This window comes from Methylobacterium sp. J-090, from assembly GCF_022829345.1.
In the GTDB taxonomy this organism is placed as follows: Bacteria; Pseudomonadota; Alphaproteobacteria; order Rhizobiales; family Beijerinckiaceae; genus Methylobacterium.
Genome location: NZ_JAKSXV010000075.1, coordinates 170711 through 224812 on the forward strand (window position 1 = coordinate 170711; position 54102 = coordinate 224812).

The following is a 54102-nucleotide window of genomic DNA, read 5'->3' on the forward strand; positions in this document are numbered from 1 at the left end:
GCCAGGCGGCCAGGATGTCCGTGGAGGCGAAGCCCTGCGCGGCAAAGGCCGGGCCGATGCAGGCATCGAGCAGTTCGGCCAGGGGCTTGACCCGCGCCATGCGCAATCTTCCGCTCTCCCACCGACGATCCACCCGGTATCGCGCCCGAATGGTTAGCACGGCGTTCCCATGGGGTCGAAGGACCGGTTGGATGCGCCCGCCCGCCGGGGTAAGGACGGGCGCCCATGCCAGTGCCGAGCCCCGTGACCGACGCACGTTCCCCGCCCCCCCGGGCCGAAGATCTGCAAGCGCCGCGGGCCCAAGCGCCGCAGGCCGAAGATCTGCAAGCGCCGCAGGCCAAAGACCTGCTCACCTGGTACGACCGGCACCGCCGCGTCCTGCCCTGGCGCGCCCTGCCGGGCCAGACGCCGGACCCGTACCGGATCTGGCTCTCGGAGGTGATGCTGCAGCAGACCACCATCGCGGCGGTGAAACCCTACTTCCACAAGTTCCTGGAGCGGTTTCCGAGCCTCGACGCCCTGGCGGCGGCGCCCGAGGAGGCGGTGATGTCGGCCTGGGCCGGGCTCGGCTACTATTCGCGGGCGCGCAACCTCCATGCCTGCGCCAAGGCGGTCTCGGCGGCGGGCGCCTTCCCCGACACCCTGGTGGGCTTGCGCAAGCTGCCGGGAGTCGGCGCCTACACGGCCGGCGCCATCGCGGCCATCGCGTTCGACCGCCCCGAGGCGGCCGTCGACGGCAACGTCGAGCGGGTGATGACGCGGCTTTTTTCTATCGAGACCCTGATGCCCGCCGCCCGCGCGGAGGTCCGCGTCGTCACGCAGGCTCTCGTGCCGCACGACCGCCCCGGCGACTTCGCCCAAGCCGTGATGGATCTCGGCGCCACCATCTGCACGCCGAAGCGCCCGGCCTGCGCCCTGTGCCCGTGGATGGCCCCGTGCCGGGCCCGGGCCGCCGGCACGCAGGAGACGTTTCCGCGCAAACTCAAGGCGGTGAAGGGGACGTTGCGCAAGGGCGCGGCCTTCGTCGCCGTGCGGGCCGGCGACGAGGCGATTCTCCTGCGCACCCGCCCACCCGAGGGCCTGCTCGGCGCCATGGCCGAGCCGCCCATGAGCCCGTGGGAGCCCGATTACGACCCGGCCCAGGCCTTATTGGACGCGCCCCTCGACGCCCGCTGGAAGCGGCTGCCGGGCCTCGTGCGCCACGGCTTCACCCATTTCCCCCTGGAGCTGACGGTCTTTCTCGCCCGCGTGGCACTCAGCACGCGGGCGCCCGCCGGCATGCGCTTCACGCCCCGGCGCGACCTCGACGACGAGCCCCTGCCCGGCGTGATGAAGAAGGTGCTGGCCCACGCCTTCGATCCGAAGCCCGAGCCGGTGAAGCGCGGGCGCCCGAAGGCCCTGCGGATCATTCCCGACACGCCGCTCTTTTCGGAACCGGAAGAGGAGGCCCCGCCCCCCCCGCCGCCGAGCTTTCGCCCGGTGCCGAAGCCGGCGCCCCGCGCCGTCGTGGCGCCGGCGGTCGAGGACGGGGAGGGGTTTTTTGGGGAGCCGGAGGAGGCGGCTCCGCCCGAGGCGCCGCGCAAGCGCGGGCGGCCGAGAACGCGGAGATAAGGCCGGGCGCGAACCCTCCCCCCTCTGCGGGGGAGGGTGCCTGCGGAGCAGGCGGGAGAGGGGAAGCCCCATCCGAATGCGGCGCTCCCCTCATCCGACCCGCTAACGCGGGCCACCTTCTCCCGCAGAGGGGAGAAGGAAACGCGCCAGGCGTCAGTTCAAAAAATCAGGCCGCCGACCCCATGGCCGCCCGCATCCGCCCCCGGAACACGTCGATGACCACGGGCTTGCCGTCACGCGTCGCGTGCCAGAAGTCCCAGCCGTTGCAGGCGGGCAGGCCCTGCACGAGGGCGCCGATCTTGTGGATCGAGCCCGAGGCCGGGCCGGCCATGATCGTTCCGTCGGGGCGCACCACGGCGCTGTGGCGGCCGCGCGCGTCCGTGAGGGTCTCGCCGGCGCGGATGTGTCCGGCTTCCAGAACGCTGAGGAAGGCGACGCGGGGCTCGGCGCGCTTCGTCGGCGCCACCATGAGGGCCGCCTGCGACAGGGGCTCGACGGCGTCGATGCGGGCGCGGGCCGCGTCGGCATAGACGGTCTCGCGCTCGATGCCGATGAAGCGGCGGCCGAGGCGCTTGGCCACGGCCCCGGTGGTGCCCGTGCCGAAGAACGGATCGAGGACCACGTCGCCGGGGTTCGTCGCCGACAGGAGCGTGCGGGCGAGCAGGGCCTCCGGCTTCTGGGTCGGGTGGACCTTCAGGCCGTCGGCGCCCTTGAGGCGCTCGTCGCCGGTGCAGAGGGGGATGAACCAGTCCGAGCGCATCTGGACGTCGTCGTTGCCGCCCTTCAGCGCTTCGTAGTGGAAGGTGTAGCCCTTCGACTCCGCAGAGCGCGAGGCCCAGATCAGGGTCTCGTGGGCGTTGGTGAAGCGCTTGCCCCGGAAGTTCGGCATCGGGTTGGCTTTCCGCCAGACGATGTCGTTGAGGATCCAGAACCCGAGGTCCTGGAGCGCGCCGCCGACGCGAAAGATGTTGTGGTAGGAGCCGATGACCCAGAGCGTGGCGTTCGGCTTCATCACCCGGCGGGCGGCGGTGAGCCAGGCGCGGGTGAAGGCGTCGTAGGCGGCAAAGCTCGAGAACTGGTCCCAGGCGTCGTCGACGGCATCGACGCGGCTCTGGTCGGGCCGCAGGAGCGAGCCCTCGCCGAGCTGGAGGTTGTAGGGCGGATCGGCGAACACGCAGTCGACGCTTCCCGCCGGCAGGGCGTTCATGGCGGCGATGCAGTCCCCGACGAGGATTTCGTCGAGGGGAAGACGCTGGACGGAGGGTACGAGACCCATCCGCGGCGCCGACACGAGCCGCCCGGTACGCGAGACATTTTTCCGGGCGGCGGTGCCGGCAACCACGGTACGCGGGGAAGCCATGGCAAACACCGGTTACGCGACTGACAAGGCGGACCATGGGGCCGTTAACGTAAAGGGCGGGTTGCCGGGTTGAGGCGAATGCGTCTCGATTTGGGGCTGCAGTTTTTGCCGGGTGCGTTGCCGGTTCCGCCCACAGGCTAAAACATCCGGGCGAGACAGACGGCAGCGGCATGTTTCCGTGATCTTTCGAGACTTGCACGGGATATGGCGCGTGTTTCTCAAGTCGACCGGACGGCGACGGGTGGGGGCGTCCCCGTGCTCCGTTGCGGGAAAGCGGAGATCGGGCCGCCGCCACGAGGAAAATCTTTCGTTCTTCTGGCCCCCGCAGCCTTGCATAGCTGGGTTTCGCCTCGCGCAAGGCGGTTTTGTTCCCGGTCCGGGCCGGGCTGGGGTGCACACGGCGGCGGGTACACCCGCGACAGTATTCGCCTGACAGGAATGATGTTTTCGACTTCCACACAACGATCCACAACAGATCCCAGCACAACTTACAATAAACCCCGATCTCTAGCCTCATATGTGTCCGGAATTGCCTCATTTCGAACGGTCTCATTTTGGCCCCGTTCGAACTCATTTTGCCGGCCATCCGAAACAACCGAGCAAGATCGAATGAACATCAAGCCCGTTCGCGTAGCCGCCCTCGTTGGAACCGCCGTGACCCTCGCCAGCCTGCCCGCCGCCGCCCAGAGCGGCGCCGCCTCGTGGTACGGAAGCGGCCGTCAGACCGCCAACGGCGAGCGCTTCAACCCGAACGGGATGACGGCCGCCCATCGCAGCCTGCCCTTCGGCACCCGCGTGCTGGTGCAGAACAAGCGCAACGGCCGCTCCGTGGTGGTGCGCATCAACGACCGGGGCCCGTTCGTGCGCGGCCGGATCATCGATCTCGCCAAGGGCCCGGCCCGCGCCATCGGCATGGGCGGCGTGACCCACGTGGCCCTCAGCGTCGTGCATTGACCGGCCCACGCTGAACCGTCCTGAGTGTCTCTCACAAAACTCCCGCTGCACCGTTGATCTCAGAGCGAGAACCGTCCGGGATCGGGCGTTGTGTGAGGCACTCTGAAAATGGGTCCATCGGCGGTCGCCGGCGTTGTCTCGCCGGCGGCCGTCCCCATTTTCGGGGCAGGCCCAACCCGTGCAGGATTCCGATGCCGAAGCCCTTGATCGTCGAAATTCCGCATGAGCTCGGTCTGGCCGAAGCGCGCCGCCGCATCGCCGACGGCCTCGATCAGGCCCAGGGCCTGCTCGCCAAGACCGGCATCGCCATCGACAAGATGGCCTGGACCGACGATCGCCTCGACTTCGCCATGGCGGCCATGGGCCAGAAGGTCGACGGGCAGGTCGACGTGCGGCCCGAGACCGTGCGGGTCGAGGTGCGGCTGCCGCTGCTGCTGGCCCTGTTCGCCGAGCGGATTCAGAAGAAGCTCGGCCAGGAAGGCAATCTGCTCCTCACCAAGAAGTAGGCGGGCGGAACCGGCGCCGCGGGCGCCCGTTCCTCACGCCCGACCTTTCGCGAGGCTCCCATGTCCAATCCAGGCTCCCCGATCCCCGAAGCGCCGGTGCCCGAGACGCCCTACGAGGCCCCGCAGACGCCGCCGCCCGGCCCCGATCTGCCGGAGCCCGAATTTCCGGGACGCTCGCCGACGGAGGCCCCCGACGTGACGCCCGACGAGATCCCCGTGACCGATCCGGGCGTCGGCCCCGATGTCGGCCCCGCGCCCACGGGCCCCGCCAACCCGACCATGTAGGACGCGGCCCCTCCGGCGCCCGAACCATTTGTTCGCGGGCGCCGGCACTGCCATAAGCCCGGCCATGGCCGCTCCCCCGCTTCTCACCCTCCAAGACGTCGCCCTCACCTTCGGCGGCACGCCGCTGATCGAGCGGGCCGAACTCGCGATCTCGCCCGGCGAGCGCACCTGCCTCGTCGGCCGCAACGGCTCGGGCAAGTCGACGCTCATGAAGATCGCCGCCGGCCTGGTCGAGCCTGACAAGGGCGTGCGCTTCGTCCAGCCCGGCACCACCATCCGGTATCTCGCCCAGGAACCCGATTTCTCCGGGTTCAAGACCACCCTCGATTTCGTCGAGGCCGGGCTCACCCACGGCGACGAGGCCTACCGCGCCCGCTACCTGCTGGAGAGCCTCGGCATGACCGGGGAGGAGGACCCGATGCGGCTCTCGGGCGGCGAGGGCCGGCGCGTGGCTTTGGCCCAGGCGCTCGCCCCCGAGCCCGACGTGCTGCTTCTCGACGAGCCGACCAACCACCTCGACCTGCCGGCCATCGAATGGCTGGAGGCCGAACTGAAGAGCGTACGCGGCGCCCTCATCCTCATCTCCCACGACCGGCGCTTCCTCTCGGCCCTGTCGAAGACCACCGTCTGGCTCGATCGCGGCACCACCCGGCGGATCGAGCAGGGCTTCTCCACCTTCGAGGCGTGGCGCGACGCGTTCTTCGAGGAGGAGGAGCGCGACCGGCACAAGCTCGAGCGCAAGATCGCCGACGAGGAGCATTGGCTGCGCTACGGCGTCACGGCCCGGCGCAAGCGCAACGTCCGGCGGCTCGGCAACCTCCATCAGCTCCGCAAGGACCGGCGCGAGGATCGCCGCCCGGTCGGCACCGCCACCATGAGCTCGACGGAGGCCGACCCGTCGGGCGCCCTCGTGGTCGAGGCCAAGGGCGCCGCGAAATCCTACGGGGAGCGCACCATCGTCACCGACCTGTCGATCCGGGTGATGCGCGGCGACCGCCTCGGCATCGTCGGCCCCAATGGTGCGGGCAAGACCACCCTCATCAACCTGCTCACCGGACAGCAGCCGCCGGATTCCGGCACCATCGCGCTGGGCACCAACCTCAAGATGATGCTGCTCGACCAGACCCGCGCGGTGCTGGAGCCGTCCATGACGGTCACCGAAGTGCTGACCGGCGGCAGCGGCGATTCGGTGACGGTCGGCGGGGTGAGCCGCCACGTCATCGGCTACATGAAGGATTTTCTGTTCGCCCCTGAACAAGCCAGGACGCCGGTGAGCGTGCTGTCCGGCGGCGAGCGCAACCGCCTGCTCATCGCCCGCGCCCTGGCGCAGCCCGCCAACCTGCTGGTCCTCGACGAGCCGACCAACGACCTCGATCTCGAGACCCTCGACCTCCTGCAGGAAATGCTGACGGATTACTCCGGCACCCTGATCCTGGTGAGCCACGACCGCGACTTCCTCGACCGCGTCGTGGGCAGCGTCCTCGTCAGCGAGGGGGAGGGCGCCTGGATCGAGTATGCGGGCGGCTACACCGATATGATCGCCCAGCGCGGGGAGGGGGTGCAGGCCCGCACCGTCGCCTCGACCACGCGGGCGGGCCGGGCCGAGCAGCGCGAGCGCGGCAAAGCGCAGGAGGCCGCGAAGGCGGAGTCAGCCCCGCCCAAGGGCAAGCTCAACTTCAAGGACCAGCACGAGCTGAAGACCCTGCCCGAGCGGATCAAGAAGCTCGAATCCGACATCGGCAAGCTCCGGGCGGTGCTGGCCGACCCGCTTCTCTACGCCCGTGATCCGGCGCGCTTCTCCAAGGCATCCGGCCTGCTCGGCGAGGCCGAGACCCAGCTCGGCCAGGCCGAGGACCGCTGGCTCGAACTGGAGATGCTGCGCGACGCCTGACGGCCTTCATGATGCCGTGAAAACCGTGTGGTGTCGTTCGCTTCGCGAAAAGCCGCCTGCCACCGGGATCGAACGTGTCCGCCTCTTCTTCCGCCCTGATCCGTCGCACGGGCTGGCTCGTCGGCCTACCCGGCCTCGCCGTGATCCTCGGCGTCGCCGTGCCCCTCGTGACGCCGCCCTTTGAGGCCCGCCTCGACGCGGAGGCGGGCATCGTCGTGCGCGAAGCGGCGCCGGCGGGCACCGAACCGTGGCTGCGGGCCGTCGCGCGGGGCCGTGACTTGCTCGTCTCGGGGGAAGCCCCCGATGCCGCCGCGCGCGACGCCGCCCTGGCGCGCCTCGCCGCCCTGCCGGGTCTGCGCCGGATCGAGGGCAGCCTCGGCCTCGTCGAGACCGCCGCCCCGTTCGTCTGGACGGCGACGCGCACGGGGCCGGACCGCATCGCGCTCACCGGCAACCGCCCGGCCGAGATCGGTCCGCACGCCCTCGCCGACCGGCTGGCCCCGGCGCTCGCGGCCGGGACCCGGATCGACGACACCGCCCACGCCGCCTACGGCGCGCCGGCCGAGTTCGGGCCGGCCGCCACGGAGGCAGTCGCCGCCCTGAAAGCCCTCCAGCCCGGCGCCCGGGCCGAACTCGCCGACACCCGCCTGTCGATCCAGGGGGAGGCGATCTCCACCGAGGACGAGGCCGCCCTGCGCGCGGCCCTCGCGACGCCGCCGACGGGTTTCACCCTCGGCACCATCGAGATCCTGCCCGCCAAGGTGCCGGACTTCACCTTCGGCCTCGTGCGTGCCCCCGGGGGCGCCCTGACGCTCACCGGCCACGTCGTCTCGGAGACCGCCCGCGCGGCGCTCCGCACCCGCGCCGCGGAGATCGCCGAGGGCGCCGGCATCCTCGACGAGACCCGCACGGCGCGCGGCCTCGACGCCCGCATCGATCCGGCCAGCCTCACCGCCTTCGCCCTGCGCCTCGCGGCCCTGATCCAGGAGGGGGACGTCACCTTCGCGAACGGTGCGATGTCGGTCACGGGGGTCGCCCTCGACGGTCAGGCGGTCGACGAGATCGCCGCCCTCCTGCGCGACGGGCGCCCGGCCGGCGTCGGGGCCGGTCCCGTCCGCCTGGAGACCCGGCCGCTCAGGCCCTACCGGGTCCAGCTCCGGCGCGAGGCCGACAGCGTGACCCTGGGCGGCCACGTGCCGGATGCGGCCACCCGCGAGCGCATCCTCGCGGCCCTGCGCCCGCGCTTCTTCCGCGAGCGGATCGTCGACCGGAGCCGCGTGGCCGAGGGCGCGCCCGACGGCCTGACCGGCGCCCTGGAGGCGGGCATCGCCACCCTGGCGGTGCTGGCGCGGGGCGAAATCCGCGTGGCCGACCGCGCCCTGACGCTCACGGGCGACAGCCTCTACGCCGAGAGCGCCCGGCGCCTGGAAACCGACCTGCCCCGGGCCCTGCCCGCCGGCTGGCGGGGCGAGGCCGCCATCGCGGTGCCGGGCGTCGCCACCGGCCCGGCGCCGGAGGCCTGCGCCGCGCGGTTCACCGCGCTCGAGCCGCCCCAGGCCCTGCGATTCAGCCCCGGGAGCGCCACCCTGACGGCGGCGTTTTATCCCTTCCTCGACACTGTGGCGGCCTGGGCCAAGGCCTGCCCGGCGGGGCGCATCGCCGTCACGGGCCACGTCGACCCGGCCGGCGGCCCGCCGGCCCCGAAACCGGTCCTCGACAGCGCCATGGAGAGCACGTCCTCCGTCGAGGCGAAGGCCACGGGCGCGAAGGCACCGGCGAAGGCGTCCGAGATAAAGCCGGGCAAAACCAAGCCCGAGGCGGCCAAGCCCGCGAAGGCTGCGGGCGCCAAGAATACGGAGGCCAAGAGTACGGAGGCCAAGAGTACGGAGGCCAAAGCGGCCACCGATCAAACACCCGCCAAGGCGGACGCGCCGGCCGAGCCCGAGGCGGACCTGCCGCGGCAGCGCGCGCTCGCCCTCGTCGAGTACCTGATGCAGGCCGGCGTGCCGCCGGACCGGATCGCGGCCGATCCGGCCGGGCACGGTCGCCCCCCCGCCGAGGGCGTCGGCCTGGCCCTGCGCCCGTGAGGACTCCGTCGTGATCGCCCTTCTGACCCTGATCGGGCCGGCCCTGGTGCTCGGCTTCCTCCTCGGGACGGTGGTGGGCCGCCGCGCCGGACTGCCACGGACGCGGATGAGCGTGGCCGGCGCGCTCGCTCTGGTGCTCGTTGCGGCCGTCGCCGGCGGATTGAGTGTCGCCGGCCTCGTCCCGGGCCGGCCCGGCCTGTGGGTCGAGGTCGGTGCCCTGCTGCTCGCCGCCTACCTCGCCGGCACCGGCCTCGGGGCGGTCTCCGTCCGGCGGCGGACGTCCGCCTGAGCCTGAACGGTCGAAACCCGACGCCGGGGCCCGTCCGCTCGCGCCCCGTTGCAGGCCTTGGGAAGGTCCGCTTCCAGGCTGTCGAGGGGGCAGAGGTTGACGACCGCGTTGGGTGAAGTTTTGCCGGTCCGCTTCGGGGCAGCAGATTGTCAAAGCGGACACTCAGCCAATTGCTTGCCGCGACGGAAAGCTGTTGCTTGTATCAGGCGCCCGTCTCCTGGGCGCCGCGCGCATTACGCCGGATAACCTGTGGAGGTTGCCCGAACGCCCGAAGGAAGGCGCGACGCATCCGGTTGCGGTCCGCGAAACCGGTCTGGTCGGCGACGGCGTCGATGGGATGCCGGCTGCGCTCCATCAAGACCCGCGCGGCCTCGACCCGAAGGTTCTCGACGGCCTTGGCCGGCGACTGGCCGGTCTCCGCATGGAAGACGCGGCTGAACTGGCGCGGACTGAGGCGGGCGGCCCCCGCCAGCTCTTCGACCGACAGCGGTCGATGGAGATTCTGTTTGGCGTAGGTCAAGGCGGACTGGATGCGGTCCGATTTGGCATCGAGGTCGAGCAGGGTCGAGAACTGCGACTGCCCCCCCGCCCGGCGATGGTAGAGCACGAGCTTCTTGGCAACCGTCTGCGCCATCTCAAGTCCGAGATCGGCCTCGATCAGGGCGAGCGCGAGGTCGATGCCGGCGCTCATGCCCGCCGACGTCCAGATCGGCCCGTCGTTGATGTAGATGCAGTCGACGTCGGCCGAACACTTCGGGAATTGGCTCTGCAACTCCCGGGCGTGCATCCAGTGCGTCGTGACCCGCCGGCCGTCGAGCAGTCCAGCCTCACCGAGGACGAAGGCCCCCGTGCAGATCGCGGCGATGCGCCGGGTTTGCGTGGATGCGCGCCGTACCAGGTCGAGGAGGCCGGGCGTCGACGGACGCACGAAAGTGCCGCCGCCGACGACGATCGTGTCGAAGGCGGTCTCGCCGAACGCTTCCGTCTCCACGGTCATCCCGGCGGAGGTGCGGACCGGTCCGCCATGCTCGGAGACGAGGTGGATGTCGTAGGTCGTCTCATCCCCGACGAGATTGGCCATTTCGAAAGCCGGCACGGCCGCCAGCCCCATGAAGGAATAGCCCGGATAGAGGACGAAGCCGACGCGCTGCATGCTCGTCTCCTGGTGTCTTAAAACGATGCAAACATGACATTTGCGTCGTAACGCGTCAACGATAGTGTCTCCGCATCGAACGCCGACACCCGCCGACGTGAAGGAAGCGGAGAGCGACCATGTTCGATCGAAACAGCAAAACCTTGATGCGTGCCTTGGCCCTCGCCGCGTCGTGGGCGGGAGGGGGCGTCGCCGGCGAGACGGCTTCGGCACAGGAGGTCATCTTGCTCGAAACCATTGGAGCGGTGCGCATGGCGCCACCCGAGGAGGTCCGGCGAACGGCGGCCGAGCAGGCGTCCGCCCGTCTGCGCGCACAGGACCGGCCGCGCCGTGAGGAGCAGGAGGCGTCGGCGCGCTGACAAGCCGAACCATTGCATCGTGCCGCTCAAGTGACACGGCGCGATGGCCGAAATCGACGCATCTTCGACATTTCGGGTATCGGCGCGCGGGCGTACCGTCCGAATGACGACGCCGACAACCAAGCAGCGGAGAAACAAGCCATGACCACTCAGACCAGCCGAGGCCTTGCCGTCGTGACCGGCGCATCCGCCGGAATCGGTGCCGTCTACGCCGACCGCCTCGCCAAGCGAGGCTATGATCTTCTCCTCGTCGCCCGCAACGAAGAGCGCCTGCACGCGCTGGCCGATCGCTTGGCCAACGAGACGGGCCGCAGGATCGAGCCGTTCAAGGCCGATCTGGGCCGCAAGGAGGATCTCTCACGGCTGGAGGCTCGTCTGCGCGAGGATGCGAGCATCACCCTGCTGGTCAACAACGCCGGCATCGGCTCCGTCGCTTCGATCCTGACGGGCGAGGTGGAGGAGATGGACGCCATGATCCAGCTCAACATCACGGCGCTGACACGCCTCACCTACGCGGCTGCGCCGTCCTTCGTCGCGCGTGGATCGGGAACCATCATCAACATTTCGTCCGTCGTCGGCATCGCCGCCGAGGCGCTCAACGGCGTCTACAGCGCCTCGAAGTCCTACGTCCTCAGCTTCGGTCACTCGCTTCAGAAGGACTTGGCGGACAAGGGCGTGCGCATCCAGACCGTGCTGCCCGGCGCCACGGCGACCGAGTTCTGGGACGTCGCCGGCTATGCGGCTCAGAAAACGTCCTCGACCACCATGTCTGCGGCCGATCTGGTCGATGCCGCGCTGATCGGGCTCGACCAGGGCGAACGTGTCACCATACCGGGACTGCAGGACCTCGGCGACTGGACCCGATGGGAGGAGGGCCGCCGTGCGATCTCCGCCCAGTTCGGCAACGCCAAGCCGTCGTCGCGCTACGGGCTTGCGACGGCGAACGCGGCCTGAACCCGAGAGACGACCATGCCGTATCTCCAGCTCGACGTGACCGGCAGCCACTCCGTGGCAAGCAAGAAGCGCCTCGCTGCGCAGATGAGCCTGACCTATGCCGAGATGATGTCCGTCGACATCAGGCGGATCAGCGTCGCTATTCGCGATCTCGGCGAGGGAGGCGTGTGGCGGATACCGGTAATTGGTGGCGAGCCGGTGCCGGTGTCCGTGATGATGCTGGATATCCGACGAGGCCGCTCAGCCGAGTTGCGGATGGAAGTCGCCAAGGCGCTGTGCGCGCACTGCATCACGATCCTCGGCCTCCACGAGGATCGGCTCAACGTGGAATTCACGCAGCATGCCGGGAACGAGATGTATCATCCCGCTCTCGGGGGCTACAGTCCTGACTGGGCGCCGGATGAGCAATGACGTTGCATCGCAGGTAGCCTTGCGCACGTCTGAAGGTCTGCTTCCACAGTTGGCATTGACCAACCGCTACAGCAACGTTGGGTTGGAAGCGGCGTGTCCGCTTCGGGGCGAAGGGCCAATGACCGCTCACCATCCGGCCCGGCCGCTCCAAACGGGTCCCGAGCGTCGGCGCTCTTCCACCGGCCCCAATGTCCCCCGTCAGCGCGCCCCGCGCTGCAGATCCCCGTCGATGAGGAGCGCGCTCTTGGTGTCGAGGCGGGTGCGGTAGATCTGGAGGTTCTCCATCACCCGCTGGACGTAGTTGCGGGTCTCGGTGAAGGGGATGCGCTCGACCCAGTCGATGGGGTCGATGCCGGCCTTGCGCGGGTCGCCGTAGGCGTCGATCCACTTCTTCACGTTGCCGCCGCCGGCGTTGTAGGAGGCGAAGGCGAGGATGTAGGAGCCGCGCCAATCGTCCATGAGCTCGCCGAGATGGGCCTGGCCGAGGCGGGCGTTGTAGGCCGGATCGCTGGTGAGGCGGTCCTGGTCGAAGGCGGCGCTCACCCGGCGGGCCGTGCGCTGGGCGGTGGCCGGCATCATCTGCATCAGACCGCGCGCGCCGACGCTCGATTGGGCGAGGGGGTCGAACTGGCTCTCCTGCCGGGCGATGGCGAAGACCATGGCCTTCTCCACCAGCGGCACGGCGGACGAGGCCTCGTAGGCCGGGATGCCGATGGTCGGGTAGGCGTGGGCGTCGAGCGGCAGGCCGCGCTGCACGGCGATCTTGCCGATGGCGACGAGCGCCCGGGCGTTGCGGACCTCCGCCGCGATGTTGCCGAGGGCATCGAGTTCGGCCGGATCGGTGAGCTTCGTCGCCGCGTCGATGTAGAGCGGCAGGGCCAGGTCCTTGAGGGCGGCCGCCTCCAGCATGCGCAGGGCCCGGACGGAGAACCGGTCGGCGAAGGCGGCACGGGCCGGGGCGTCGAGCTCGGGGATCGAGCGGAGCGACAGGCTGGTCCGGCCGAGCTTCGCCCGGGCGAGCTGGCCGTAATAGGCGATGGGCTGGAGGGCGGCGCGCTCGTAGGCGGCCTTGGACACGTCGGTCCGCCCCTCCGCCTCGGCGGCGCGGCCCTGCCAGTAGGCGGCGCGGGCCTGGGAGATCGGCGTCTCGGCGATGGCGGCGGCGGCGTCGAAATGACGGCCCGCCGTCGCGGAATCGTCGAGGAAGCGCAGGGCGATCCAGCCGGCGTGGAACTCGGCCTCGATGCGCTTCTCCACCGTGCGGGCGCTGTGGCGGCCGGCGACGAGGTAGGCGGTGCGGGCGTCGCCGAGATCCACGAGCTTGCGCGCGACGATCCGGCGCTCGACCCACCACTCGTCGCCGTCGACGAGGACCTCCGGGTTCGTCGGCGCGACGGAGAGCAGGGCAGCGGCCTCGGCGTACTTCTCCGTGCGGCGCAGGTGCTGCGCCCGCGACAGGATGTAGGACGAATCGCCCCGCAGGGACGGCGGCACGGCGTTGAGGGCGGCGGGCGCCGACGAACTCTTGTCCTCCACGGCGCGGCGGGCGCGGACCAGGGTGGCGTAGCCGCCGCCCGCGAACGCGGCGGCGCGGCCGGCGGTCTCGTAATCCTCCTTGAGGAGGGCGCGCTCCATACGGAAGCGATGGTCGATGCGGGTGAGCACGCCCGGGAAGGCGTCCATCACCTTGGTCTCGAGGCTGCGTCCGAAGGTCTCCGAACGCCAGAGATCCCGCACCAGGGCGGCGGCGTCCGCGTCGAGCCCGTCGGCGCGGAAGGCCAGGGCCAGGGCGAATTTTCCGGGCGCACTCGCGGGCTTCGACGCCGCGAAGTAGGCGCGAACGATGGCCGGTCCCTTACGCTCGATGAGCAGGGCCTCTTCCGCCCGGCGGCGCAGGAGCGGGCCGGCCGGCCAGTCGGGATTGGCGCGGGTGAACGCGATGGTGCGCTCGAAGCCGATCCCGGCGCCGGCCCGGATGGCGACCCATTCCAGAAGCGCGCGGGCGGCCGGGTCCTTGAAGCCCTCGCGCAGGCGGTCACCCTCCGCGACTTTGCCCTTGCGGTAGGCGTCGATGGCCTGGCGCAGGGCCGGCACGTCGATGTCGGGGGCGATGCGCGCGGCGCGCGCCGGGTCGGGCAGTTCCGGAACCGGCGCCACGGGCGACACGGCGGCATCGGGCAGGGGAAAGGCGATGCCGGCCTCGGGGTCGGCCGAGGCGTAGGCCTTGGCGGACGCGGGCAGGGACGCGGCGGGGGCCGGAGCGGCGGGCGTCTCGGCGCTCTTGGCCTCGATCTTCAGGGCGTCGGCCGCCACGGGATCGGGCGATTGGGCGTCGGTCAGGACCCGCGACGGGGCGGCGGCGTCGCTCACGGGCAGCGGTTCCGATCCCGCCGCGAACACGCCGGACGCGACGAGCGTCCCGGTCAGGACCGTGCCGGCCAGGGCCGTTCCAGCCAGGGCGAGGGCCAGGGCGGCGCGATGCGAACACGTCCGGAACACCATGGTCTCACGAATCCCTGCGAGTGCGGGCGTCGTTCAAGCTCATCCAAAGGGCGTTAAGAAGGCATTAACCGCGTGAACGCAGCGTTTGCGCCCGTGCGGCCGAGGCCTTATGTCTCGCCGCCTGATGCGGGGCCGCTGCCGGCGCCGAACGAGACCCCAGGGCTGGGAACGCCAGGATGACCGACACGACGACCGGGCGCCTGAAGGGCGCGATGACCGCCCTGGTGACGCCGTTCCGGGACGGCGCCTTCGACGAGGCCGCGTTCCGCACCTTCGTGAACTGGCAGATCGAGCAGGGCATCCACGGCCTCGTGCCCGTCGGCACCACGGGCGAGACCCCGACGGTGACCCCGGCCGAGCACGACCGCGTGGTCGAGATCTGCATCGCGGAGGCCGCCGGGCGCGTGCCGGTGATCGCGGGCGCCGGCTCGAACTCCACCGCCGAGGCGGTGGAGCGCGCGCGCCATGCCGAGAAGGCCGGCGCCGACGCCGTGCTGGTGGTGACGCCCTACTACAACAAGCCGTCCCAGGCCGGACTCTACGCCCACTTCAAGGCGGTCAACGACGCCATCGGCATCCCGATCATCCTCTACAACATTCCCGGCCGCTCCATCGTCGACATGAGCGTCGAGACGATGGCGCGCCTGTACGAACTGAAGAACATCGCCGGGGTGAAGGACGCGACGGCCAAGCTCGACCGGGTCAGCCTCCAGCGCCAGGCCATGGGGCCGGACTTCATCCAGCTCTCGGGCGAGGATGCGACGGCGCTGGGCTTCAACGCCCACGGCGGCTGCGGCTGCATCTCCGTGGTGTCGAACGTCGCCCCGCGTCTCTGCGCCGACCTGCAGGAGGCGACGCTGGCCGGCGATTACGCCAGGGCGCTCGCCCTGCAGGACATCCTGCTGCCGCTCCACACCGCGATGTTCATCGAGCCGAACCCGGCGCCGGCGAAGTACGCCCTGGCCCGCCTCGGGCACATGCGCGAAGACCTGCGCCTGCCGCTCCTGCCGGTGGGCGACGCGAGCAAGGCGGTGATCGACGCCGCCCTGCGCCATGCGGGCCTCCTCGACGGCTGATTTCCGTCTGGCGCAATCGGCCCGGACGGACCATATCCCCTATCTCCCAGATACCATGGCCCGGCCGCATTCCCGCGGCCGGCCTGAATCGACGATGTGATGGCACCCAAACCCGATCCCGACCGCCGCGTCGTCGCCGACAACCGCGCCGCCCGCTACCATTACGAGATCACCGACACCATCGAGGCCGGGCTCGCGCTCACGGGCACCGAGGTCAAATCCCTGCGCAAGGGCAAGGCCACCATCGGCGAGGCCTATGCCGGGCCGTCGGGGTCCGACCTGATGCTGTTCAACGCCTACATCCCGGAATACGTCGAGGGAAACCGCTTCAACCACGAGACCAAGCGCCCGCGCCGGCTCCTGCTGCACCGCAAGCAGATCAACAAGCTCATCGGCGCCACCCAGCGTGACGGCTTCACCGTGGTGCCCCTGAAGATCTACTTCAACGAGCGCGGCCGGGCGAAGATCGAGCTCGGGCTCGGGCGCGGCAAGAAGCTTCACGACAAGCGCGAGGCGACGAAGCAGCGCGACTGGGAGCGCGACCGCGCCCGCATTATGCGCGACCGCGGCTGATCGTTTCGCGATTGGCGCGCGGGTCGGAGCGGAGATAGGCTGGCGGCCCGTGATGCTCCCGGATCGCCGCGCATGAACCCCGATTTCGCGTCCCTGCCCGCCGACCTGCCCGTGCCGGAGGATGACGGCGCCGCCCGCCACCTTTTCGGAGCGCGGGTGCCCGACGTGTCGCTGGAGGCGACCGACGGCACGCGGGTGTCCCTCGGCCGTCTGACGGGCCGGGCGGTGGTCTATGCCTATCCGCGCACGGGCGAGCCCGGCCAGCCCACCCTCGTGCCCGACTGGGATGCGATCCCGGGCGCGCGCGGCTGCACGCCCCAGGCCTGCGATTTTCGCGATCACCACGCCGAGCTGATCCGGCGGGGCGTCGCCCATGTCCACGGCCTCTCAACGCAGACCAGCGCCTATCAGCGCGAGGTCGCGACCCGCCTGCACCTGCCGTTCACCCTGCTGGCCGACCCGCACGGCGCGCTCGCGCGGGCCATGACCCTCCCGACCTTCACGGCCGGCGGCCTGACGCTCCTGCGCCGCCTCACCCTCGTCCTCGACGACGGCCGGGTGACGAAGGTGTTCTATCCGGTCTTCCCGCCCGACCGCAGCGCCGAGCAGGTGCTCGCCTGGCTCGACGCGGGGGCATAGGCCGAACGGAGAGGGCACCCTGGCGTTTCGGCCGATATGTGAAAACAGTCGTTCTTATAGCGCCTGCGGAGATCCGCTCGGTCTGTGTCGAGCGCGGGTCCCCTCTCCTGGAAGGAGAGGGAGCCTGTCGCGCCAAGCCGGTGCAAGATGTGATCAACCGAAAACAGTGTTACCCCTCCGGGGTTTCCTCGCCCTGCCTGATCCCGTAGCGGGTCTCGAGGGCGGGACTCGGGCGCGCCGAGCGCTCCGGGGTCTCGCCGCGCGAGCGGGTCCCGGTGTCGCCGGGGCCGGACACGGGTCGGTCGGGCGTGGATCGCACGTTGCGCTCGCCGGGGTCGCGCCCGACGCGGGGGATGAGGTGGACGAGGTCGAGGAACTCGTCGGCCTGTCGGCGCAGGTCGTCGGCCACCATGGCGGGCTGGGTCTGGATGGTGGAGACCACGGTCACCCGCACGCCCTTGCGCTGCATCGCCTCGACGAGGGAGCGGAAGTCGCCGTCGCCGGAGAACAGCACCATGTGGTCGATGCGGGGGGCGAGTTCGAGGGCATCGATGGCGAGCTCGATGTCCATGTTGCCCTTGATCTTCCGGCGCCCGGCCGAATCGACGAACTCCTTGGCGGGCTTGGTCACGACCCGGTAGCCGTTATAGTCGAGCCAGTCGATGAGCGGGCGGATCGACGAGTATTCCTGATCCTCGACCATGGCGGTGTAGTAGAACGCCCGGATGAGGTTGTCGCGCGCCTGGAACTCCTTCAGCAGCCGGCGGTAATCGATGTCGAAGCCGAGGGCCTTGGTCGCGGCATAGAGGTTGGCCCCATCGATGAAGAGGGCGCTGCGCTGTTGTGCGCTCATGAAACGATCCATTTCCCGGTATGAATGCAGGCCACACCCGCACCAGACGCCATGCTATCTGTCGAGTTTCGCAAGATAGACTGAGTATTTCAGTTGAACCTGACCGAATTTCAAATCATAGAAATCGAAAAAATGCCGATGGCTCGATGGCGCGCGGTCGAATAAACAGAGCCAATAGGTCGTGTTCCAGACCTTTGTCAAGAGAGGCAAGTATTAGGTGTAAACTCAGAACGTTTCACGGCCTAGTTTTAGATCGGACCCGGAAATAAATCTCAGGCTACGCCGACGGGCCGTCCTCATCGGCGCAACTCCGCCGGAGCGATGCCGCCGGAGATGGGCTCAGACCAAATCCGGCTGATCCCGTCGGGAGAGCGGATTGGAGCTCCCCTCGGACGCCGCGCGGGCGCGTCCGATCCAGCCGCCGCTCCGATCGAGGGGCGGCCGTATCACGGCTTCAGGGCGACCCGGCTGCCGGGTTTGACCGCCGGGAGCGCGGCGAGTTCGGGCGGCAGGGCGTCGGCCGGGTAGGCCGGGATGTCGAGGGTGACGAGGGTGACGAGCGGCAGGCCGATCTCGCCGCGCCCGCCCGAGCGGTCGATGAGGCAGGCCGCGCCCACGATCTCGCCGGGCTCGCCCGAGAGGGAAGCGAGGCATTCGCGGGCCGAGAGCCCGGTCGTAACGATGTCCTCGACGATGACGGCGCGCGTCCCCGCCGGGATGCTGAAGCCGCGGCGCAGGGTGAAGGGGCCGCCGGGGTCGCGCTCCACGAAGATGGCGCGGGCGCCGAGGTGCCGCGCGGTCTCGTAGCCCGGCACGATGCCGCCGATGGCCGGCGAGACCACGATGTCGATGGGCCCGAACCGCTCGGTGATCGTGGCCGCGAGCGCCCTGCACAGGCGCTCCGTGCGCACGGGGTCCGAGAAGATCGCCATCTTCTGGAGGAACACCCCGGAATGCAGGCCGGAACTGAGGACGAAATGCCCCTCGAGGAGGGCGTTCGCGTCGCGGAATTCGGCGAGCACCTGCTCAGGGGTCATGGTCGGCTCCGAGGATTGGCTGGAATTCGGCCGTGTGTAGGCAACGGCGGGGGGCGGGCGCAAGCGGAGGCGTCACCCGTTCACCCGGTCCACCCGCGCCACGGTGCGCTTGCCGCGCAGCTCCGCCACGATGGCGTTGAGGTGCTTGAGGTCCCAGACGGCGAGATCGATGACGATCTCGGTGAAATCCTGGGTCTTTCGCTTCATCGACAGGTTGTCGATGTTGCCGTCGTGGTCGGCGATGACCTGGGCGATGGAGGCGAGCACGCCGGGCTCGTTGATGGACTGGAGGGCGAGGCGGGCCGGGAAGCGCTCGCTGGCGCCGGCCTCGACGTCCCAGCGCACGTCGAGCCAGCGGTCCGGCTCGTTGTCGAAGGCGGCCAGAGCCGCCGACTGGATCGGGTAGATGGTCACTCCGATGCCCGGCGTCAGGATGCCGACGATGCGGTCCCCCGGCACGGCCCCGCCATTGGGCGCGAAGCTCACCGGCAGGTCGGTGTCGAGGCCCCGGATGGGAATCGCGTCGGGCCGTCCGGCCTCGACCGGTCCCTCCGGGAAGGTCAGACGCATGGTCTGGTCCTTGGAGAGGCTGAGGCGCCCGGCGCCCCCGGCGGCGGGCTGCTGCAGGGGGGCCGGCGCCGTGCGGCGCTCGTCCTTGTGGTCGGGATAGACCGCCCGCACCACGTCGCCCGAGAACATCTCGCCCCGGCCGACCGCCGCGAACACGTCCTCGGTGGAGGTCCGGGCGAGGCGCGGCAGGGCGCCGCGCAGCTTGTCCTCGGAGAAGCTTTTCGCCGCCCGCTCGAAGGCCCGGTCGAGGATCTGGCGGCCGAGGCCGGCATATTGCCGGCGCACGGCCGAGCGCGTCGCCCGGCGGATGGCCGCGCGGGCCTTGCCCGTCACCACGAGGGATTCCCAGGCGGCCGGGGGCGATTGCCCGTCGGCGCGGGCGATCTCGACCTCGTCGCCGTTGACGAGTTCGTGCAGGAGCGGCGCCATGCGGCCGTTGATCTTGGCGCCCACCGCCGAGTTGCCGACATCGGTGTGGACGGCGTAGGCGAAATCGATGGGGGTGGCCCCGCGCGGCAGGGCGATGAGCCGGCCCTTCGGCGTGAAGCAGAACACCTGGTCCTGGAACAGCTCGAGCTTGGTGTGCTCCAGGAACTCCTCCGGGCTGTCGCCCTCGGCCAGCAATTCGATGGTCCGGCGCAGCCACTGGTAGGCGCCGCTCTCGGTGGCGAGGCGCGGATGGACGCCGCCGACCTCGTCCTTGACGCCCGCCTCCTTGTAGAGGGCGTGGGCGGCGATGCCGTACTCGGCGATCTCGTCCATGGCGGCGGTGCGGATCTGCAACTCGACGCGCTGGCTCTTCGGGCCGATCACCGTGGTGTGGATCGAGCGGTAGTCGTTCTGCTTCGGCGTCGAGATGTAGTCCTTGTAGCGCCCCGGCACCATCGGCCAGGTGGTGTGGACGACGCCCAGCGCCCCGTAGCAATCGGCCAGGGAGTCGACGATGACGCGAAAGCCGAAGATGTCCGACAATTGTTCGAAGGCGACGGACTTGCGCTCCATCTTGGCCGAGATCGAGTAGGGCCGCTTCTGGCGCCCGGTCACCGCGGCGGTGATGCCCTGCGCGGCGAGCCGGGCGGTGAGATCCTGCTCGATGCTCTCGACGAGGCGCTCGGACTTCTCGGACAGGTCGGCGAGGCGCTGCGCGATGGTGGCGTAGATCTCGGGCTTGAGATTGCGCAGCGCCAGGTCTTCCAGCTCCTCGCGCAGCTCCTGCATGCCCATGCGGCCGGCGAGCGGCGCGTAGATGTCGAGGGTCTCCTCGGCGATGCGCTCGCGCTTGTCCACGCGCATGTGGTGGAGGGTGCGCATGTTGTGCAGGCGGTCGGCGAGCTTCACCAGCAGCACGCGGACATCGGCCGCCACCGCCAGCAGGAGCTTGCGGAAGTTCTCGCCCTGCGCGGCACGCTTCGAGACCAGGTCGAGGCGCTTCAATTTCGTCAGGCCGTCGACCAGCGCACCGATCTCGGGGCTGAAGATCGCGCGGATCTCGTCGAGGGTGGCGGCGGTGTCCTCCACCGTGTCGTGCAGCACGGCGGCCACGATGGTGGCGTCGTCGAGCCGCAGGTCCGTGAGGATCGCGGCGACCTCGAGCGGGTGCGCGAAGAACGGGTCGCCGGACGCCCGCTTCTGGGTGCCGTGGGCGCGCATGGCGTAGACGTAGGCGCGGTTGAGCAGGGCTTCGTCCGTGGCGGGGTTGTAGCGCTTGACCCGCTCGACAAGCTCGTATTGGCGCATCATCCGCGAGTGAGACCCTTTTCGGACTTGGGCTTCGGACTTGGGCTTCGGACCTGGACTTCGGACTTGAGCGCCCGCGTCACGCGGGCGGAGGCGCAATTTGTCCCGCATCGCACGCGCCCACGCCAGCCCTCAAGCGCCGCAGGCCGAGATTTAAGACGCTGCAGGCTCGCGTTTTCGGCCCGACGAGGCCCATGAAAAAACCCGGCCGCGGGGCCGGGTTGCTGGAAGCGCGCCGTGGAGGAGGCCGATTACTCGGCCTCTTCGTCCGTCTCGGTCGGGGGCGCGAGGTTCTCGAGGCCGCGCAGGAGATCTTCCTCGCTCATGCGGTCGAACTGCACGCCCTCGTCGGTGGCCGATTGCGGGGCGACGGCGGCGGCGGCGGGCGAGCTCGACAGCAGCGGCACGGTCTCGGCCTCGGGCTCGTCGACCTCGACGTATTTCTGCATCGAGTGGATGAGCTGTTCCTTGAGGTCGTCGGCCGTGATGGTCGCGTCGCCGATCTCGCGCAGGGCGCAGACGGGGTTCTTGTCGCGGTCGCGGTCGATGGTCAGGGGCGCACCGGCGGCGAGCAGGCGGGCGCGGTGGCTGGCGAGCAGCACGAGCTCGAACCGGTTCTCGACCTTGTCGATGCAGTCTTCAACGGTGACGCGAGCCATGCGGACGGCTCCTTCCTCGAACAGGGTGTGGGGAATTGAACCGGCGTCTTACACCCCTTGACGCGCGGCAACAAGACGTGCCTCCGGGAGAGGGATGGGGCGCCGGTGGGGGCCGCGGAGGACAGTGCGGATGACGCGAGGATCGTACCTCCGGGCCGTGGCGGCGCTGAGTGTTCTGCTCGTCGGCCCCGCGCGGGCCGAGGAGGCGCCCTGCGATGCCGCCGACATCGCCGTCACGACGATCCCGGTGCCGCCCCAGAGCGCGACGGCCTACCGGCGCGCCGAGCTTGTCGGGCGCGCCGCCGCGCAGGCGCCGGGCGCCGAGGTCGTGCTCCTGGGCGACAGTCTCACGGAACTGTGGCCCGAGGCCCTGGCCCGGGAGACCTTCGGCGACGGGCTCCTGAACCTCGGCGTCGGCAGCGACCGCACGCAGAACGTGCTCTGGCGCCTGCAGGACGCGCGCTACGCGCGGCTCTCGCCCCGGACCGTGTTTCTCATGATCGGGACGAACAACCTCGGCTACGGCGACAAGGCCTGCGCCATCCGGGACGGCATCCGGCGGATCGTGGACCGGATCGATACGCTCTGGCACAAGCCCGCCCTCGTCGTCGTCGGCACCCCGCCGCGGGGCAGGAAGTCGGCGTTCCGCGATGGCGAGCGCACGGCCCTGAACCGCGCGGTGGCGGAGTTCCTGGCGGAGCGGGGCGGCGCCGTGCTGGTCGAGGGCGCCGAGGCCGCCCTGCGCTGCGCGGACGACCAGTGTCCGACCTTCCTGCCCGACATGGTCCACCTCACCCCGGAGGGATACGCGGCCCTCGGCGCCGCCATCCGCGCGCGGCGGGACCCGGCGCCCGCGCCGTGAGAGCCTGCCATGGGACCGCCCGGTCCCGACCTCGCCCCATCCTCCCTTCGGATCGCGCATGACCATTTCCAACGACGGCGAGCTCGTCCTGCTCGAAGAGATCGGGCGCATCGTCGCCAACGCCCTCGCGGCCATGGGGGCGGCGCTCGAGCCCGGCATGACGACGGGGGAACTGGACCGGATCGGCCGGGGAATCCTGGAGGCCGCCGGGGCCCGGCCCGGACCGGAGCTGTGCTACGGTTTCCCGGGCGCGACCTGCATCAGCGTCAACGAGGAGATCGCCCACGGCATCCCGGGCGCGCGCCGGATCGGGGCGGGCGACCTCGTGAACATCGATGTCTCGGCGGAGAGGAACGGCGTCTTCGCCGATACGGGCGCCTCCTTCGCCGTGCCGCCCGTCGCGAAACCGATCGAACGCCTGTGCCGGGACGGGCGCAGGGCCCTGTGGACCGGCATCCGGCAGGTCGGGGCCGACCGGCCGCTCGGCGGCATCGGGCTGGCGATCGGCGCGTTCGCGCGGAAGAATCGCTACACGCTCGTCCGCAACCTCGCCAGCCACGGCGTGGGCCATTCCCTCCACGAGGAACCGAAGGAGATCGCCACCTGGCCCGATCGCTCCGAGCGGCGGACGATCGGGGAAGGCCTCGTCTTCACCATCGAACCGTTCCTCTCGCTGGGATGCACGTTCGCCGAAGGCGGCGACGACGGCTGGACCCTGTTCGGCGACCCCAAGGCCCCGACGGTCCAGTACGAGCACACCGTCGTGGCGACGCGCCAGGGCGCCCTGGTGGTGACGCTGCCCGGCTGACCGGGCGACGGGCCGATGCGTTCCGGCGGCAGGGGCGTCGCGCGGAGGCCGTATACCGGCGCTCCGTTGGCACCGGCACCGACGGCGTCGTTCTCACCCGGCACGCGGATCGGCCGGAAAGGCCGACGGACTCGCACCCATCCCGATCGTAGGGCGGACCCGCAAGTCTCGATCCGGCAAGTCCCGATCCGGCAAGTCTCGATGCAATCAGCCCCGGTTCACGTCGATTCGCCGGTCACGTCCTCACAATCCGGAAAACCAGTTGTAGCCCTGATCTTCCCAGTATCCTCCGGGATAATCGTTCGTGACGGTGATCGCCATGATGTGCTTGGGGTTCTTGAACCCGAGCTTCGTCGGGATGCGCAGCTTGACCGGGAAGCCGTATTTCGGCGGCAGGGGTGCGCCGGCGTAGTCCAGGGCCAGGATCGTCTGGGGGTGAAGCGCGCTCGGCATGTCGATGCTCGTCCAGTAATCGTCGCCGCAGGCGAAGCGGACGTAGCGCGCGGTCGTGTCGGCCCCGATCCGTTCGAGGAAGGTGCGGAACGGGACCCCCGACCATTGGCCGATGGCGCTCCAGCCCTCCACGCAGACGTGGCGGGTGATCTGCGCTTCCTGCGGCAGGGTCCTCAGGCGATCGAGGGTCCAGGGCGCCTTGTCGGAGACGAGACCGGCGAGTTCGAGCCTCCAGGTGGCGCCGTCGATCACCCGGATCTTGCTCGCCGGATAATAGGCGTTGAAGGGGAAGTCCGGGGTGATGTCCGCGACATCGAAGGTCGGGGCCATACGCGTGCCCCCGAAGAGGGCGCCCTGGACGCGATCGTTCAGCCGCGAGATCCCGCCGAGGACGCTCTCCACCTGCGGGTTGTCGGAGATGTCGCAGCCGCCGAGGGCGAGGCTCCCGGCCGCGACGAGGCCGCCGCGCAGGAACAGGCGGCGATCGGCCCGGATCGGCTGCGTCTCGGGAACCACGAGACCGGGCCGTGGACGGCGCAGAAGGCGATCGAGGGTCGTCATGGCTTCACCACGCGGTTGCGGCGCAAATGGATCTCGCGGCCGACGATCATCGTCGGCAGCGTCCTTGGGACCAGGAGCACGAGGGCGAGGTGCACCACGACGAAGCCGGCGATGCCCGCCATGGCGAGGAAATGGACGATCCGCGCCGTGTCGTAGCCGCCCATCAGGGCCGTCAGCGGGGCGAACTGGACCGGCTTCCAGATCGCGAGACCGGAGAGCACGATGACGATCCCGATGAGCAGGACCGCCACGTAGAGCAGGCGCTGCACGGCGTTGTAGACGCCCGGGTCGTGGGGGAGCCGGAACCGCAGGGCCGCGACGAAGTCGCGCGCGATCTCGCGCGGCCGCAGGGGCGTGAGGCGCCGGCGCAGATGGCCCGAGATCAGCCCGTAGGCGAGGTAGACGAGGCCGTTGGCGACGAGGAGCCACATCCCCGCGAAGTGCCATTGCAGGGCACCCCCGAGCCAGCCGCCGAGGGTGATGCCCTTCGGGAAGGCCCAGTCGCCGAAGATCGGCGAGGCGTTGTAGATGCGCCATCCGCTGGTGATCATGATCAGCATGGCCAGGGCGTTCACCCAATGGGTGATCCGCACGACGAGGGGGTGGATCGGGCGCTCGGCCCGCGACGGAGGGGCGTGCATCGGAGCCTTCCTGGGGTTGCTGACGTGACGAACGGCCCGCCCGAGGACCCTGTCGGCCTCAGGCGGGATCGCGCCCGACGAGGACGGGCGCCGGGGCGGTGAATTCGGGGAAGAAGCGTTTGAGGTCCCGCACCTTCGCGGCATCGTTGGCGACGATGTACGGGTGGGCCGGATGCCGGGCCATGAAGTCCTGGTGGTAGGCTTCGGCTGGGTAGAACGCCGCGCCCGGCTCGATCCGGGTGGCGACCGGGGCGCCGTAGACCTTGGCGGCGTCGAGTTGCGCGATGTAGGCGCGGGCCACGCTGCCCTGCTCGGCATTCGCGGGGAAGAGCGCCGAGCGGTATTGCGGGCCGTGATCCGGCCCCTGCCGATCGACCTGCGTCGGATCGAGGGCGACGGAGAAGAAGACCCGCAGCAAGGTGTCGTAGGAGACCACGCGCGGGTCGTAGGTCACCCGAACCGCCTCGGCGTGCCGCGTGCGCCCGCTCGACACGGCCTCGTAGGTCGCGCGCGTTCCGTCCCCGCCGGCATAGCCCGAAACGGCCTCGCTGACCCCGCGGATGTTCTGGAACACGCCCTGCACGCCCCAGAAGCAGCCCCCGGCGAACACGGCGCTCTGAAGCCGGGCGGGTTCGTGCGACGGCGTCGCGGCGGCCGGCAAGCGCCGGCTCGCTTCCTCGGCACCGGCCCGTTCGATCGTCATGGCGAGGCCGAAGCCGAGCAGGGTCAGGACTCCGCCGACGAGGGCCGCGTTGCGGCGCGTGCGATGTGGGGGAACGGTCGCGGGTTTGTTGACTTGGGACATGGGGATGGTCCTTTGCGGGACGGGGAGGCGTGATCGGTCAGGCAGGCTCGAAGCGCAGCGCGACGCCGTTCATGCAGTAGCGAAGCCCCGTGGGGGCGGGTCCGTCGGCGAAGACGTGGCCGAGATGGCCGCCGCAGCGTCGGCAATGCACCTCCGTCCGGCTCATCCCCAGGCTGGAATCCGTCGTCGTGCCCACGGCTTCCGCGAGGGGGGCGGTGAAGCTCGGCCAGCCGGTTCCGCACTCGAACTTCGCGCTGGAGGCGAAGAGTGGCTGGTCGCACCCGGCGCAGACGAAACGACCGGCGCGCTTCTCGGCGTCGAGCGGGCTCGAGCCGGCGCGCTCGGTGCCGTGCCGGCGCAGGACCGCGTAGGCGGCGGACCCGAGCTGGGCCCGCCAGGCGGCCTCGCTCTTCACGACGGCGAAGGTTCCGGCCGCGGCACGGTCGCCGGCCAGGGACCCTCCGGCGGCGCGCAGGAACGTCAGGATGCCGAGTGCCGAGACGCCGGCCGTGAGGATCTGTCTGCGGTCCATGGTGCCGGGTTCCTTGCTCTGGTCTGTCATTCGCCTTGCAGAGCGGACCGGTTACAGGCCGGCCTCGCCGGGCCGGGACCGCGGCCCGGCGGTTCCGTCGAGGAGGCGGCCGCCGAAGAGGCCGTTGAGGCCGACGACGAGGAGGACGGCGACGAGGTGAACCAGCAGGTCCGTCGCGGTGGCGTCGTGCGGATGGAACGGCACCAGCAGGGCCGCGGCCGCCGCGGCCGCCGCGAGCCCCCCGAGGGCCGCCGTGAGATTGGGGCGCAGCGGACAGGCCCGGCGCAGCATCAGCACCAGCAGGACGGAGAGCGGCAGGGAGACCCCCATCAGGAAGACGAAGCAGCCCCGCATCTCCTCCGGCTCGGCGAGGTTGGCGGCCGGCGCGAGCCAACCGCGCAGGCAGCCGAGGCCACTGGCGCCGAGCCAGAGGACGAGGGGCGGAAGCGGCAGCAGCGACCAGGCCGGGCTTCGCCCCGGCACGCTGCTCTGGAAGGCGGCGAGGGCGGCGGCGAGGGCCGTGAGGATCGCGCCGAGGGCCGCCCAGTGCAGATCCGGCACACCGAGACGCGCCCGCAATCCCGAGACGTCGGACATCGGCACGAGGAGGAGGCCCACCGTGAGCACCGCGCCGGACCAGACGAGGGTCCTGCGCCCCGGGCCCGCGAGCCGGCGGACCGGGGTAAGCGACCGGGCCAGATCCTCGACGAGGTCGTGGGTGGAACGGTCCCGGCTCGTCGGGTTCGTACGAAACGGGTTCGGGCGCGATGGGTCTTGGGCGGCCGGATCAGACATCCGTGTCTTCCTTGCGGGATGAGAGCGATACGCGGAGGGCCTTGAGACCACGATGGAAGTTGACCTTGAGCGCCCCCTTGGTCCGCCCGGTGAGGGTGGACGCTTCCTCGAGGGAGAGCTCGCGCAGGGCGATGTGCTCGATCGCCTCCCGCTGTCCGTCGGGAAGATGCGCGACGGCCGCGGCGAGGACCGTCGCGCGCGCGCGACGCTCCGCGTCATCACCCGGCAAGGGGCCCGGATCGGCACGCGCCTCATAGGCGAGCGGATCGTGGACTTCCTGCGGACGGCGCCCCTTGCGGCGCAACGCATCGATGGCCCGCCGCTGCGCGATGGCGCGCAACCAGGGCAGGAACGGCCGGGCCGGATCGTAGGTCGCCCGCGCCCGGTGGACGGTGAGCAGGGTGTCCTGCACCACGTCGTCGAGCGCCGCGCCCTGAACCCCCCTGGCCCGTGCCATCGCGGAGATGACCGGCACGCAATCGCGCAGGAGGTCCCGGTAAGCGGCGGCGTCGCCGGCCTGGGCCGCCTGCATCGCGGCGGACAGGGATACCTCGCCGGACAATGCCGTCGCTCGAACAGCCATGGGCGCAGGGATTCCGGAGGCTGCGGCGGGCCCCGGGGAGGGGCCCGGCATGAGGAACGGGCGGCCCGGAAGGCCGACCCGCGCCGTCCGCATGAGGCCGAACTTACTTCTTCATCGAATCCTTGGCCATGCCGTCCTTGGACATGCCGTCCTTCGCCATCGAATCCTTGCCCATGCCATCCTTGCCCATGCCATCCTTGGCCATGCCGTCCTTGGACATCGAGTCCTTGGCCATGGAATCCTTCTTCATCCCGTCCTTGGACATGGAGTCTTTCGCCATCGAGTCCTTGGACATGCCGTCCTTGGCCATGGAATCGACCGCGAAGGCCGGGGCTCCGGAGACGGCAGTGGCGAGGACGACGGCGGCGGCGACGCGGAGGAGAGTGCTCATGGGCGGTGATCCTTCTCGAACGTACCGAACGGTTCGGCGGTACTGCAACGTCTTTCGGAGGAGCGCCGATGACGGTTACAGGTCGAGGCGAAGATTCTGCCCGGAGCGCTCCGCCCGGATGTCGCCGCCGATAGGTCTCGTGGGGTAAGACCTCGCGGGGGAAGAAGAAGTCAGGAAATCTTCAGGGCCCAGATCAGGGACAGGCTGACGAGGAGCAGGACGACGAGCGAGCCCGTCACCGCCAGCGTCACGCGGCCGCCGACGCGGGCCAGCACCCGCACGTCGACCCCGAGACCCAGCGCCGCCATCGACACCACGGTGAGCAGGCCCGCCAGCCGGGTGATCGGCTGCGAGGCCGCCTCGGGGACGAGGCCGAGGGAGCGCAAGGTCGCGAGGACCAGGAAGCCGAGGATGAACCAGGGCACGATCTTGAAGAAGCCGAGGCGCCCGGGCTTGCCCATCGGGGAGGCCCCCTGTGCCGGCAGGTAGGGCGCGATGAACGAGAACGCGACCACGACGGGCCCGAGCATCAGGACGCGGACCAGCTTGACCAGGGTACCGACCTGGGTCGCCAGGATGCCGACCGGGACCGTGGCGGCGAGCACCTGCGGCACCGCATAGACCGTGAGCCCCGCGAGCGTGCCGTACTGATGCTCCGACAGGCCGACGAGGGGGATGAACAGGGGCAGGCCCAGGACCATCAGCACGCCGAGGACGGCCGTGAAGGCGATGGCCGCGACCACGTCCTTGCTGTCGGCCCCGATCACCGGCGCCACCGCGGCGATGGCCGAGTTGCCGCAGATGGCATTGCCGCAGGCCACCAGGATCGCCATGCGGGCGGGGAGGCCGAGAACCCGGCAGATGCCGTAGCTCGCGACGATCGCCAGGACCACCGTGGCGACGATGCCCACGAGAAGGTTGGTGCCGGAGGCGAGGATGGCGCCCAGGCTGACGGAGGCGCCGAGCAGGGTGACGGCGAGTTCCAGAACCTGCTTGGCCGAGAACGCGATGCCGGCCCGGAAGCGCTCGCCCGGGCTCCACAGGGTCCGGAGCGCGATCCCGAGCAGGATCGCGATGACGAGGGCCTCGACGTAGGGATGACCCGTCGCGCGCTCCTCGAGGGCCTGCACGGCCAGGGCGGCCAGGGTGACGGCGAGACAGACGAGGATGCCCGGCAGGAGCGAGGCGATCCGGCCGGACGCGATCCTCGGCTTCGCCGTCCCGGCGGGTTCCGTCGTGAGGCCTTTGGCGCTCATGGTGCCTTCCTTTGAGGCAAGAGGAAGGAAATTCTGCGTGCGCCGAAACCGGGGGAACAACGCTCTCCACCGGCGGACATCTTCGCAAAACGCATCCATTGATCGGACGGGGCCGAAGCGCGACATCTAAGGACATGAGCAAGCGTAACGACCAGCTGGCGATGGCCTTCGATCCGTTCGGCGAACCCGTCGAGATCGCTTGCCCGGGCGCGTCCGCGGCGGGAGACCAGCGCGCGCGCAGCGTTGCCGTGATCGGCTTCTGGCTGGTCGCCGCGACCCTGACGGCGAGCCGGATCTACTTCGCCGACGAGCCCGTGGCGCAGATGGTCGCGCATGCTCATGCGCAGGTCGCCGCCTTCATCACCGCCATCCTTTAACTCCGCCGACTGCCATCGGGACGGGTACGCGCCTCGATCCCGACGTGCGAGCCTCGATTCCCACGTGCAAGACTCGATCCCGGCGTGAAAGCCGTGCCCGCTTGCGACGAACCGGCATCCACGTCGTCGAACGAGGAGGCTAGTACGCCGCCGCGAGGTAATCCGCGATGGCCTTGGCGTCGGCCTCGCTGATCGGCGCGTGATAGACCTTCGTCATCTTCGTCACCTCGCTGGTCCAGAAGGCCCCGCCCTTACCCGGCGGCTGCATGGCGATGTAATCGACGGAATGGCAGGTCAGGCAATTGGCCTGCGCCGCCTCGAATCCCGCTTCCCGGCCGGCCGCCGGCCGCAGCTGCGCCGTCGGCTCGGGAAGTTCGTAGGTCCGCGGCGCGGCGGTCGCGGGGAGGCTCGCCAACACCCCGAGGCTCGTTAAGAACCCCAGGCTCGCCAAGAACCCAAGACTCGCCGGCAGGACTTTCTGAGAACGCATCGTCATCTCGGCTACCCTCACGCTGCCCGCACGCGGACGGTCTCGATCACGTTGCGCATGTAGCCTGGTGGGTTCCAGCGCGCGGCCATCGGCTGGACGCCGCCGTCGTTGCCCGTCGCCCGGACCCGGAGGGCGTGCGAACCGGCCGGGAGGTCGACCGACAGGGTCCAGGGCCGGAAGGAATAGCGCCCGAGATCGGGCCCGAGCGCCGCCTCGGTCCAGGTGCGGCCGTCGTCGGGGGAGACGGAGACCGCCGCGATGCCGGAGCCGCCGTCGAAGGCGATGCCGCGCAGATCCGTCCGGCCGGCCCGGATCGTGGCCCCGTCGGCGAGGTTCGTGACGAACGACCGGATGGTCAGGCGATTGATCGGCACCGTGGTCTTGGGGGTCTGGCCGGGCTCGACGCAGGCGCAGGCATTGTCGGGAATGCGATAGGCCGATTTCATCCAGAAGCCCTCGTAGGGCTTGTCCAGCACCGTGATCGCGTCGAGGTGCTTGACCCAGTAGGTGCCATAGAAGCCCGGGACCACGAGGCGTAAGGGATAGCCGTTGAGCCAGGGCAGATCTTCCCCGTTCATGGCCCAGGCCAGCATCACCTCGCCGTCGCGGGCGTGATCGAGGGCGAGCGCCTTGGCGAAGTCCGGGGTCTCCGGGAGAACCGGGCCGTCGAGGCCCTCGAAGACGACCTGCACCGCGCCGGCCTTCACGCCGGCCCGGTCGAGCACGGCTTTCAGCGGCACGCCCGTCCAGCGGGCGTTGCCCATGGCGCCGTTGGCGAGCTGGCCGCCGGCGACGCGGGGCTCGACGAAGCCGCGCGAATTGCCCGAGCACTGGTTGACCGCGACGATCTCGGCGTTGGGCATCGCCTTGAGCTCGGCGAGGGACAGCGAGACCGGCCCGTCGACATGTCCCGCGACCGTCAGGCGGAACGTGTCGGGATCGATGGAGGTCGGGATGTCGGCGAGGTGGTAGCGCACGAAGAAGGCGTCGTTCGGGGTGATCGCGCCCGCGTCGAAGACCGCGAACGGCGTCTCCAGCTGGGGCGGCCGCGCGGTCATCCGCAGCAGCGGGCGCTTGCCCGGATAGGCCACGAGGGGGCGCTCGCCGTTGCCGAAGGGCAGGGTGACGGCCTCGCCGGCCCGGGCCGCGAGGGGTGCGAGGGCCGCGCCGAGCAGCCCGGCCCCGGCCTGCCTCAGGAGCGTTCTGCGATCGGTCTCGATCATCCCGGAATCTCCATGTCCCGCTGGCGGCCTCCGCGCGATCATCGCAGGACGGAGGCGTAATGGATGTCCTCGGTGAGGCAGGTCGACAGGCGCCACTCCACCGGGCGGTCCTCGAGATCGACGGCGACGCGGTCGACTTCGAGGACCGGCGTTCCCGCCGGCTTGTCCAGCAGGGCCGCCTTGTCGGGGCTGAGCGCGATCGCCTTCAGGCGCTCGTGCGCGGTCGCGATCGTGATGCCGAACCGAGTCGCGTAGAGGCTGTAGAGCGTGTTCGGAAGCGCCATCCCGGCCAGGCCGGGAAACAGGCTCGACGGGACCGCGATGGTCTCGAACAGGCAGGCGCGTCCGTCGAGGGAGCGCACCCGCTCCAGCCGCACCACGCGCGCGTTGCGCAGGAGGGCGAGCCGGTCGCGCTCGTCGAGGGTGGCGGCGGCCTCCGCGATGGCGACGACGCGGCTCGACGGCGTGCCGGCGACCGCCCCGTCGGGCCGCAGCTTGAAGAAGCGGAAGACGCTCTGCTTGTCGTCGTGCTCGGCCACGAAGGTGCCGCGCCCCTGGCGGCGCACCAGCAGGCTGTCGGCGGTGAGCGCGTCGAGGGCTTTCCGCACCGTCCCCTGGCTGACCCCGAGTTCGGCGGCGAGCACGCTCTCGCTCGGCAGGATCTGGCCCGGCTGCCAGACCGCATCGGCGAGGCGGCGCAGGAGCGTGTCGTAGACCTGCCGATAAAGCGGCCGGAAACCGACCGCATTGCCACCTGTGCGTTCCATGTCGGTGCGCCGCTGCTCCCCGGGCGTGGGAAGAGGAAAGGAGAGGTTTCCCAGCACGGTGTCCCGTTCCTCGATAAGGCCGAGCCCGGCTCCGGGCAATCGGTCGATCCGGAGGGCCGGAGGCCTGGGACGAAATCCGCTCGGGATGGCGGCCTTCATGGTCAGAGCGCCCTGATCTCGGCCACGAGGGCGTCCGGAACGGTGAGCCCCTCGGCCTCGGCCCGGGTCCGGAGGGCGAGGCGGCGCGCGCCGGGCAGGCGCGCCCCGTCCTGCGCCTCGATGGAGCCCGCGAGATCGGCGAACCGGGAGAGGGCCCCGGCCCCGAACGCATCCGCCGCGATGGCGAGGACGAGTTGGCCGGTGCCCGGCGGATCGCCCTCGGCATCGAGGAACGAGCTCGCCTCGGCGGCGAAGCGCCCGCCCGTCAGGCCGGCGGCGAGAAGCTCCACCATCAGGGCGAGCGCGGTGCCCTTGGCGTCGCCCAGCGGCACCATGGTGCCCTTCAGGGCCGCGCCCGGATCGGTCGTCGGCCGGCCCTCGGCATCGAGGGCCCAGCCCTCGGGAATGGCCTCGCCGCGCTGCCGGGCGGCCATGATCGAGCCCCGCGCCACCTTCGAGAGGGACAGGTCGATGACGATGGGCGCGCGCCCGGGCAGGGGACAGGCGAAGGCGAGGGGGTTGGTCCCGAACACCGCCCGCGACCCGCCCCAGGGCGCCATGGCGGCCGGGGTGTTGGCGAACAGGATCGCCACGAGTCCGGCCTCGGCCAGGGCCTCCACGGGCCGCCCCGCGGCGCCGCAATGGTGGGAGCGGCGGATGCCGGCCGCCGCGATGCCCTGATCCCGGACCATCGGCGGAAGCTGCTCGATCACCGCGTCGAGGGCCGGATAGGCGAAGCCGTGGGCGGCATCCACCGCGAGGAGGCCGGGCCGGGGCCGCGTCACCGCGACCGCGGCGTCGCCCACCACCTTCCCGGCCCGGACCTGCGCCGCGTAGGACGCCACCCGCGAGAGGCCGTGGCCCTTCAGTCCGTCGGCCTCGGCGCCGACGAGGGCCCGGGCGACGCTCCGCGACGCGGGCGCCAGCGTCCCGCAGCGGACCAGGGCATCGGCCACGAGGGTGTGGGCTTCGGCGAGGGTCAGGGTCGTCATGGCTTAGCCCTCCGAGAGGTGACGGCGCACGGCCCGGGCCGTGACGGCCGAGACGCGCACGTTCGATTCCCGGGTCACCCCGGCGATGTGCGGGGTCAGGATGAGGTTGGGTAGGTCCCGGAACGCGGCGCCCGCCGCCGCGTCCAGGGGTTCCTGCGGGAAGACGTCGAGGGCGGCCCCACCGAGATGTCCGCCGCGCAAAGCCGCCGCCAACGCGGCGACCTCGACCACTTCGCCCCGCGCGGCGTTGATCAGCACGGCCCCGGCCGGCATCCGGGCGAGGGCCCGCGCGTCGATCATCCCCCGGGTCTCGGGCGTCAGCGGCACGTGCAGGGACAGGACGTCGCTGCCGGCGAGGAGGGCGTCGAGGTCGAGGCGCGCGATCGTGCCGTAGGCCGGCCGCCACGCCGGATCCTCGGCCGGCAGGAGGGGATCGTGGGCCGCGACCTGCATGCCGAGGGCGACGGCGCGGCGCGCGGTCTCGCGGGCGATGGCGCCGAAGCCGACGAGGCCGAGGCGCTTGCCCGAGATCTCCCGGCCCATCAGCGCGTTGCGCGGCCAGGTTCCCGCCGCCACCGCGTCGGTCGCGCCGTAGGCCCCGCGCAGGAGCAGCATCGCCGTGCCGATGACGTACTCGGCGACCGCGACGTCGTTGGCACCGGTGGCGGGATAGACGGCGATGCCGCGGGCGCGGCAGGCCGCAAGATCGATGTTGTCGAGCCCGACCCCGAGGCGTCCGACCACCTTGAGGTCGGGCGCGGCGGCCAGGAGCGCCGCGTTCACCTGCGTGCGGTTGCGGACCACCAGGGCGTCCGCGCCGGCCAGCGCCGCCATCAGGTCGGCGGGCCGGTCCACGAGGCCCGGATCGTAGAGGGTCGCGAACCCGTCGAGTTCGGCCGCGATGGCGGCCTCGTCCATGAATTCGCTGATGACGATCTTCGGCATGCGACCTGTCGGGGTGTCTGATGTCGGCAAGGGACAAAAACTCCGGTTGCGGGGGATGCGGCCCCTCAGGTGGCCGGGACCACGGCGGGCATCGGGCGGTGACGGGCCGGGTTGGCGGGGGCGACCGGCGCGGGCGCCTCGTCCATCGCCTCGTCCGGCTCGTCGAGGCTGTCGAGGTCCGGCTGGATGCGCCCGTCGAGGACGGCGCGGGCATGGGCGAGGTCGATCTTGCCCTCCCAGCGGGCGATCACCAGGGTCGCCACCATGTTGCCGATGGCGTTGGTGATGCAGCGCAGCTCGTTGAGGATGCGGTCGACGCCGATGATGAGCGCGATGCCGGCGACGGGCAGGACCTGCGACGCCTGCAGCGTCGCGGCGAGCACGAACAGGATGGCGCCGGCGACGCCCGCCACCCCCTTCGAGGTCACGAGAGCGATGGCGAGGAGGCCGAGCTGCTGCTCCCAGCTGAGCGGGATGTTGAGCGCCTGGGCGATGAAGCCGATGGCCATGGTGAGGTAGATGCACGACCCGTCCATGTTGAAGGACAGGCCCGCCGGCATCACCAGGCCGGTGACGCCCTTCTCGACGGAGAGGCCGCCGAGCTTGGCCATCAGGCGGGGCAGGACCGATTCGGTGCTGGTCGTGCCGAGCAGGATGAACATCTCCTCGCGGACGTAGAGGAACAGCTTCCACAGGCTCAAGCCCACGTAGAACCGCATCACGCCGCCGAGGAACAGCACGATGAACACGAAGAAGGTCAGGTAGAGCGAGACGATCAGCAGCCCGTACTGGGCGAGGATGCCGAGACCGAACTTGCCGATGGTGAAGGCCATGGCGCCGAACGCCCCCACGGGGGCGAAATGCATGATGATGCCCACGACCTTCATCAGGATATCGCCGAAGGCGTGGATCACCTTGAGGGGGAATTGCCCCTTCGGGCCCATGGCGGCGAGCCCCATCCCGACGAGGACGGAGAAGAACATCACCTGGAGCAGGTCGCCCTTGGCGAAGGCATCGACCGCGCTGTGCGGGATGATGTTGGCGACGATCTCCATCACGCTCTGGGCGTGGGCCTTGCCGGCGATCGCGGCGACGCTCTTGGCGTCCAGGCTCTCGACCGTGGCGTTGATGCCGTCGCCGGGCCGCAGGAGATTGACGAAGAGAAGGCCGGCGGCGAGCGCCACCGTCGTGGACACCTCGAAGTACACGAGGGTCTTGAGGCCCATGCGGCCGACGCTCTTCATGTCGCCGACATGGGCGATGCCGACCACCACCGTGCAGAAGATCACCGGGCCGACGACCATCTTGATCAGGTTGATGAACATGTCGCCGAGGATCTTCAGGTCGACGGCGAACTTCGGAAACAGCACGCCCACGACGATGCCGAGCGCGATGCCGACCAGGACCTGACCGTAGATCGATCGAAAAAACCTCATGGCGTTCCTTCCCAGGCGATCTTCGAACGGAATCCGCCGCCTCGTTCACGGGCGGTCTCTCTCCGTTCGCGAACCCCGATGGCGTCGGGGTGGGAACGCCGCGTTCCGGGTCGGAACGCGGCGCGCGAGTCCGCCCGTCAGGCGCTGCGGTAGAGCTTCGTCATCACGAACTCGCGGTGGCCGAGGGATTCGGCGGCCGTGAGACGCCCGTTCGCCGTCCGCACCACCATGTCGATGAGCGCGTCGCCCGCCTGCGGGATGGTCATCTCGCGGGTGAGCACGCCCGAGACGTCGACGTCGATGTGCTCGCCCATGGTGCGCACGGTGCGCGGGTTGCCGGTGATCTTGATCACCGGGACGATGGGGTTGCCGATGACGTTGCCCTGGCCCGTCGGGAAGGTGTGGACGACGTAGCCCGCCGCCGCCATCAGGGTGATGCATTCGGCGGCCGCCGACGAGGTGTCCATGTAGTACAGGCCGGGCCCCTTGGCGGGCGATTCCGCCGGCTGGAGCGCGTCGATGAAGCGGCTGTCGTGGCCGATCTTCTCGAGGTTGCCGAGCGCCTTCTCCTCGATGGTGCTCAAGCCCCCGAGGATGTTGCCCTTGGTCGGCTGGGAATCCGAGAGATCGTCGGTCTTGTGGGCCTCGATGACGTCGTCCTGATAGGACTTCCACATGGCGAACCACTTGTCGCCGATCTCGGGCGTCGCCGCGCGCTCGCGGCAGAGGTGCTCGGCGCCGGTGATCTCCGAGGTCTCGCCGAACACGCCGTAGATCCCCTGCGGGATCAGCTTGTCGTAGAGATTGCCCACGGTGGGGCAGGAGGACAGTCCGGTGGTGGTGTCGGACTCGCCGCACTTCGTCGAGATCCAGAGGTCCGCGATCGGGCATTCCTCGCGGGGCAGTTCGGTCGCCCATTGCACGAAGCGCTTGGCCTGGTAGCTGGCCTTGGCGATGGTGGCGATGTCGCCGTGGCCCTCGATGCCGAAGCCGATCACGGGCTTGCCGGTCTTGGCGATGCCCTCGACGATCCGGTTGGTCCACTGGTCCTCGATGCCGATGACCACGACGGCCGCGACGTTCGGGTTCGAGCCGATGCCGATCAGGGTGCGGAAGTGGAGGTCGAGATCCTCGCCGAACTGCAGGCGGCCATAGGCGTGCGGCAGGGCCATGGTGCCCTTGATGGAATTGGCCACGGCCTCGCAGGCGGCGTTCGACAGGTCGTCGAGGGGCAGAAGCACGACGTGGTTGCGCACGCCGACGCGGCCGTTCTCGCGGCGCCAGCCCATGAAGGTGGCGGCCTTGGTGTCCACGGAGGCGCGGCTGGAGCCGAGGGCCGTGGTGGCGAACTGGTCGGGGGCTCCGCCGACGAAGGGGGAGGTGGTCTCGGGGGCGTTCATGATGTTCTCTCCGGGCATCGCGACCTCACCAGCGCTTCGTCTTGAGGTTCTGCACGTGGACATGCTCGCCCTTGGCGACGTCCTTGATGATCTTCCCGATATCCTGGCCGTACTTGATGGCCGTATCGCCAGCCTTCAGGTCGGTGAGCGCCACCTTGTGGCCGATCGGGATGTCGTGGCGGACGTTCACCGCGAAGGTCGAATCGTCCTCCGTGATGACGCCGAGGGCGTCGGTGTTGGCGCTGAGACCTTCGATGACGGCGACGGCGACGTTGTCCAGCGGGCTGTGCGCGAGAAGGTGCGGCTTCGTCCGTCCCTCAACCGATCCGGCGTGGCTACTCATTCCGGGGTCCTCCTTGGTGAAGCCGTCGGCTCTTTGCGGCGACTGAGTCTTGTATAAGACATCATAGTTCGGCGCGTCAATCGAGGAAGCGCCGCGTCGTTCCGCCCGAGTTGCATGAGCCGCCGAACGGGATGCAGAAAGCTACAGAATCGCGGCCGGGCGAACGCCCGCAGTCCGAGCATCGGTCCGGCACCACGGGCGCACTTGATCGGTCATAAATCTTATATAAGACCAATATCGATCGTGGCGTCGTCTCGCTCGCGATCGACACCGCCGCACCGCTCCCGCGTGCCGCCGGCGGCCGAGGAGCCAGAGGTGCTGCGTGAGCGAGACCCTCCAGATCGTCCTGTGCCTGAGCTGCGCGGGTCTCATTTCCGGCCTGACGGGCTTCGCCTTCGCGCTGGTGGCCTCCGGCACCCTGCTGTCGATCCGGGCGCCCATCGAGGCGACGGCGCTGGTGCTCACCTGCAGCATCCTCTCCCAGGTCCTGTCGGTCCTGCGCCTGCGGACCCTGCCGCCGCGCGCGACGGCACTCGCCATGATCGGTCCCGGCCTCCTCGGCGCGCCGATCGGAATCTACCTCCTGAAGGACCTCAATCCCGAGCTGGTGAAGGTGCTGATCGGGATCTTCCTCATCCTGTACAGCGCCGTCGTGGCGATGCTGCGCAGCGACTACCGGGTGTCGTTCGGCAACGCCTGGAGCGACGGGGCCGTCGGCTTCCTCGGCGGCATCCTCGGCGGCATCGCCGGCCTGTCGGGCGCGCTCCCCACCGCCTGGAGCCTCGTGCGCGGCTGGGAACCGCGCATGCAGCGCGCCGTCTACCAGAGCTTCACCCTGGTCCTACAGATCTGGTCCCTGGCGATCCTGGCCGTGTTCAATCCGTTCCCGCCCGAACTGATGGGCGACCTCGCCCTCGGGCTCCCCATCGTCCTCGTGAGCGTGCTGGCCGGGCTGTCGCTGTTCGCGCATATCGACCAGCGCCGGTTCCGATCGATCGTGCTCGCCCTGCTCGCCGCCATCGGCGTCACGACGACCGCCCTGGCACTCCCCGGCCTGCTGCACTGACGCGCCCCGGCTGCCCGGCTCGGCGTGGACGGTGGCGCGATGGACCGCCGCGGCGACCGCCAGGATCACGGCTGTGCCACGCCGGGCGACGGAGCGGAGCGGACGCAGGCCGATGCGGCAGCTCACTTGGCGACGAACGGCGCCAGGCCGACGACCGGATCCTCAGACACCGGCAGGGTGCGTACGAATTCGAGGGTCACGTCGCCGCCCGCCCGCGACAAGCGTCGTCCTGCGGGTTCAGCGCGGGCGACCGTTCACCATCATCGGCGGCAGGAGCCGCACATGCCGGACCCGGACGGCCGGCGTCGGGGCCCGCTCGCGCGGATCTCGGTGAGCTCACCCCGGAGGGGTCTGGCCGAGGATGGTCCGGGCGAGGATGGTCTTGGCCGGGCGCCGCGCCGCGGCGAAGGTCCGAAAACCGTCGTCCCGCCGGACGCGCACCGTCGGCCTCGCCTCGGTCGCGGGCTCGACCGCATGGCCGTCCACAATCCCGCGTGCGAGATCGGAGCGTTCAGGCCTCAGCGCTCCGCCTTCGTGACGGCGCCGGGGAAGAACAGCTCGCCCTGGTCGGTGGCCTTGGCACTGACGAGGCCGGCGCGGTTCATGTAGTCGAGATAGGCGAGCATGTTCAGGGGCGCGCTGGTCCAGCCGGTCTGCGGCGCGCGGATGATGTCCACCGCCTCGGACTCGGTCAGCTTGGCGTTCTCCGCCTTGATCCACAGGGCGGCGACCCGGTTGGGCTCCGCCTTGATCAGGGCCAAGCTCTCCTCCAGGGCGCCCCGGAAGGCGGCGACGATCTTCGGGTTGGCGGAGACGAAGCGGCTGCTCGCCCAGACGAGGTTGAAGGTGTGCGGGCCGCCCAGCACGTCGTAGCTGTCGAGCACCTTGCGGGTGCGGGGATCCTTCAGCTCCACCTCCTGGAACGGCGGCGAGCCGAAATGCGCGGTGATCTCGGAGCGGCCGCCGAGCATCGCCGTCTGGGCGTCGGGATGGCCCATGGAGACCGTGAGCGGATCGAGCTTGCCCTGCTGGCCGGGTCCGAAGGCCTTCTCGGCGGCCATCTGGAGGGTGATCGCCTGGATCGAGCTCTTGGCCGTCGGCAGGGCGATCTTGTCCTTCTCGGTGAAGTCCTTGATCGATTTCACCGCCGGATTCACCGTGACGAGCCAGAGCGGCATCGCGTTCAGGGCCGCCACGCCCTTGACCATCATGTTGCCCCGGGTGCGGCCCCAGATCGTCAGCATCGGCCCGACGCCGCCGGCGGCGAAGTCGAGGTTTCCCGACAGCAGGGCCTCGTTCATGCCGGAGCCGCCGGTGAAGCGCAGCCATTCGGTCTTCAACTCGAGCCCCTGCTGGCGGGCGTGCTTCTCGAGGAGCCGCTCCTCCTCCATCACGGTGAGCGGCAGGTAGGAGATGCCGAACTGCTTGGCGAGGCGCACGACGGAGGCCTCGGCCCAGGCCGCCCCCGATCCGGCCAGCAGGCTCGCCGTGACGAGGGCTGCGGCTCCGCAGAGCCGATTGAGACGGCCGAGTGCCATGTGTTCCTCCGCGTCTGCCCGAATTCTCTGGTCCGGTGCCGAGGGCCACGATAGCCTCGGGGCGATCGCTGTCAACGGTCATATGTCATATATATGAGCTGTCTCTTGCCGAGCGCCATCCGAACCGTCTTCGTCTCTGCAAATCATGGCGAGCCCCTGGCGAGCCGCCCGCTCTACCTGCAGGCGCGCGACCTGATGCTGCGCCGGATCGTGGACGGAACCTGGACGCCCGGCAGCTACCTGCCGAGCGAGCCCCAGCTCGCCACGGATCTCGGCGTCTCCATCGGGACGATCCGCAAGGCGATGGAGGATCTCGTCGGGCAGGGACTGCTGGAGCGCCAGCACGGGCGCGGCACGCAGGTGGTGCCGCATTCGAGCGATCGCTCCCGCTTCCGCTTCCTGCGCTTCGTCCACGGCGACGGACGGCCGTTCCGTCCCGTGGCCCGGGTCCTCGCGGCCGGACTGGCCCGGGCCGATGCCGAGGACCGCGCCCGCCTCGGTCTGGCGGCGGGCGCCAGGGTGCTGGTCCTGCTGCGCACCCGCAGCGAGGACGGCGTCCCGATGGTCTACGAGCGCATCGCGCTGCCGGCGGATTTGTTCGCGCAACTCCACGCGGAGCCGGGCGCCGAGATGCTGGAGGAGATCTACGTGCTGTATCAGGCGCGCTGCGGCCAGACCGTAGCGCGGGCACGGGACGAGATCGCCACCGACGGCGCGAGCGCCGCCGTCGCGGCCGCCCTCGGCTGCGCGCCGGGGGCGGCCCTGCTCCTCGTGCGCCGGGTGGCGGTGTCCCTGGCGGGCGCGCCGATCGAGTACCGCCAGAGCTGGACGGCGGCGCTGCACTACCGCTCCGACCTCGACTGACCGCGGTTCGGTGACAGGTTTACGCCTGCATGCCCCAGCGCTGCAGGGTGCGGCGCTCGATGGTCTGGAAGATCAGGTTCTCGACGCAGAGACCGATGATGATCACCGTCAGCAGCCCGGCGAAGACGTTGGGGATGTCGAGCATGTTCTTGTTCTCGAAGATGAACCATCCCAGCCCGCCCGAGCCCGAACTGACGCCGAAGACGAGTTCCGCCGCGATGAGGGTGCGCCAGGCGAAGGCCCAGCCGACCTTCAGGCCCGTGAGGATGCTCGGGAAGGCGGCGGGGATCAGGATCTTGGTGATCAGCCGGCTGCCGCGCAGGCCGTAGTTGCGGCCGACCATCTTCAGGGTGCGGCTGACCGAGAGGAAGCCCGAATGCGTGTTCAGGGCGATGGCCCAGGTCACGGAATGGACCAGCACGAAGATGAGGCTGCCGTTGCCGAGGCCGAACCAGATCAGCGCCAGGGGCAGCAGGGCGATGGCCGGCAGGGGGTTGAACATCGACGTCATCGTCTCGAGGAAGTCGGTGCCGATGCGCGAGCTGATGGCGATGCCGGTGAGCACGGTCGCCAGGACGATCCCGAGGCCGTAGCCGATGAGCAGCACCTTGATCGAGCCCCAGGCCCGCATCGGCAGCGTCCCGTCCGCGACCCCGTGGGCGAAGGCCGTCACCGTGGCGGAGAAGGTCGGAAACAGCAGATCGTTGTCGAGGAGGCGCCCGTAGACCTCCCAGATCAGGGCCAGCGTCGCCAGGATGACGAGCTTGCGCAGCCAGGCCTGGTTGTAGAGCCGTTCGACCGTCGAGAGGGGCTTCTCGACGATGGCCCCCCCGTAGCTGCCGCCGCTCTCGCGGACGATCTCGGGACGGCTCGGCCGCAGGAGGATGGGAGACACGAGTGCCTTCGCTGCCCTAGACATTCTCGGCCTCCTTGATTTCTTCGGAAAACAGCATCTGGTGGATGCGTTGCTCCAGCAGGAGCAGGTCCTGCGGCGAGCCGGCCGTGTTGAGCTCGGCCTTGACCTCGCCGGGATGGGGCGAGAGCAGCAGGATGCGCGAGCCGATCTTGATGGCCTCGGGGATCGAGTGGGTGACGAACAGGACCGTGAAGCGGGTCTCCTCCCACAGGGCCAGGAGCTCGTCCTGCATCCGCCGACGCGTCAGGGCATCGAGCGCCGCGAAGGGCTCGTCCATCAGAAGGATGTCGGGTTCCATCGCCATGCCCCGGGCGATGGCCACGCGCTGCTTCATGCCGCCCGAGAGCATGTGCGGATAGCTGTCGGCGAAGCCGCTGAGGTTGACCTTGTCGATGTAGTGCATCGCCCGCTCGTCGGCGGCGCGACCCGCGAGGCGGCCCGACGCCTCGAGGGCGAAGGCCACGTTCTGGCGCACCGTCTTCCAGGGCAGGAGCTGATCGAATTCCTGGAACACCATCATCCGGTCCGGGCCGGGCTCGGTGACGACCTGGTTCTTCAGGCGGATCTGGCCCTCCGTCGGGGCCATGTAGCCGCCGACCGACTTCAGGAGCGTGGACTTTCCGCAGCCCGACGGCCCGAGCAGGACGAACCGGTCGCTCGGAAAGACCTGGAAGCTGACCCGATAGGTCGCCGTGACGAGATGATGCGGCGTCTTGTACTGAAGTGTGACGCCGTCGACGTCAAGCAGAGGCTCGGTGAAGTCCGATGGCAGGCTTGTTGCCAAGCTCATAGCATCCTCCCGTAAGCCGCCGCGTGGCGGCACTTCTATTTCCGTGAGCGGTCTGAAGCCGCTTTTCACCCGGACGTCCGGCGCGCCCGCGGCCCGTGACCTGGGCCGCGCCGTGAACCGGCGGACTCTCGATCGCGGCGACGGGAAGCCCCGGCGCGACGACAGGATCAGCCGGACCCGTCCATCCGACTCTTGGATATCAAGCAACGTCGATCGTGTAAACGGGTAATCTATCTAATATAAGACAGGATTTTATTGCTATTCCATGCGTTGGCACGAGCGGGTCGCGGCGCGTTGCGAGGGGGCCGAACCCCGTTGCGCGAGGGCTTTCTTCCTCCGACCGGGCGCTGGGGACACCCGGTTCACCCGATCACGCGGCGGACCGCCGGATCTCGACCCCGGCACGCCGTCGCGGGCGGTCTAGGCCGCCCCGGGAACCGGACCTTCGCCGCCCGGCTGCTCCGGTGCCGGCGAGACCCGGGACGCCGTCCCGACATCCGCCGCATAGGCCGTGATGATCGCCGCCAGCAGGCCGGGAAAGCGTGCATCCACCTCGGTCCAGCGCGAATGGTTTCGCATCTCGACGCCCCGACGCTCGCTGCGGATCAGTCCGGCCTCGCGAAGCACCTTGAAGTGGTTCGACAACGACGACTTCGGAATCACCCGATCGCCCAGGGCGGAGACCGCCGAACAGGCCTCGACGCAGCCCGCGCGCATGATGTTGGCGAAGATCGCCGCCCGATTCGGGTCCGAGAGCGCGTGCAGGATCGCGTCCGGTCGGACGTCCTCGATGGCGGGGTGGATCAGGGGCCTCATGATTTCTTCATATGGGGGGCTTGATCCGCGCGTCCATAGTTCCAAAATCCCGAACTATGGGAGTAAGGCCATCAGTCCGGTGGCCGGCCCGCGTCGAAGGTTAGCACACATGTCGAAGCTCGAGGGCAAGGTCGCCGTGGTGACGGGCGCATCGAAGGGGATCGGCGCCGCGATCGCCAAGACGTTGGCGAAGGAAGGCGCGGCGGTCGTGGTCAATTACGCGTCGAGCCAAGCGGGCGCGGACGCCGTCGTCGCGGCCATCACGGCGGCCGGGGGCAGGGCCATCGCGGTTCAGGGCGACGTGTCCAACGCCGCGCAGGCGCAGGGATTGATCGAGGCGGCGGTGACGCAGTTCGGCCGCCTCGACGTGCTGGTCAACAATTCCGGCATCTATGAATTCGCCGCGATTGAGGAGATCACCGAGGCGCATTACCGCCGTCTCTTCGACGTCAACGTCCTGGGCGTCCTGCTGGCGACCCAGGCGGCGGCCAAGCACCTCGGGGAAGGCGGCAGCGTCGTCAACATCTCGTCGGCGATCACCCATGTGCATACGCCGACCGCGGCGGCCTATGCCGGGACGAAGGGCGCCGTGAACGCGATCTCGGGGGTCCTCGCCAACGAGCTGGCGCCCCGCAAGATCCGGGTCAACGTGGTCAGCCCCGGCTTCGTGATCACCGAGGGCACCCATACCGCCGGTGTGGTCGGCTCGGACATGGAGGCCGGCCTCGTCGCCCAGACGCCCCTCGGCCGGGCCGGTCAACCGGACGACATCGCCGGCGTCGTCGCGTTCCTCGCCTCCGACGCGGCCCGCTGGTTGACCGGCGAGGTGATCACCGCCAGCGGCGGCATTCGCTGACGCGCATCCCGCGCGGCGACGCGCGCTCCCGTCCCGGCGACCGCGCGTCGGGATGGGAACCCGGATTCGCCCGCGTGACCAAGGTCGAGAACCAACGCGGCGGCTTCCCGCCGGGGGGCCTGAAACTTCTCGCCGCCCAGCGCCGTAACGATACGCGAGGATAGAATCGCGCCCAGGCCAAAAGCCTTGATGTGAGCGCGGAATTCCTATTGTAAAACTATCATAGTATAGAAAATTTATTCCTTATTTTTGAGGAACAACGACACAATGATACTGTTGTCGTGTGGGTTGGATAAGATATTCACCTCCACAGGAGATCCCACATGAAGAAATTCACCCTTGCGCTGACCGCCTTGACCGCCCTCGGCGGCATCGCCCTCGCCGCCGGTTCGGCCACGGCGGCCCCGATGGCCGTCAACGGCCTCCAGTCCGAGAGCGGCGTCACCCAGGTCCGCATGGACCGCAGTGAGCGGATGATGATGAAGAAGCGCATGATGCGGAAGAACATGATGAAGCGCCGCATGATGAAGAAGCGGATGATGAACCGCGGCATGTGATCTCGAGCGTTCGACGCTTCTCGGAGGTCCCGACGCAGGGGCCTCCACCCCGACGGCCACGACTTCGAGGAAGACTGTTTGGCTCGCACTAACCTGACCCGCTCCGCGCCCGAGATCGGCGAGGTCGAGCGTCGGCGATGGATGTTCCGGCATCCCGCCGTCATCCGCATCACGCACTGGGTCAACGCGATCTGCCTTCTTGTGCTGCTCATGAGCGGCCTGCAAATCTTCAACGCTCACCCGGCCCTGTACTGGGGCAACGTCTCGACCTTCGACACACCCCTGATGGCAATGTCCTCGACCGAGGACGATCCGCCCAAAGGCGTGACGACGGTCTTCGGACACGGCTTCGACACGTCGGGCTGGCTCGGCTCATCGACGGGGTCCAACGGAGAACCGGCCGACCGCGGCTTCCCGGCCTGGGCGACCCTGCCGAGCGACCAGGATCTCACGGGCGGCCGCTCCTGGCACTTCTTCTTCGCCTGGGCCTTCGTGCTGAACGGCCTCGCCTACCTGCTCTACGGGCTGGTCAGCGGACAGCTTCGGTTCCGGGTGATCCCGTCGCGCGATCAGGTCCGGCACTTCGGCGCCTCCGTGTGGGAGCACCTGACGTTGCGCTTCCCGACGGGCGACGAGGCCAAACGCTACAACGTCATTCAGAAACTCACCTACCTCGTCGTGCTGTTCGTGCTCCTGCCGGTGCAGGTCCTGGCCGGCCTCGCGATGTCGCCGGCGATGAATGCGGCCTTCCCGTTCCTGCTGACGCTGTTCGACGGGCGCCAGTCGGCCCGCACGGTGCACTTCGTCGTGGCGGCGCTGCTGGTCCTGTTCGTCATCGTGCACGTCGCCCTGGTCCTGCTCTCGGGCTTCTGGAACAACATGCGCGGCATGCTCACCGGCTGGTTCGTCATCGAGCGCAAGATCGAGCCCGCCGGCGTCACGGGGGAGCCCCGGGCATGAGCCGCCGACCCAGCCGACGCGCCCTCCTGACCGGGGCTTCCGCCATGGCCGCAGCAGCCATGCTCGGCGGATGCGACCGCCTCGGGAACGCGGCATGGTTCCAGCGCACGCTCAAGACCGGCGAGGATGCCAACCTCTTCGTCCAGCGCCTGCTCCTCACCGACCAAAAGCTGGCACCGGAATATGCCGAGGCCGACATCTCGCCGTGGTTCAAGCCGAACGGCACCGAGGACCCGCCGGACAAAGACTACAAGGCCCTGGCGAAGGCCAAGTTCGCCAGGTACCACCTGGAGGTCGGCGGCCTCGTGGAAGCGCCCTTCCGGCTGTCCCTGGCGGACCTCCGCAAGCTTCCCGCCCGCACCCAGATCACGCGGCACGATTGCGTCGAGGGCTGGAGCGCCATCGGCAAGTGGACCGGGGTACCGCTCGCCGACCTCCTGACCCGGGCCAGGCTGAGGCCGGAGGCGCGCTACGTGGTGTTCCACTGCGCCGACACCATGGACCAGGGCAATCCGCTCGAAGGGGGAGGCGACGGCGCGGAGACGGACGCGGGGGCGCCCGCGGGCAACGCCAATCCGGCCATGACCAAGCAGTCGGGCGGCGGCGAGAGCAGGACGGATTCCGGCGGTCAGCAGGCGTCGGAGGACACCGCGGCCGGCGGCGGATCGCCGGTCCGGTACTACGAGAGCATCGACCTCGTGGACGCGTTCCACCCGCAGACGATCCTCGCCTACGACATGAACGGCACGGCGCTTCCGATCTCGAACGGCGCCCCGCTGCGCCTGCGCGTGGAACGCAACCTCGGCTACAAGCAGGCCAAGTACGTGATGCGCATCGAAGTGGTCGAGAGCTTCGCCCGGATCGGCGAGGGCAAGGGCGGCTACTGGAAAGACCAGGGCTACGCCTGGTATGCCGGCATCTAAGCGTCTCTCACAAAGTTCCGGCTGCACCGCCGTGCCCGGGGCGAGAACCGGCCCTGGTCGGGAGTTTCGTGAGGCACTCTGAGCCGTCCGCGTTGTGTCGGTTTCGAAAAGGGGAACTCGATCGACATCTCGCGAGAGGCAGCGGAAGGTCGAAACAGGCGGATGAGAGTGGCGGCCAGCCCCATCCTCGGTCCAGAAGCGGGCGGGTGGAACCCCACCCGAAGCGGCTCCCCGGCCCCTGAGCCGACCGGGCCTCAGCCCCGGCGCCACGTTCGAGGGGCACCGCCCCATCCCTCGGCCGCCCGCCGCAAATCACCCCGGCGACAACGCCGCGGGCGCTGACTATCCTCGCCCGCGACCGGGCCGCGCGCGGGACCATCGGGCCACGCGCGGGACCGGCGAGGGGGAGACCCAAGACCCATGACGACCCTGTTGAGCCGACGCGGACTGCTCGCCTGCGGCTGCGGCCTCGGTGCCGCCTGCCTTGCCGCCACCAGCCTGCCGAGCCGCGCCTTCGCGGCGAGTCCATCCACGAAGAAGACCACGCTCACCGCCGACGAGGCCCTGGAGACCCTGAAGCAGGGCAACCGCGCCTATCAGACCGACAGCCCCGTGCGCGCCGTGCAGGGCCGCGAGCGCCGCATCGAGATCGCGCTCGGGCAGACGCCGTTCGTGGTGCTGGTGAGCTGCTCGGATTCCCGCGTCTCGCCCGAGATCCTGTTCGGCCGGGGCCTCGGCGAACTCTTCATCGTGCGCAACGCCGGCAACTGCGTCGACACGGCGGCCCTCGGCTCCATCGAGTACGCCGTGTCGCAACTCGGCGTGCCCCTGGTGCTGGTCATGGGCCACAGCCGCTGCGGCGCCGTGGAGGCCGCCATCGATGTCGTGAAGAACAACACCGTCTATCCCGGCTCCATCGGCCGGATGATCGAGCCCATCGTCCCCGCCGTCCTGTCGCAACGCGAAAAGCCCGGCGACTTCGTCGAGAACTGCGTGCGCGCCAACGTCGACCGGGTGGTCGCCCGCCTGCGCGGCGCCTCCGAGCCGAGCCTGATCGATCCCCTGAAGGCGGGCAAGCTGCGCGTCGTCGGCGCCGCCTACAGCCTCGACACCGGCACGGTGGACTTCTTCAACGAGGCCTGAACCGGCGGAGGCCCGGCCCCGGCGCGACCGGGGCCGGGCGCGCTCACGGGTTCGCCGCGGGGGTGTTCGACCGGATGCGCGGGAGGGCGTGGGGCAGGCGCGCGGCGGCATCCTTCAGGACCTGCTCGCCGCGGCGGAACACCGTGCTGCGCACGGAGAGGAAGCGCGAGACCATGTCGCGGCCCATCTTCATCCGGCGCATGCGCAGGCTCTTGCCGACGGAGCGGCGATCGACGGCGAGCTTGTCCGGATCGGCGTAGAAGGCGGCGATCTTGGCGCTGTCCATGCCGGGGGTAGCGAGCCAGCCCGGCAGGTGCCGGGCGAGCACGGTCACGTCCGAGAGGGCCTTGGTGATGCCGGTGCCCCAGCCGGGGCAGGTGGTGCAGAACGCATCGCCGATCACCACGACGCCGTCGCGCACGGGGTTGGCGATCTCGACGATGTCGATGGGTCGTTGCTGCACGGGGCCGACGGCCTCGACCGGCCCGTAGGTCCGGGTCAGGCCCGGCATCAGCCGCTGCAGGGCGGCCGCGGGGTCGGCCAGGAAGGCCTCGGCGGCGGCGCCGCCCCGGGGCCAGTAGGTGAACAGGTTGGCGCGGACCTGCGTGCCGAGGGGGAACAGGGTGAGGTAGGCGATGCCGTCGCCGGCGCCCTCGGCACTCCAGGCCAGCTGCTCGCCCGCGAACAGGGCGTAGCTGCAGGCGGTGTTGAAGCCGTACACGAGGGTGTTGCCCTGGCTCACCACGCGCCGCTCGAAGCCGAGGGAGCGGGTCAGGGCCTCGCCGAGGCCGGTGGCGATCACGAGGAGCCGCCCCTCATAGCGCCGGCCGTCCGCCAGGGTCAGGGTCTGGACCTCGGCGCCCGTCGTCATGCCGGTGACCCGGCCCGTCACATGGTCGGCGCAGTCGGGCATGGCGACGCGGACGGCGTCCACCAGGTCCGGGTAGTGGAACGCGTATTCCTGCGACGGGATACGCTTGATCAGCCGGCCCCAGCGGCCCTCGGCCGCGATGTGGATCTCCGTCGCCGCCTTGCGGGCGCCGTGGCCAAGTCCGAGCCCGTCGAGGAGATCCATCTCCCGGCCCGAAAACTTCTCGGCCCGGAATTCGCGCGGATGCGCGTCCCGCGCGGCGACGAGGAGAACGCGCCGTCCCTCGCGCGCCGCCGCCGCCGCGAAGCTGAGGCCGGCGATCCCGGCGCCGATCACCAGGGCGTCGTACAGGGTGGGATCGATCGGCTGGACGGGGGGCGCGGCGGCATCCGGGACTGGATCGGGGGCTTCGGGCTGGGACATGGCGGAGCGGCTCCTGGGTCGCCGTGGCGAAACGAGACGGCCTGGGACATCGCGGCGGCCGGACGGAGGGCTCAGCGCAAGTTCCGTGCGGGCCCCCGGCCGCGGGGAACTGTGTCATTTTGCGACGCGTGATTGACTTGCGCGTCCCGCGATGCGAGTGGGCCGCCCTTTCCGAGACGGGGAACCCATGGCGCGCGCACTCATCTTTCCGGGCCAGGGCAGCCAGGCCGTCGGCATGGGGCGGGCCCTCGCCGAGGCCTTCCCGCAGGCCCGCGCCGTGTTCGAGGAGGTCGACGCGGCCCTCGGCCAGACCCTCTCGCGCCTGATGTTCGAGGGGCCGGTGGAGGAACTCACCCTCACGGCCAACGCCCAGCCGGCCCTGATGGCCGCCTCCCTCGCCACCCTGCGGGTGCTGGAGGCCGAGCGCGGCCTCGACCTCAAGCGCGACATCGCCTGCGTCGCCGGCCACTCGCTGGGCGAATACACGGCGCTCGCCGCCGCCGGCACATTCTCCATCGCGGACGCGGCGCGGTTGCTGCGGATCCGCGGGGAGGCGATGCAGGCCGCCGTCGCCCCGGGGGCGGGCGCCATGGCGGCCCTCATCGGCGCCGAGATCGCGGCGGCCCACGCCATCGCGGAAGAGGCGGCCGAGGGCGCCGTGTGCGATGTCGCCAACGACAACGGCGGCGGGCAGGTGGTGCTGTCGGGCGATCACGCCGCGGTGGAGCGGGCGGTGGCCCTGGCGCAGGCGCGCGGGATCAAGCGCGCGGTGATGCTCAACGTCTCGGCGCCGTTCCACTGCCGGCTCATGGCCCCGGCGGCGCAAGCCATGCGGGCCGCCCTGGCCGAGGTCGCCATGCACACGCCCGTGGTGCCGGTCTACGCCAACGTGCTCGCCGCCCCGGTCACCGACCGCGACGCCATCCGGGACGCCCTCGTCGCCCAGGTCACCGGCACCGTGCGCTGGCGCGAGAGCGTCGCCGCCATGGCGGCGGGCGGCATCGACTGCTTCAACGAGATCGGCACCGGGCGCGTCCTCACCGGCCTCGTCAAGCGCATCGCGGCGGGGGCCGCGGCGAGCGCCGTCGGCACCCCCGACGATGTCGCCGCCTTCCCCACCTTCTGAGCACAGGACGACCCATGTTCGATCTCACCGGCCGCAAGGCCCTCGTCACCGGCGCCACGGGCGGGCTCGGCGGCGCCATCGCCAGGACCCTGCACGCGCAGGGCGCCACCGTGACGGTGTCGGGCACGCGGCGGCAGGCCCTCGAAGCCCTCGTCGCCGAACTCGGGGGGGAGCGCCTCCACATCGTGGACTGCGACCTCTCCGACAAGGCGGCGGTGGAGGCCCTGGTGCCGGCGGCGGAGGCGGCCATGGGCGGCCTCGACGTGCTGGTGAACAATGCCGGCATCACCCGCGACAACCTCGTCCTGCGGATGAAGGACGACGAGTGGGACGCGGTGATCGCCGTCAACCTCACCGCCGCCTTCCGGCTGTCGCGCGCGGCGGTGAAGGGCATGATGAAGCGCCGGCACGGGCGCATCGTCAACATCGGCTCGGTGGTCGGCACCACGGGCAATCCGGGGCAGGTGAACTACGCCGCCGCCAAGGCCGGGTTGGTCGGCATGACCAAGGCCATGGCGGCCGAGGTCGCCACCCGCAATCTCACGGTCAACTGCATCGCGCCGGGCTTCATCACCTCGCCGATGACGGACGCGCTCAACGACAAGCAGCGCGAGGGCATTCTGGGGCGCGTGCCGATGAATCGCCTCGGCACCGGCGCCGAGATCGCGGCGGCGGCCCTCTACCTCGCCTCCGACGAGGCCGGCTACGTCACCGGCCAGACGCTCCACGTCAACGGCGGCATGGCGATGATCTGACCGAAGCTTTGCTGCACCGCACACCCCGAAAATCCCCGGGCGGGCGGAAAAAGCCACGGCGATGAACGGCTTGTGAACCGGGCCTCGCCAGGGCGGGAACCCTGTGTTAACACCCCGCCTGCCGTGCGAGGGGGGTTGACGGTTCGGCGTGTTGCGGAGATTCCCATAACGACGTGGACTTGGTCGAGGACCACCCGCCTGAGGACCACCCGAAACGCGCGCGAGCGAACACACCGGCCGCATCCCGGACCCACACCTACCGGTCACGGGCCGGCGGCCACGGCGACACCATCACGACTCTTGAAGAGCTAAGGACCAAGACCGATGAGCGATATCGCTGAGCGCGTGAAGAAGATCGTTGTCGAACACCTCGGCGTCGAGCCGGAGAAGGTGGTCGAGGGCGCGAACTTCATCGATGATCTCGGCGCCGACAGCCTCGACACCGTCGAGCTCGTGATGGCGTTCGAGGAGGAATTCAACGTGGAGATCCCCGACGACGCCGCCGAGACCATCCAGACGGTCGGCGACGCGGTGAAGTTCCTCGAGAAGAACTCCGCTTAAAACAGATACGATGGGGCGCCACGTGGCCTTCACGGGCCATGAGCGGGGTCGGCCAAGACCCCGCGCGCCGTTCGTTTCACGATGGGACCGGTTCGGGATAGCGCGATGCGTCGGGTAGTGGTGACGGGTTTGGGCATGGTGACGCCGCTGGCCAGCGGGGTCGAGGCCACCTGGAGCCGGTTGATCGCGGGTGAGTCGGCGGCCAAGGTGGTCACGGCCTTCCCCGTCGACGACCTCGCCTGCCGCATCGCCTGTTCCGTGCCGTTCGGCGACGGCTCCAACGACACCTTCGATCCGGACGCCTGGATGGAGGCCAAGGAGCAGCGCAAGGTCGATCCGTTCATCGTCTACGCCATGGCGGCCGCCGGCCAAGCGCTGGAGGACGCCGACTGGCACCCGAAGTCCCACGAAGATCAGTGCGCCACCGGCGTGATGATCGGGTCGGGCATCGGCGGCATCGGCGGCATCTACGACGCGTCCGTGACCCTGCACGACAAGGGTCCGCGCCGGATCTCGCCGTTCTTCATCCCCGGGCGGATCATCAACCTGGCGTCGGGCCAGGTCTCCATCGCCCACGGCCTCAAGGGCCCGAATCACTCCGTCGTCACCGCCTGCTCCACGGGCGCGCACGCCATCGGCGACGCCGCCCGGCTGATCCAGTTCGGCGATGCCGACGTGATGGTGGCGGGCGGCGCCGAATCGCCGGTGAACCGTTTGGCGCTCGCGGGCTTCGCCGCCTGCCGGGCGCTGTCCACCGGCTTCAACGACGACCCGACCCGGGCGTCCCGGCCCTACGACAAGGACCGCGACGGCTTCGTCATGGGCGAGGGCGCCGGCGTCGTCGTGCTCGAGGAGTACGAGCACGCCAAGGCGCGCGGCGCCAAGATCTACGCCGAGGTGGTCGGCTACGGCCTCACCGGTGACGCCTACCACATCACCTCGCCGGCCCCCGACGGCGACGGCGCCTTCCGCTGCATGAGCGCCGCGGTCAAGCGCGCCGGCATCCGGCCTGCCGACATCGACTACATCAACGCCCACGGCACCTCGACGCCCATGGGCGACGAGCTGGAGCTGAAGGCCGTGGAACGCCTGCTCGGCGACCACGCCCCCAACGCCGCCATGTCCTCCACCAAATCCGCCATCGGCCACCTGCTCGGCGCCGCCGGCGCCGTGGAAGCGATCTTTTCGGTGTTGACCATCCGCGACGGTGTCCTGCCGCCGACCCTCAACCTCGACAATCCCTCCGTCGTCACCGCCATCGACCTCGTGCCGCACGAGGCCAAGCGCAAGCGCGTCGATGTCGTGCTGTCGAATTCGTTCGGGTTCGGTGGGACGAATGCGAGCTTGGTGATGCGGCGGGTGGATTGAGACGGCCAAAATTTTTCATTTGTTGGGACGTTCGGCTCCCTCAAACAAGCCTGGCTATTCTGTACGGTCTGTCCCCACGTGCAGCTACGGTCTGGTCCGAGATAGAGCGTAGTTCCCTCTCTTGAAGTGAGAGGATGGCTGTAACGGTCGCTTGATTGCTGCAACCGCATTCTACTGTCGATCGTCAACATAGAGCATCCTCCGTCGATGAGGCAGAGAATAGAGCGAATACCCCTTATCTTGTTGCACTCAATATAGTTCAGTTGATAAGTATTTATTTTTTAAAGACCGGAACAGCAAAATCTCTTTCAGGATAAGAGAACTTTATATAATCAATCATCCATAGATATTTGTCCCGCAACGATGCAGAAATATTATACGATAAAGCGTTCCAAAAATATTCGTACATTTCAAAAGCAGATTTTTGAGTATCATGGTCGAGATAATCAACAAACCAAATCCCATCCCTATCTTTAACTAAGAATTCTGTTTGATGTTTATTTAAGGGATATGATATTAAATCCAACAAGTTTTCGGAGACAACAATCCTTGGGTGTCGTGCAGCAGTTGATTCCAATCGATACGCCTCAATAAGGCCCTCGCTGAAAACAAAATTCTGGCTTGAGTAATGCCGCCCAACTGCGACACCACCCCTACACAAAATTCTCTTTTGCAGAAGAATTTTTTGAAGCTTTTGACAGAGCGATAAAAAATATCCAAATTTTTCCCGATTAAAGGGAGCAGATAATACTATTGAGTCAGAGAATTGCATAAATCCAACCTCCGGCTCATCGTCAATAATGTCAACAATCTGCTTCATTACATCAATTAGACTAAATAAAGCGTCAAATTTTTGAGATGGATTATTGCAATCAGACGAAACCATTTCAGCAAATCCAAGCACATCAATAAATGCTATAAAATTTTGACTCATCATTATTTTACATCTCCAGCAATATCGCACAACTCCTGAAGACTATCCTTGTATCCCTTCATTCTATCTTGCGCTTGCGTCCACACGTTACCTGCGTATGGCGCTCCGTCATTGATAATTTTTGTGTCCTCGGCAGTTATTGCAAATACTGGCTTACCAGCCTCCTGCAACGTAATTACCCACCCCCTTGTGCGGGTTGGGTTTCGCTGATTCCTTTGTAGGATGGGCCGAAGCGATCTTGAGCGGCTGAGCCGCAAGGAACTGATCGAGTTGGTGCTGCGGATGCAGCGCCCGACGAAGACCTCGCGCA

General features: G+C 69.4%; 57 protein-coding genes (1 of these 57 running past the window's edge). 27 read left to right on the plus strand and 30 right to left on the minus strand.

Going from position 1 to position 54102, the window contains the following annotated elements:
• A protein-coding gene (locus tag MKK49_RS12135) for a DUF721 domain-containing protein (RefSeq protein WP_056092428.1) crosses the window boundary here: on the minus strand, nt 1-100 show its beginning. The gene continues 398 nt to the left of window position 1, outside the view; the window shows 100 of its 498 coding nt (coding positions 1-100); its start codon is at nt 98-100; its stop codon lies beyond the left edge, outside the window.
• A 221-nt stretch (nt 101-321) separates the two neighbouring features.
• Between MKK49_RS12135 and mutY the strand changes: the two genes are divergently transcribed.
• Nucleotides 322-1611 carry an A/G-specific adenine glycosylase gene (mutY, locus tag MKK49_RS12140; protein WP_244028793.1) on the plus strand — a complete coding sequence of 430 codons (1290 nt, stop codon included), beginning with the start codon at nt 322-324 and terminating at the stop codon, nt 1609-1611.
• 166 nt (nt 1612-1777) lie between these two features.
• On the opposite strand, the gene MKK49_RS12145 is transcribed toward mutY, so the two are convergent.
• Nucleotides 1778-2971 carry a site-specific DNA-methyltransferase gene (locus MKK49_RS12145; RefSeq protein WP_279595480.1) on the minus strand — a complete coding sequence of 398 codons (1194 nt, stop codon included), beginning with the start codon at nt 2969-2971 and terminating at the stop codon, nt 1778-1780.
• Nucleotides 2972-3580: 609 nt separating this feature from the next.
• Between MKK49_RS12145 and MKK49_RS12150 the strand changes: the two genes are divergently transcribed.
• The 6 genes from MKK49_RS12150 (at nt 3581) to MKK49_RS12175 (ending at nt 8983) form a co-directional block, all read left to right on the plus strand.
• A complete protein-coding gene (locus MKK49_RS12150; RefSeq protein ID WP_244028660.1) occupies nt 3581-3925 on the plus strand; it encodes a septal ring lytic transglycosylase RlpA family protein in 345 nt (114 codons plus the stop codon).
• 191 nt (nt 3926-4116) lie between these two features.
• Nucleotides 4117-4431: a polyhydroxyalkanoic acid system family protein gene (locus tag MKK49_RS12155; protein ID WP_244028662.1), complete on the plus strand. Its 315-nt coding sequence runs from the start codon at nt 4117-4119 to the stop codon at nt 4429-4431.
• Nucleotides 4432-4491: 60 nt separating this feature from the next.
• Nucleotides 4492-4716, plus strand: coding sequence for a hypothetical protein (locus MKK49_RS12160; RefSeq protein ID WP_244028664.1), 225 nt, complete (start codon nt 4492-4494; stop codon nt 4714-4716).
• Nucleotides 4717-4780: 64 nt separating this feature from the next.
• Nucleotides 4781-6607 carry an ABC-F family ATP-binding cassette domain-containing protein gene (locus MKK49_RS12165; RefSeq protein ID WP_244028666.1) on the plus strand — a complete coding sequence of 609 codons (1827 nt, stop codon included), beginning with the start codon at nt 4781-4783 and terminating at the stop codon, nt 6605-6607.
• A 74-nt stretch (nt 6608-6681) separates the two neighbouring features.
• On the plus strand, nt 6682-8694 hold the full coding sequence (locus tag MKK49_RS12170) for a hypothetical protein (protein ID WP_244028667.1): 2013 nt from the start codon (nt 6682-6684) through the stop codon (nt 8692-8694).
• A 10-nt stretch (nt 8695-8704) separates the two neighbouring features.
• Nucleotides 8705-8983: a hypothetical protein gene (locus MKK49_RS12175; protein WP_244028669.1), complete on the plus strand. Its 279-nt coding sequence runs from the start codon at nt 8705-8707 to the stop codon at nt 8981-8983.
• A gap of 202 nt (nt 8984-9185) precedes the next feature.
• On the opposite strand, the gene MKK49_RS12180 is transcribed toward MKK49_RS12175, so the two are convergent.
• Nucleotides 9186-10136 (minus strand): GlxA family transcriptional regulator, encoded by a 951-nt coding sequence (locus MKK49_RS12180; RefSeq protein WP_244028671.1) that lies wholly within the window; start codon nt 10134-10136, stop codon nt 9186-9188.
• Nucleotides 10137-10255: 119 nt separating this feature from the next.
• Between MKK49_RS12180 and MKK49_RS12185 the strand changes: the two genes are divergently transcribed.
• The 3 genes from MKK49_RS12185 to MKK49_RS12195 all read left to right on the plus strand — a co-directional run bounded on the left by MKK49_RS12185 (nt 10256) and on the right by MKK49_RS12195 (nt 11860).
• Nucleotides 10256-10495: a hypothetical protein gene (locus tag MKK49_RS12185; RefSeq protein WP_244028673.1), complete on the plus strand. Its 240-nt coding sequence runs from the start codon at nt 10256-10258 to the stop codon at nt 10493-10495.
• A gap of 141 nt (nt 10496-10636) precedes the next feature.
• Nucleotides 10637-11449, plus strand: coding sequence for an SDR family NAD(P)-dependent oxidoreductase (locus MKK49_RS12190; protein ID WP_244028675.1), 813 nt, complete (start codon nt 10637-10639; stop codon nt 11447-11449).
• 15 nt (nt 11450-11464) lie between these two features.
• Complete coding sequence (locus MKK49_RS12195) at nt 11465-11860, plus strand: tautomerase (protein ID WP_244028677.1); 396 nt, start codon at nt 11465-11467, stop codon at nt 11858-11860.
• Nucleotides 11861-12058: 198 nt separating this feature from the next.
• Here MKK49_RS12195 and MKK49_RS12200 read toward each other — a convergent pair whose 3' ends face one another.
• Nucleotides 12059-14362: a lytic transglycosylase domain-containing protein gene (locus tag MKK49_RS12200; RefSeq protein ID WP_244028679.1), complete on the minus strand. Its 2304-nt coding sequence runs from the start codon at nt 14360-14362 to the stop codon at nt 12059-12061.
• Nucleotides 14363-14538: 176 nt separating this feature from the next.
• On the opposite strand from MKK49_RS12200, the gene dapA reads away from it, so the two are divergent.
• The 3 genes from dapA (at nt 14539) to MKK49_RS12215 (ending at nt 16650) form a co-directional block, all read left to right on the plus strand.
• Entirely contained in the window at nt 14539-15438 is a 900-nt protein-coding gene (gene dapA / locus MKK49_RS12205) for a 4-hydroxy-tetrahydrodipicolinate synthase (protein ID WP_244028682.1), read from the plus strand.
• A gap of 99 nt (nt 15439-15537) precedes the next feature.
• A complete protein-coding gene (smpB, locus tag MKK49_RS12210) occupies nt 15538-16011 on the plus strand; it encodes an SsrA-binding protein SmpB (RefSeq protein WP_244028684.1) in 474 nt (157 codons plus the stop codon).
• A gap of 72 nt (nt 16012-16083) precedes the next feature.
• Entirely contained in the window at nt 16084-16650 is a 567-nt protein-coding gene (locus MKK49_RS12215; protein ID WP_244028686.1) for a peroxiredoxin, read from the plus strand.
• Nucleotides 16651-16819: 169 nt separating this feature from the next.
• Here MKK49_RS12215 and MKK49_RS12220 read toward each other — a convergent pair whose 3' ends face one another.
• The 4 genes from MKK49_RS12220 to rpoZ all read right to left on the minus strand — a co-directional run bounded on the left by MKK49_RS12220 (nt 16820) and on the right by rpoZ (nt 21506).
• Nucleotides 16820-17503, minus strand: coding sequence for an NYN domain-containing protein (locus MKK49_RS12220; RefSeq protein WP_244028688.1), 684 nt, complete (start codon nt 17501-17503; stop codon nt 16820-16822).
• A 446-nt stretch (nt 17504-17949) separates the two neighbouring features.
• Nucleotides 17950-18540, minus strand: a complete 591-nt coding sequence (gene pyrE, locus MKK49_RS12225) for an orotate phosphoribosyltransferase (RefSeq protein ID WP_244028691.1) — start codon at nt 18538-18540, stop codon at nt 17950-17952.
• 72 nt (nt 18541-18612) lie between these two features.
• A complete protein-coding gene (locus MKK49_RS12230; RefSeq protein WP_244028693.1) occupies nt 18613-20850 on the minus strand; it encodes a RelA/SpoT family protein in 2238 nt (745 codons plus the stop codon).
• A gap of 248 nt (nt 20851-21098) precedes the next feature.
• Nucleotides 21099-21506: a DNA-directed RNA polymerase subunit omega gene (rpoZ, locus tag MKK49_RS12235; RefSeq protein ID WP_244028696.1), complete on the minus strand. Its 408-nt coding sequence runs from the start codon at nt 21504-21506 to the stop codon at nt 21099-21101.
• A 130-nt stretch (nt 21507-21636) separates the two neighbouring features.
• On the opposite strand from rpoZ, the gene MKK49_RS12240 reads away from it, so the two are divergent.
• A complete protein-coding gene (locus tag MKK49_RS12240; RefSeq protein WP_244028698.1) occupies nt 21637-22368 on the plus strand; it encodes a GDSL-type esterase/lipase family protein in 732 nt (243 codons plus the stop codon).
• 58 nt (nt 22369-22426) lie between these two features.
• The gene (gene map / locus MKK49_RS12245) at nt 22427-23176 is read left to right on the plus strand and encodes a type I methionyl aminopeptidase (RefSeq protein WP_244028700.1); all 750 of its coding nucleotides are present in this window, start codon (nt 22427-22429) and stop codon (nt 23174-23176) included.
• A gap of 243 nt (nt 23177-23419) precedes the next feature.
• Here map and MKK49_RS12255 read toward each other — a convergent pair whose 3' ends face one another.
• From MKK49_RS12255 to MKK49_RS12290, 8 genes are all read right to left on the minus strand, one after another.
• A complete protein-coding gene (locus MKK49_RS12255; RefSeq protein WP_244028702.1) occupies nt 23420-24190 on the minus strand; it encodes a molybdopterin-dependent oxidoreductase in 771 nt (256 codons plus the stop codon).
• Complete coding sequence (locus MKK49_RS12260) at nt 24187-24831, minus strand: cytochrome b/b6 domain-containing protein (RefSeq protein ID WP_244028705.1); 645 nt, start codon at nt 24829-24831, stop codon at nt 24187-24189. The genes MKK49_RS12255 and MKK49_RS12260 overlap by 4 nt, the downstream gene beginning before the upstream one ends.
• A gap of 58 nt (nt 24832-24889) precedes the next feature.
• A complete protein-coding gene (gene msrA, locus MKK49_RS12265) occupies nt 24890-25636 on the minus strand; it encodes a peptide-methionine (S)-S-oxide reductase MsrA (RefSeq protein ID WP_244028707.1) in 747 nt (248 codons plus the stop codon).
• A 37-nt stretch (nt 25637-25673) separates the two neighbouring features.
• A complete protein-coding gene (gene msrB, locus MKK49_RS12270; RefSeq protein ID WP_244028709.1) occupies nt 25674-26168 on the minus strand; it encodes a peptide-methionine (R)-S-oxide reductase MsrB in 495 nt (164 codons plus the stop codon).
• Nucleotides 26169-26219: 51 nt separating this feature from the next.
• Nucleotides 26220-26963 (minus strand): NrsF family protein, encoded by a 744-nt coding sequence (locus MKK49_RS12275; protein ID WP_244028712.1) that lies wholly within the window; start codon nt 26961-26963, stop codon nt 26220-26222.
• Complete coding sequence (locus MKK49_RS12280; RefSeq protein WP_244028714.1) at nt 26956-27546, minus strand: sigma-70 family RNA polymerase sigma factor; 591 nt, start codon at nt 27544-27546, stop codon at nt 26956-26958. The genes MKK49_RS12275 and MKK49_RS12280 overlap by 8 nt, the downstream gene beginning before the upstream one ends.
• 103 nt (nt 27547-27649) lie before the next feature.
• Nucleotides 27650-27937 carry a pentapeptide MXKDX repeat protein gene (locus MKK49_RS12285; protein ID WP_244028716.1) on the minus strand — a complete coding sequence of 96 codons (288 nt, stop codon included), beginning with the start codon at nt 27935-27937 and terminating at the stop codon, nt 27650-27652.
• Between the two features lie 170 nt (nt 27938-28107).
• Nucleotides 28108-29193, minus strand: a complete 1086-nt coding sequence (locus MKK49_RS12290; protein WP_244028718.1) for a YeiH family protein — start codon at nt 29191-29193, stop codon at nt 28108-28110.
• Nucleotides 29194-29327: 134 nt separating this feature from the next.
• On the opposite strand from MKK49_RS12290, the gene MKK49_RS12295 reads away from it, so the two are divergent.
• Entirely contained in the window at nt 29328-29570 is a 243-nt protein-coding gene (locus MKK49_RS12295; protein ID WP_244028720.1) for a hypothetical protein, read from the plus strand.
• Between the two features lie 139 nt (nt 29571-29709).
• Here MKK49_RS12295 and MKK49_RS12300 read toward each other — a convergent pair whose 3' ends face one another.
• The 8 genes from MKK49_RS12300 to MKK49_RS12335 all read right to left on the minus strand — a co-directional run bounded on the left by MKK49_RS12300 (nt 29710) and on the right by MKK49_RS12335 (nt 37325).
• Nucleotides 29710-30060 (minus strand): cytochrome c, encoded by a 351-nt coding sequence (locus MKK49_RS12300; protein WP_244028722.1) that lies wholly within the window; start codon nt 30058-30060, stop codon nt 29710-29712.
• A gap of 17 nt (nt 30061-30077) precedes the next feature.
• On the minus strand, nt 30078-31283 hold the full coding sequence (locus MKK49_RS12305; RefSeq protein WP_244028724.1) for a molybdopterin-dependent oxidoreductase: 1206 nt from the start codon (nt 31281-31283) through the stop codon (nt 30078-30080).
• 38 nt (nt 31284-31321) lie between these two features.
• Nucleotides 31322-32050 (minus strand): GntR family transcriptional regulator, encoded by a 729-nt coding sequence (locus MKK49_RS12310; protein ID WP_244028726.1) that lies wholly within the window; start codon nt 32048-32050, stop codon nt 31322-31324.
• Between the two features lie 161 nt (nt 32051-32211).
• Nucleotides 32212-33201 (minus strand): Ldh family oxidoreductase, encoded by a 990-nt coding sequence (locus MKK49_RS12315; RefSeq protein ID WP_244028728.1) that lies wholly within the window; start codon nt 33199-33201, stop codon nt 32212-32214.
• 3 nt (nt 33202-33204) lie between these two features.
• Entirely contained in the window at nt 33205-34146 is a 942-nt protein-coding gene (locus tag MKK49_RS12320; protein ID WP_244028730.1) for a hydroxyacid dehydrogenase, read from the minus strand.
• A gap of 65 nt (nt 34147-34211) precedes the next feature.
• Nucleotides 34212-35582 carry a cation:dicarboxylate symporter family transporter gene (locus tag MKK49_RS12325; RefSeq protein WP_244028732.1) on the minus strand — a complete coding sequence of 457 codons (1371 nt, stop codon included), beginning with the start codon at nt 35580-35582 and terminating at the stop codon, nt 34212-34214.
• Between the two features lie 137 nt (nt 35583-35719).
• A complete protein-coding gene (locus MKK49_RS12330; RefSeq protein WP_409565063.1) occupies nt 35720-36982 on the minus strand; it encodes a UxaA family hydrolase in 1263 nt (420 codons plus the stop codon).
• Between the two features lie 25 nt (nt 36983-37007).
• On the minus strand, nt 37008-37325 hold the full coding sequence (locus tag MKK49_RS12335) for a UxaA family hydrolase (RefSeq protein ID WP_244028734.1): 318 nt from the start codon (nt 37323-37325) through the stop codon (nt 37008-37010).
• A 322-nt stretch (nt 37326-37647) separates the two neighbouring features.
• Between MKK49_RS12335 and MKK49_RS12340 the strand changes: the two genes are divergently transcribed.
• Nucleotides 37648-38391, plus strand: coding sequence for a sulfite exporter TauE/SafE family protein (locus MKK49_RS12340; RefSeq protein ID WP_244028736.1), 744 nt, complete (start codon nt 37648-37650; stop codon nt 38389-38391).
• A gap of 518 nt (nt 38392-38909) precedes the next feature.
• On the opposite strand, the gene MKK49_RS12345 is transcribed toward MKK49_RS12340, so the two are convergent.
• A complete protein-coding gene (locus MKK49_RS12345) occupies nt 38910-39929 on the minus strand; it encodes an ABC transporter substrate-binding protein (RefSeq protein WP_244028738.1) in 1020 nt (339 codons plus the stop codon).
• A gap of 93 nt (nt 39930-40022) precedes the next feature.
• Between MKK49_RS12345 and MKK49_RS12350 the strand changes: the two genes are divergently transcribed.
• The gene (locus tag MKK49_RS12350) at nt 40023-40793 is read left to right on the plus strand and encodes a GntR family transcriptional regulator (RefSeq protein WP_244028740.1); all 771 of its coding nucleotides are present in this window, start codon (nt 40023-40025) and stop codon (nt 40791-40793) included.
• 19 nt (nt 40794-40812) lie between these two features.
• Here the strand turns inward: MKK49_RS12350 and MKK49_RS12355 are convergent, their stop codons facing one another.
• The 3 genes from MKK49_RS12355 to MKK49_RS12365 form a co-directional block, all read right to left on the minus strand.
• Nucleotides 40813-41712: an ABC transporter permease gene (locus tag MKK49_RS12355; protein ID WP_244028741.1), complete on the minus strand. Its 900-nt coding sequence runs from the start codon at nt 41710-41712 to the stop codon at nt 40813-40815.
• Nucleotides 41705-42499, minus strand: a complete 795-nt coding sequence (locus MKK49_RS12360; RefSeq protein ID WP_244028743.1) for an ABC transporter ATP-binding protein — start codon at nt 42497-42499, stop codon at nt 41705-41707. The genes MKK49_RS12355 and MKK49_RS12360 overlap by 8 nt, the downstream gene beginning before the upstream one ends.
• A 420-nt stretch (nt 42500-42919) precedes the next feature.
• Nucleotides 42920-43315 (minus strand): ArsR/SmtB family transcription factor, encoded by a 396-nt coding sequence (locus MKK49_RS12365; protein ID WP_244028745.1) that lies wholly within the window; start codon nt 43313-43315, stop codon nt 42920-42922.
• A gap of 109 nt (nt 43316-43424) precedes the next feature.
• On the opposite strand from MKK49_RS12365, the gene MKK49_RS12370 reads away from it, so the two are divergent.
• From MKK49_RS12370 to MKK49_RS12390, 5 genes are all read left to right on the plus strand, one after another.
• Nucleotides 43425-44171, plus strand: coding sequence for a glucose 1-dehydrogenase (locus MKK49_RS12370; RefSeq protein ID WP_244028747.1), 747 nt, complete (start codon nt 43425-43427; stop codon nt 44169-44171).
• 323 nt (nt 44172-44494) lie between these two features.
• Nucleotides 44495-44728, plus strand: coding sequence for a hypothetical protein (locus MKK49_RS12375; RefSeq protein ID WP_244028749.1), 234 nt, complete (start codon nt 44495-44497; stop codon nt 44726-44728).
• Nucleotides 44729-44806: 78 nt separating this feature from the next.
• On the plus strand, nt 44807-45688 hold the full coding sequence (locus MKK49_RS12380; RefSeq protein WP_409565064.1) for a cytochrome b/b6 domain-containing protein: 882 nt from the start codon (nt 44807-44809) through the stop codon (nt 45686-45688).
• Nucleotides 45685-46611: a molybdopterin-dependent oxidoreductase gene (locus MKK49_RS12385; protein WP_244028751.1), complete on the plus strand. Its 927-nt coding sequence runs from the start codon at nt 45685-45687 to the stop codon at nt 46609-46611. The genes MKK49_RS12380 and MKK49_RS12385 overlap by 4 nt, the downstream gene beginning before the upstream one ends.
• 420 nt (nt 46612-47031) lie before the next feature.
• The gene (locus MKK49_RS12390; RefSeq protein ID WP_244028754.1) at nt 47032-47754 is read left to right on the plus strand and encodes a carbonic anhydrase; all 723 of its coding nucleotides are present in this window, start codon (nt 47032-47034) and stop codon (nt 47752-47754) included.
• 43 nt (nt 47755-47797) lie between these two features.
• On the opposite strand, the gene MKK49_RS12395 is transcribed toward MKK49_RS12390, so the two are convergent.
• The gene (locus MKK49_RS12395) at nt 47798-49048 is read right to left on the minus strand and encodes an FAD-dependent oxidoreductase (protein WP_244028756.1); all 1251 of its coding nucleotides are present in this window, start codon (nt 49046-49048) and stop codon (nt 47798-47800) included.
• Between the two features lie 187 nt (nt 49049-49235).
• Between MKK49_RS12395 and fabD the strand changes: the two genes are divergently transcribed.
• The 4 genes from fabD (at nt 49236) to fabF (ending at nt 52858) form a co-directional block, all read left to right on the plus strand.
• Nucleotides 49236-50174 carry an ACP S-malonyltransferase gene (gene fabD / locus MKK49_RS12400; RefSeq protein ID WP_244028758.1) on the plus strand — a complete coding sequence of 313 codons (939 nt, stop codon included), beginning with the start codon at nt 49236-49238 and terminating at the stop codon, nt 50172-50174.
• A gap of 14 nt (nt 50175-50188) precedes the next feature.
• Complete coding sequence (gene fabG / locus MKK49_RS12405; RefSeq protein ID WP_244028760.1) at nt 50189-50929, plus strand: 3-oxoacyl-[acyl-carrier-protein] reductase; 741 nt, start codon at nt 50189-50191, stop codon at nt 50927-50929.
• 324 nt (nt 50930-51253) lie between these two features.
• On the plus strand, nt 51254-51490 hold the full coding sequence (locus tag MKK49_RS12410; RefSeq protein WP_018044468.1) for an acyl carrier protein: 237 nt from the start codon (nt 51254-51256) through the stop codon (nt 51488-51490).
• Between the two features lie 105 nt (nt 51491-51595).
• Entirely contained in the window at nt 51596-52858 is a 1263-nt protein-coding gene (gene fabF / locus MKK49_RS12415; protein WP_244028763.1) for a beta-ketoacyl-ACP synthase II, read from the plus strand.
• A 274-nt stretch (nt 52859-53132) separates the two neighbouring features.
• On the opposite strand, the gene MKK49_RS12420 is transcribed toward fabF, so the two are convergent.
• On the minus strand, nt 53133-53795 hold the full coding sequence (locus MKK49_RS12420) for a hypothetical protein (protein WP_244028765.1): 663 nt from the start codon (nt 53793-53795) through the stop codon (nt 53133-53135).
• Between the last annotated feature and the right edge of the window lie 307 nt (nt 53796-54102).

Excerpts from the sequence above, each read along its gene's own strand:
- MKK49_RS12345 (WP_244028738.1), bottom strand. The coding sequence starts at position 39,929 with ATGGCACTCGGCCGTCTCAATCGGCTCTGCGGAGCCGCAGCCCTCGTC.
- fabG (WP_244028760.1), top strand. The coding sequence starts at position 50,189 with ATGTTCGATCTCACCGGCCGCAAGGCCCTCGTCACCGGCGCCACGGGC.
- MKK49_RS12335 (WP_244028734.1), bottom strand. The coding sequence starts at position 37,325 with ATGAGTAGCCACGCCGGATCGGTTGAGGGACGGACGAAGCCGCACCTT.
- MKK49_RS12150 (WP_244028660.1), top strand. The coding sequence starts at position 3,581 with ATGAACATCAAGCCCGTTCGCGTAGCCGCCCTCGTTGGAACCGCCGTG.
- fabF (WP_244028763.1), top strand. The coding sequence starts at position 51,596 with ATGCGTCGGGTAGTGGTGACGGGTTTGGGCATGGTGACGCCGCTGGCC.
- MKK49_RS12315 (WP_244028728.1), bottom strand. The coding sequence starts at position 33,201 with ATGACGACCCTGACCCTCGCCGAAGCCCACACCCTCGTGGCCGATGCC.
- MKK49_RS12290 (WP_244028718.1), bottom strand. The coding sequence starts at position 29,193 with ATGAGCGCCAAAGGCCTCACGACGGAACCCGCCGGGACGGCGAAGCCG.
- MKK49_RS12310 (WP_244028726.1), bottom strand. The coding sequence starts at position 32,050 with ATGGAACGCACAGGTGGCAATGCGGTCGGTTTCCGGCCGCTTTATCGG.
- MKK49_RS12215 (WP_244028686.1), top strand. The coding sequence starts at position 16,084 with ATGAACCCCGATTTCGCGTCCCTGCCCGCCGACCTGCCCGTGCCGGAG.
- MKK49_RS12420 (WP_244028765.1), bottom strand. The coding sequence starts at position 53,795 with ATGATGAGTCAAAATTTTATAGCATTTATTGATGTGCTTGGATTTGCT.
- MKK49_RS12365 (WP_244028745.1), bottom strand. The coding sequence starts at position 43,315 with ATGAGGCCCCTGATCCACCCCGCCATCGAGGACGTCCGACCGGACGCG.
- MKK49_RS12370 (WP_244028747.1), top strand. The coding sequence starts at position 43,425 with ATGTCGAAGCTCGAGGGCAAGGTCGCCGTGGTGACGGGCGCATCGAAG.
- pyrE (WP_244028691.1), bottom strand. The coding sequence starts at position 18,540 with ATGACCCCTGAGCAGGTGCTCGCCGAATTCCGCGACGCGAACGCCCTC.
- MKK49_RS12220 (WP_244028688.1), bottom strand. The coding sequence starts at position 17,503 with ATGAGCGCACAACAGCGCAGCGCCCTCTTCATCGATGGGGCCAACCTC.
- map (WP_244028700.1), top strand. The coding sequence starts at position 22,427 with ATGACCATTTCCAACGACGGCGAGCTCGTCCTGCTCGAAGAGATCGGG.
- MKK49_RS12230 (WP_244028693.1), bottom strand. The coding sequence starts at position 20,850 with ATGATGCGCCAATACGAGCTTGTCGAGCGGGTCAAGCGCTACAACCCC.
- MKK49_RS12325 (WP_244028732.1), bottom strand. The coding sequence starts at position 35,582 with ATGAGGTTTTTTCGATCGATCTACGGTCAGGTCCTGGTCGGCATCGCG.
- msrA (WP_244028707.1), bottom strand. The coding sequence starts at position 25,636 with ATGTCCCAAGTCAACAAACCCGCGACCGTTCCCCCACATCGCACGCGC.
- dapA (WP_244028682.1), top strand. The coding sequence starts at position 14,539 with ATGACCGACACGACGACCGGGCGCCTGAAGGGCGCGATGACCGCCCTG.
- MKK49_RS12285 (WP_244028716.1), bottom strand. The coding sequence starts at position 27,937 with ATGAGCACTCTCCTCCGCGTCGCCGCCGCCGTCGTCCTCGCCACTGCC.
- MKK49_RS12275 (WP_244028712.1), bottom strand. The coding sequence starts at position 26,963 with ATGTCTGATCCGGCCGCCCAAGACCCATCGCGCCCGAACCCGTTTCGT.
- MKK49_RS12190 (WP_244028675.1), top strand. The coding sequence starts at position 10,637 with ATGACCACTCAGACCAGCCGAGGCCTTGCCGTCGTGACCGGCGCATCC.
- MKK49_RS12295 (WP_244028720.1), top strand. The coding sequence starts at position 29,328 with ATGAGCAAGCGTAACGACCAGCTGGCGATGGCCTTCGATCCGTTCGGC.
- MKK49_RS12145 (WP_279595480.1), bottom strand. The coding sequence starts at position 2,971 with ATGGCTTCCCCGCGTACCGTGGTTGCCGGCACCGCCGCCCGGAAAAAT.
- MKK49_RS12200 (WP_244028679.1), bottom strand. The coding sequence starts at position 14,362 with ATGGTGTTCCGGACGTGTTCGCATCGCGCCGCCCTGGCCCTCGCCCTG.
- MKK49_RS12350 (WP_244028740.1), top strand. The coding sequence starts at position 40,023 with ATGAGCTGTCTCTTGCCGAGCGCCATCCGAACCGTCTTCGTCTCTGCA.
- MKK49_RS12300 (WP_244028722.1), bottom strand. The coding sequence starts at position 30,060 with ATGCGTTCTCAGAAAGTCCTGCCGGCGAGTCTTGGGTTCTTGGCGAGC.
- MKK49_RS12260 (WP_244028705.1), bottom strand. The coding sequence starts at position 24,831 with ATGCACGCCCCTCCGTCGCGGGCCGAGCGCCCGATCCACCCCCTCGTC.
- MKK49_RS12330 (WP_409565063.1), bottom strand. The coding sequence starts at position 36,982 with ATGAACGCCCCCGAGACCACCTCCCCCTTCGTCGGCGGAGCCCCCGAC.
- MKK49_RS12305 (WP_244028724.1), bottom strand. The coding sequence starts at position 31,283 with ATGATCGAGACCGATCGCAGAACGCTCCTGAGGCAGGCCGGGGCCGGG.
- MKK49_RS12390 (WP_244028754.1), top strand. The coding sequence starts at position 47,032 with ATGACGACCCTGTTGAGCCGACGCGGACTGCTCGCCTGCGGCTGCGGC.
- MKK49_RS12410 (WP_018044468.1), top strand. The coding sequence starts at position 51,254 with ATGAGCGATATCGCTGAGCGCGTGAAGAAGATCGTTGTCGAACACCTC.
- MKK49_RS12280 (WP_244028714.1), bottom strand. The coding sequence starts at position 27,546 with ATGGCTGTTCGAGCGACGGCATTGTCCGGCGAGGTATCCCTGTCCGCC.
- smpB (WP_244028684.1), top strand. The coding sequence starts at position 15,538 with ATGGCACCCAAACCCGATCCCGACCGCCGCGTCGTCGCCGACAACCGC.
- MKK49_RS12395 (WP_244028756.1), bottom strand. The coding sequence starts at position 49,048 with ATGTCCCAGCCCGAAGCCCCCGATCCAGTCCCGGATGCCGCCGCGCCC.
- MKK49_RS12320 (WP_244028730.1), bottom strand. The coding sequence starts at position 34,146 with ATGCCGAAGATCGTCATCAGCGAATTCATGGACGAGGCCGCCATCGCG.
- MKK49_RS12165 (WP_244028666.1), top strand. The coding sequence starts at position 4,781 with ATGGCCGCTCCCCCGCTTCTCACCCTCCAAGACGTCGCCCTCACCTTC.
- rpoZ (WP_244028696.1), bottom strand. The coding sequence starts at position 21,506 with ATGGCTCGCGTCACCGTTGAAGACTGCATCGACAAGGTCGAGAACCGG.
- msrB (WP_244028709.1), bottom strand. The coding sequence starts at position 26,168 with ATGGACCGCAGACAGATCCTCACGGCCGGCGTCTCGGCACTCGGCATC.
- MKK49_RS12255 (WP_244028702.1), bottom strand. The coding sequence starts at position 24,190 with ATGACGACCCTCGATCGCCTTCTGCGCCGTCCACGGCCCGGTCTCGTG.
- MKK49_RS12360 (WP_244028743.1), bottom strand. The coding sequence starts at position 42,499 with ATGAGCTTGGCAACAAGCCTGCCATCGGACTTCACCGAGCCTCTGCTT.
- MKK49_RS12355 (WP_244028741.1), bottom strand. The coding sequence starts at position 41,712 with ATGTCTAGGGCAGCGAAGGCACTCGTGTCTCCCATCCTCCTGCGGCCG.
- MKK49_RS12180 (WP_244028671.1), bottom strand. The coding sequence starts at position 10,136 with ATGCAGCGCGTCGGCTTCGTCCTCTATCCGGGCTATTCCTTCATGGGG.
- fabD (WP_244028758.1), top strand. The coding sequence starts at position 49,236 with ATGGCGCGCGCACTCATCTTTCCGGGCCAGGGCAGCCAGGCCGTCGGC.
- MKK49_RS12155 (WP_244028662.1), top strand. The coding sequence starts at position 4,117 with ATGCCGAAGCCCTTGATCGTCGAAATTCCGCATGAGCTCGGTCTGGCC.
- MKK49_RS12195 (WP_244028677.1), top strand. The coding sequence starts at position 11,465 with ATGCCGTATCTCCAGCTCGACGTGACCGGCAGCCACTCCGTGGCAAGC.
- MKK49_RS12240 (WP_244028698.1), top strand. The coding sequence starts at position 21,637 with ATGACGCGAGGATCGTACCTCCGGGCCGTGGCGGCGCTGAGTGTTCTG.
- MKK49_RS12185 (WP_244028673.1), top strand. The coding sequence starts at position 10,256 with ATGTTCGATCGAAACAGCAAAACCTTGATGCGTGCCTTGGCCCTCGCC.
- MKK49_RS12385 (WP_244028751.1), top strand. The coding sequence starts at position 45,685 with ATGAGCCGCCGACCCAGCCGACGCGCCCTCCTGACCGGGGCTTCCGCC.
- MKK49_RS12160 (WP_244028664.1), top strand. The coding sequence starts at position 4,492 with ATGTCCAATCCAGGCTCCCCGATCCCCGAAGCGCCGGTGCCCGAGACG.
- MKK49_RS12375 (WP_244028749.1), top strand. The coding sequence starts at position 44,495 with ATGAAGAAATTCACCCTTGCGCTGACCGCCTTGACCGCCCTCGGCGGC.